The organism is Flavobacterium sp. MEB061 (genome assembly GCF_000834715.1).
Classification (GTDB): domain Bacteria; phylum Bacteroidota; class Bacteroidia; order Flavobacteriales; family Flavobacteriaceae; genus Flavobacterium; species Flavobacterium pectinovorum.
Map to the genome: position 1 here is coordinate 1 of NZ_JXQR01000059.1, position 57,671 is coordinate 57,671.

Sequence of the window (57,671 nt, forward strand, 5' to 3'; positions counted from 1 at the left end):
AAAAAAAAAAATGACACAGAATTCAAAAATTTATTACACCTTAACTGATGAGGCGCCATTATTAGCGACTTATTCTTTTTTACCAATTGTTCAGGCATTTACAGCTACGGCTGGTATCGCTATCGAAACCAGAGACATCTCGTTGGCAGGTAGAATTTTATCAAATTTCCCTGAGGTTTTAACAGATGCTCAAAAAACCGGAGATGCTTTGGCTGAATTAGGTCAATTAGCTACACAACCAGAAGCTAATATTATTAAATTACCAAACGTATCTGCATCTGTACCGCAATTAAAAGCGGCTATTGCAGAATTACAATCTCATGGTTACAAAATTCCTGATTTTCCTGAAGAGCCTCAGAATGATGCTGAAAAAGAAATCAAAGCTAAATACGCTAAAGTATTAGGTTCTGCTGTAAACCCTGTTTTGCGTGAAGGAAATTCTGATCGTAGAGCGCCAAGAGCAGTTAAGAACTTTGCAAAAGCAAATCCACACTCTATGGGTGCATGGTCTGCTGACTCAAAAACTAAAGTAGCTTCTATGCCAAATGGTGATTTTTACGGAAGTGAAAAATCACTTACTGTTGCAGACGCTAATGATGTAAAAATTGAATTCGTTGCAAAAGACGGTACAACTACTGTTCTTAAAGCAAGTACACCGTTAAAAGCTGGCGAGATAATAGACAGTTCTGTTTTAAGTGTAAAAAAATTAAAATCTTTTGCTGCTGAAGCAATCGCTGAAGCAAAAAAAGAAGGTGTTTTACTTTCTGTGCATTTGAAAGCTACAATGATGAAAGTTTCAGATCCAATTATCTTTGGCGCTATCGTTGAAGTTTATTTTGCTGATCTTTTCAAAAAATATGAAACTTTATTTGCTGAATTAAATATTGATACCAGAAATGGTTTAGGTGATATCTACGCAAAAATTGCAGGAAGACCTGAACAAGCTGCAGTTGAAGCTGACATTACTAAAGCAATCGAAAACGGACCGGCTTTGGCAATGGTAAATTCTGATAAAGGAATTACAAACTTACACGTTCCATCTGATGTTATTGTTGATGCTTCTATGCCGGCAATGATTCGTACTTCTGGACAGATGTACAATAAAGAAGGAAAACAACAAGATACAATCGCTGTTATTCCAGACCGTTCTTACGCCGGAATTTATACTGCAACTATCGATTTCTGTAAAAAACACGGTGCTTTTGATCCTAAAACAATGGGAAGTGTTCCTAACGTAGGTTTAATGGCTCAAAAAGCAGAAGAATACGGATCTCACGATAAAACTTTCCAATTGCAAGCAGACGGAGTTGTTCGTGTAGTTGATAATAAAGGAACTGTTTTAATGGAGCAAAACGTTGAAGCAAATGATATTTTCAGAATGTGCCAGGCAAAAGACGCTCCTATTCAGGACTGGGTTAAACTAGCTGTAAACAGAGCGCGTTTATCTGATACTCCTGCTGTTTTCTGGTTAGACGAAAACAGAGCGCATGACAGAGAATTGATTGTAAAAGTTCAAAAATATCTTAAAGATTATAATACTACAAACTTAGATATTCGCATCTTAAATCCGGTTGCTGCAACTGAATTTACTTTAGACAGAATTATCAAAGGTTTGGATACTATCTCTGTAACAGGAAACGTTTTACGTGATTACTTAACAGATTTATTCCCAATTTTAGAATTAGGAACTTCTGCAAAAATGTTATCTATTGTTCCGTTAATGAACGGTGGTGGATTGTTCGAAACTGGTGCCGGGGGTTCTGCTCCTAAACACGTTGAGCAATTTACAGAAGAAGGATATTTACGTTGGGATTCACTAGGAGAATTTTTAGCTCTTGGTGCTTCATTAGAGCATTTAGGACAAACTTTAAATAATTCTAAAGCAATTGTTTTAGCTGAAACTCTTGACGAAGCAAATGATAAATTCCTTGCAAATGATAAATCTCCAGCTCGTAAAGTAGGTCAGATTGATAACCGTGGTTCTCATTTCTACCTTGCTTTCTATTGGGCTCAGGCTTTGGCAGCACAAAATAAAGATGCTGAATTAAAAGCTATTTTCACTCCAATTGCAGCTCAATTTGAAGCTAACGAAGCTAAAATCGACGCTGAATTAATTGGTGCTCAAGGAAAACCTCAAACTCTTGGAGGATATTACCAGCCAACTCCGGAGTTAGTAAGCAAAGCAATGCGCCCAAGTGCGACATTCAATGCAATTCTTGCCGAAATTAAATAAATAAAATGTTTACACATTAATAGTAAAAAAGACAACCCGAAACGGTTGTCTTTTTTTCTTAACTAATGTTTAACAAACCTTACTCTATAATATTTAGTAAGAATTATTATCTATGTAAATCAAAATCAAAACAATGATTACAAAAAAGTTTACTACGTTTCTAATTATTATTTTTACAATCTTTACTTCATTTGCTCAGGAAAAATTTACTTTAAGCGGCACCATAACCGACTTTAAAAACAATGAAACCTTAATTGGTGTCAACATTTATATTCCCGCACTAAAAATTGGAACCACAACTAATGAATACGGTTTTTATTCACTTACAATTCCATCCGGTGAACATCAAATCGAGATAAGTTATGTTGGTTACCAAACCATTCAAAAAACGGTTATTTTAAATCAAAATACCAAAAATAATTTTGCTTTAAACGAAGGCGGCGGCGAAGAACTTCAGGAAGTTGTTATTACCGATAATAAAGGAAAAATCAACATCAAATCGCCGGAAATGAGTGCCAATAAACTTTCGATTGCCACCATCAAAAAAATGCCTGTAGTTTTAGGTGAAGTCGATGTTTTAAAATCGATTTTATTACTTCCAGGCGTTACAAATGCAGGTGAAGGCGCATCCGGATTCAACGTTCGAGGCGGAGGTGCAGATCAAAATTTAATTTTATTAGACGAAGCAACGATATTTAATTCATCACACGTATTTGGATTTTTCTCCGTTTTTAATCCTGACGCCATAAAAGATTTAAAATTATATAAAGGCGGAATTCCCGCACGCTATGGCGGAAGAGCTTCTTCTGTTTTGGATATTTATCAAAAAGACGGAAGCAGTAAGGATTTCCATGTAAATGGAGGAATCGGATTAATTTCGAGTAGAATTCTTGCCGAAGGTCCGATAGTAAAGGACCGAGGTTCATTTTTAATTGGAGGAAGAGCTTCTTACGCCCATTTATTTTTAAAATTATCCGAAGAAAACAAAGATAACTCTGCTTATTTTTATGATTTAAATACCAAATTGAGTTATAAATTAAATGACAATAACAGTTTGTATTTATCCGGTTATTTTGGCCGTGATGTGTTTAGTTTAAATAAAAGCTTCACGAATATTTACGGAAATTCAACTTTAAATCTTCGTTGGAATCATTTGTTTTCTGATAAATTATTCTCAAATTTATCCTTGATTTACAGCGATTATTATTACGGTTTAGACCTTGATTTCGTTGGTTTCAAATGGGATTCTGGAATCAAAAATTATAATATCAAATACGATTTCAAAAACTATATTTCAGATAAATTCAAATTAAATTATGGTTTAAACGGAATTTATTACGAATTCAATCCCGGAACTATCAAACCTAGTAATGCAGAATCTGGAATTAACCCGGATCAATTAGATAAAAAATACGCTTTTGAACCCGCCATTTATATTGATGCCGAAAATCAGCTTTCGAAAAAAATCACAGTCGCTTACGGATTGCGTTATAGTTTGTTTTATCGTTTAGGCGCTTCGACAATCAATTTATACGAAAATAATAATCCTGTTGTTTTCAATTCAGATTTAGAAATTTACGAAAAAGGAACGCCTATTGGAACCGAATATTACGGCAAAAATAAATCCATAAAAAACTATAATAATCTGGAACCGAGATTTTCAATTTCTTATCAGCTAAATGACGATCAGGCGGTAAAAGCGAGTTATAACCGAATGGCACAATATCTTCAGTTAATTTCGAACACCTCATCACCTACTCCGCTCGATGTCTGGATGCCAAGTGACACTTATATCAAACCACAAATTGCAGATCAGGTTGCTTTAGGTTATTTCAGAAATATAAATAATGGAGCCTATTCTCTCGAAGTCGAAAGTTATTATAAAGAAATTCAAAATCGCCTTGACTATATTGATGGTGCCGATTTGATTGCCAATAATGCCATCGAACAGGTTATTTTAAACGGACAAATGCGTGCTTATGGTTTAGAAATTATGTTCAAGAAAAATGAAGGTAAATTTAATGGATGGATATCCTATACGTTATCAAAATCAGAACAGCAAACACCAGGAAGAACACCTGAAGAAACGGGAATAAATAACGGACAATGGTACAATTCTGCTTATGACAAAACGCATAATTTAGCCATTACCTCTGCTTATAATTTAAACGAAAAATGGTCTTTTGGAGCTAATTTCGCCTTACAATCAGGACAGCCGGTTACTTATCCAAACGGACAATACGAGTATCTTGGCATTACTGTTCCGAGTTATGGTTTGCGAAACGAACACCGTTTACCGGCATATCATCACCTTGATGTTTCGGCTACTTTAACACCACGCAGCAATAAAGACAGAAACTGGAAAGGCGAATGGGTTTTTAGTATTTATAATTTATACAATAGACAAAACGCAGCGTCTATAAACTTCCGTCAAAATGTGGATACAGGATATAATGAAGCTGTAAAAACATCTATTTTCGGAATTGTTCCTGCTGTTAGTTATAATTTCAAGTTTTAAAAATCACTTTTCTGTCAAAAGAATTAAAAATACAAATCATGAAAAAAGCAATCTTGTTAATCGTATTTTTCATATCGATTTTCTTCACAAGCTGTGAAGAAGTTGTTGATGTTGACTTAGATACAGCTCCATCAAAATTAGTAATCGAAGGCGCTATAAACTGGCAAAAGGGAACCACAGGCGCGCAACAAACAATAAAACTAACCACTACAACGGGTTATTTTGAAAATGTAATCCCAACTGTTTCAGAAGCAATTGTATTTATAAAAAACAGTGTAGGAGAACAATTTGATTTTGTTGAAGTTCCTAATTCAGGCCGATATGTTTGTAATAATTTCAAACCTGTAATCGACGAGCAATATACCTTAACCGTTATTAGCAACGGAAATACTTATACTGCAAGCGAAATCATGAAATCTGTTGCTCCAATAACACGAATGGAACAAAATAACGAAGGAGGATTTACAGGAAAAGACATTGAAGTAAGGGCTTTTTACAATGATCCTGCAGGTGTAGACAACTTTTATCTGTACAATTACGAATACTCAAATAAAATTACCTCAAATTACTATGTTGATGACGATAAATTTTTTCAGGGCAATGAATTTTTCAGCCTTTCAGATGATGATGAATTAAAACCCGGAGACAAAATCAACATAACACATTATGGTATTTCAAAACAATATTATAACTACATGAGTATTCTGGTTAGTATTGCCGGCAGTAATGTTGGCGGACCATTCCAATCCCCACCTGCCACTGTAAAAGGAAATATCATGAACACGACAGACAAAAGCAATTATCCTTTGGGTTATTTTTCACTTAGCGAAACCGATTCAAAAACATTTACTATAGAATAAACATGGAAGCCAGAATTGAAAATTTAGCAGAAAAAAAATTAATCGGCAATTACATTAAAATGAATTTTATCGAAAATAAAACATTTCAGTTATGGAATGGTTTTATGCCACGCCGAAAAGAAATCAAAAACTCAATTGACTCTAATTTGTATTCACTTGAAGTATTTCCAGTTGGGCATTTTGATAATTTTGATCCTGGTAGTTCCTTTCAAAAATGGGCTGCGATAGAAGTTACAGACTTTGAAGAAATTCCTTCTGAAATGGAAACATTAATTATTCCGACTGGTTTATATGCAGTTTTTACACACAAAGGTCCGGCAAACGAAGGTCACAAAACCTATCATTCTATTTTTGTTGAATGGCTTCCAAATTCAGCATATACGGTTGATGAAAGACCGCATTTTGCAATTATGGGTGAAAAATATAAAAAAGACGATCCAAATTCTGAAGAAGACATCTGGATTCCGATAAAAACCAAATAATAAGATTATGCTCATAGAAACTTTAAAATCGTTATTTAACCGCGACCTGAACAAACTGAAAATAGAAATAGAATCGTACCAAAGTGAAAATCAGCTTTGGGCAATTGATAAAAATATTTCAAATTCTGCAGGAAATCTTTGTTTGCACTTAATAGGAAACATCAATACTTATATTGGTGCAGAACTTGGGAAAACAGGTTATATTCGTGACAGACCTTTGGAATTTTCATTAAAAGATATTCCTAAATCAGAATTAATCAGCAAAATTGATGCTACAATTCTGGTAGTCAATAACGCTTTCGATTCATTAACAGAAGCAGATTTAGATGCTATTTATCCACAAATTGTTTTTGAAAAAGAAATGACAACAGGGTATTTTCTGGTTCATCTTTCCACACATTTGGCGTATCATTTAGGCCAAATTAATTATCATAGGCGTCTTATTTAATTTTAGATTGCAGATTAGATTTTAGATTAAAAAAACGCATACTTAAAAATATTTGCCACAGATTAAAAGATTCATCTATGCTAATCTCTTAATCTTTGACAAAAAATCTAAAATCTAAAATCTGAACTCTAAAATCTAAAATACTACCCGTACCTTTGCATCACAAAAAAAAATCAGCATGTCATCACACCATATAGTTCGCGACGATCAGGAACCTGCTTTAATTATTGCCAACGGAGCTGCTTGCAATCCCGAATTATTAGGACAATTGCTGGAATGGTCTCCGCTTGTTGTTGTGCTTGATTCTGCTATTGAAAGAGTTATCGAACTGGACATTAAAGTCGACGTACTTTTAGGAGATTTTGATCGTGGTTTTGATCCCGAAATTTATAAAACCTCACAATATCCAATCGAAATTGTATATGCGCCGGATCAAAACAAAACAGATCTTGAAAAAGCTTTTGATTATTTAATAGAAAGAAAAATTCCTGCCGTAAACGTTGTTTGGGCAACCGGAAAACGCGCAGATCATACCATTACAAACCTTACCAATATCGTACGTTATCGCGATTTACTTAAAATTGTAATTCTAGACGATCATTCTAAAATATTTTTATTACCCAATAAATTTGAGAAATGGTATACGGCAAAAACTCCCATTTCCCTGATTCCAATTGGGGTTGTAAACGGTATTAATTCAAAAAATTTACAATATCCACTGCAAAATGATACACTTACAATGGGCTACAGAACCGGCAGCAGCAATTCTGTAGAACAAGACGGGCTTGTAACAATTACGCATCAAAATGGCGATTTATTATTGATGGAATGTATTGATTGATTTGTCATCCTAAGTGCAACATTAACTAAAATTAATCATAGAATTAAAGTTGGAATTTGTGATTTAAAAGAATTGGAATTTACAGAAGCACTTTCCTCCAAAAGGAATGACTATCTTTGCACCCAAATTCACAAAAATGAAAGCAACAGACAATTCTGAAAAAAATATTTTACATCCTCGAAATCTTCATCGCTCCCGTTATGATTTTGAACTTCTTATCGCGAATTGTCCAGAACTAAAAAATCACGTTGCGATCAACATTCACGGAAGTGAGACTATTGATTTCAGTAATCCTGTTTCTGTAAAATTGCTTAACAAAGCATTATTACAAACGTATTACGATATTCAAAACTGGAGTATTCCTAAAAATTATCTTTGTCCGCCCATTCCCGGAAGAGCAGATTATATTCATTATTTAGCCGATTTACTGGCTGAAACCAATAACGGAATTATTCCGCAAGGTTCTGGTGTTTTAGGTTTAGATATCGGTACAGGAGCAAATTGCATTTATCCAATTTTAGGAAATGCCATTTACGACTGGAGTTTTGTAGGAACAGATATAGATCTAAACGCTATCCAAAATTGCAGCAAAATTATTGAGGCAAATCCAAAATTGATCGATGCGATAAGTTTACAGCAACAAACCGAATCACGTTTTATTTTTAAAAATATTATTACTCCGGAAGACCGATTTACCTTTACGATCTGTAATCCTCCTTTTCATTCTTCTGCCGAAGACGCCAATCAAAGTACGGTTCGAAAAGTATCTAACTTAAATCCAAAGGAAAAGAAAAATACAAATCCGGTTTTAAATTTTGGCGGTCAAAATGCCGAATTATGGTGTGACGGAGGAGAACTTGGCTTTGTAACCCAAATGATTTTTGAAAGCGCCAAATATGCAATGCAATGTTTATGGTTTACAACTTTGGTTTCAAAAAGAGATAATCTTTCGAGCATTTATAGAACCTTAAACAAGGTAAACGCAGCTTCAATAAAAACAATTGATATGGCTCAAGGCCAAAAAACAAGCCGAATTGTAGCGTGGACTTTTTTGAGCGAGGCGCAGCAAAAAACATTTAAAATAGAATAAAATTGCTACAAATCCGAAAAACCACCTAAAAATTATGAGAAACAATATATTGAAGAACTAAAAGTAGCCGAACAAGAAATTCAGAATGATTTTTTTTCTCATAATGAGGTTAAAGAGAAAATTCACAAGTATTATAATTATGATACTTTAAATCAAAATTATAATACTCGTGAAATTTATATTAATGTTACCTTTAATGTAAATTGAATTTCACCATTATGTCAAAATTACTACCTAAATTTCTTTTATTGTTTCTAATTGTTGGTTGTGCTTCCTCCAAAAAAGTAAAATTTGACGATTATGTTTTTCAGACAAAAAAAGAAAAAAACGCTTATATAACTTCTTACAACAAGGCACTCAAACTTTGGGATGTTCCTTATACCGAAGAAGATATAAAAACTAGTTTTGGAACAGCTCACGTTATTATGGCCGGACCAAAAAATGAAAAACCTTTGGTTTTACTTCACGGAATGGATGCCAGTTCAACAATGTGGTATCCAAATATTAAAGCTTTAGCAAAAAACCATCGTGTTTACGCCATCGACTTTATGATGGAACCTGGAAAATCTACCTTGAGCGCAAAACCACTTTCACCAGAGGAAATCATTACTTTGTATAACGAAATTTTCAATCATTATAAACTAAAGAACTTTGATATTGTTGCGGCATCACGCGGAGGCTGGATTGCTACATTATTAGCCACACAAAGAAAAAATTCAATAGATAAAATTGTTTTACTGAGTCCCGCACAAACTTTTAAATTTATCGATAAAGTCGGCAAAACGTCATCAGCATTAATGCTGAAACTTTTTCCCAGTGAAAAGAAATTCGGCAAAACATTAGAAACGTTTTCAACGCATCCTGAAAAAATTAGTCCTGTTTATAAAAGACAATTTTATTTAGCCAACAAATACGCAAAATCAAATTCGAGCATGCTTAAAATGCATCCTTTTTCAGATGACGAATTAAAAATGATTGATAATCCGGTTTTGGTTATAATTGGCGATCAAGATGTTATAAATGCCGAAGATAGTTTAGAGCGCGCACAAAAATATTTATCCCACAATAAAACAAAAACAATAAAAGATGCGGGGCATTTTCTAAGTATTGATCAGTCGAAAATTGTGAACGATGCTATGATTGATTTTTTAAAATAGTCACAAGTTTTTTTAGCCACAAATTACACGAATGTTCACGAATTATTTTATGGAAAAATCGAAATTCGTGAATTCGTGGCGATCCTTTTTTATAGATTTCAAACTTCGTATCTTTACAAAACCAAATTTTTCATACGCCAAAAATGAAGTTTCAAGTTTCCTCAGAATATAGTCCGAAAGGCGATCAGCCACAAGCCATACAAAAATTGGCACAAGGTATTGTCGATGGCGATAAATATCAAACTTTATTAGGAGTTACGGGTTCCGGTAAAACTTTTACAGTTGCCAATGTGATTCAGGAAGTACAAAGGCCTACTTTAGTTTTGGCACATAACAAGACTTTGGCGGCACAGTTGTATTCAGAATTCAAACAGTTTTTCCCTAATAATGCCGTTGAATATTTCGTTTCTTACTACGATTATTATCAGCCGGAAGCTTTTATGCCCGTAACAGGTGTTTTCATCGAAAAAGATTTATCTATCAATGAAGAGCTTGAAAAAATGCGTTTGAGCACTACTTCTTCCCTTCTTTCGGGACGTCGTGATATTTTGGTTGTAGCTTCGGTTTCTTGTTTATATGGTATTGGAAATCCTGTTGAATTTAAGAAAAACGTAATCGAAATTTTCAGAGATCAGGTTATTTCAAGAACCAAACTATTGCACAGTTTAGTACAAAGCTTATATGCTAGAACTGAAGCCGATTTTAATCCCGGAACTTTCAGAATTAAAGGTGATACTGTCGAAGTATATCCAAGTTATGCTGATGATGCATTCAGAATACATTTTTTTGGAGATGAAATTGAAGAAATAGAATCCTTTGATGCCAAGACTTCGCAAGTAATTGAAAAATTTAAAAGACTTACTATTTACCCTGCCAACATGTTTGTGACTTCTCCGGAAGTTTTACAAGGTGCTATTTGGGAAATTCAGCAGGATTTGGTAAAACAGGTTGATTATTTTAAAGAAATAGGAAAACATCTGGAAGCAAAACGTTTGGAAGAACGTACGAATTTCGATTTAGAAATGATTCGGGAATTGGGTTATTGCTCCGGAATTGAGAACTACTCGCGTTATCTTGACGGACGACAAGCGGGAACAAGACCTTTCTGCTTGTTAGATTATTTTCCAAATGATTATTTGATGGTGGTTGACGAAAGTCACGTAACTGTTTCGCAAGTTCATGCCATGTACGGAGGCGACCGCAGCCGTAAAGAGAACCTGGTTGAATATGGTTTCCGTTTACCTGCTGCAATGGATAACCGACCTTTGAAATTTGAAGAATTTGAAGCCCTGCAAAATCAAGTCATTTATGTATCGGCAACTCCGGCTGATTATGAATTACAAAAATCTGACGGAATTTATGTCGAGCAAATCATTCGTCCGACAGGATTATTAGACCCTGTTATAGAAGTTCGTCCAAGTTTAAATCAGATTGATGATTTAATTGAAGAAATTCACGTGCGCTGCGAGTTAGACGAAAGAGTTTTAGTAACTACCTTAACCAAAAGAATGGCTGAGGAACTAGCCAAATATTTAACCAAAGTAAACATTCGCTGCCGCTACATTCACTCAGAAGTTGACACTTTGGAACGAATCGAAATTATGCAGGATTTACGTAAAGGTATTTTTGACGTTTTAATTGGAGTAAACTTACTTCGTGAAGGTCTGGATTTACCCGAAGTTTCGCTTGTAGCAATTCTTGATGCTGATAAAGAAGGTTTTTTACGTAATCATAAATCATTGACCCAAACAATTGGTCGTGCAGCAAGAAATTTAAATGGAAGAGCCATTATGTATGCTGATAAAATTACGGGAAGCATGCAGAAAACCATTGATGAAACGAATTATCGAAGAACAAAACAAATAAACTATAACGTCGAAAATAATGTGACGCCTCAGGCTTTAAACAAAAAAATCGAAAGTGCGTTTACCAAAAATCCTTTAGTAGAATACGAATTAGGACATACACTTTCTGCTGCTGCCGAACCGGAAACGGCTTATATGTCAAAAGCAGAATTAGAAAAAATGATTCGTGAAAAACGAAAATCGATGGAGAAAGCGGCAAAAGAATTAGACTTTCTTCAGGCTGCAAAATTGCGTGATGATATTAAAAAATTACAGGAACAATTGCCTTAATTGTGTTGTTCCTGAAAAACTTTTAATAGCTTTTTAGGGTCAATCATCGCGTTTGGCGCTTTTTTCATTAAATCTAAAACACGTTTTGTAGCTGTTGGGTTTAATCCCATTTCAATGGCAATTTGCTGAATTGCTTTTGCCTCTTTTTCATGCAAAATTCCATCGCAATGCATAATCAAAGCCAATCTGTAAAATTGCTGAATGCGCTGAAATTCTGATTTTATAATTTGCGGAATGTTTTCCTGATGAAATAAATCCTGAAAAAGCTTCTGGTCAATATTTAATTCCTGTGCTACAAGCCACAAGAATTCTAATTCGCGTTTGTGCAACTCACCATCGACTGTCGAAAAAGCAATCATTTCTAAAAGTAAACTTCTCTTTTCTTCTTCGGTATTCATCAAATTTATTATTTTTAGCTAAAATATTGTTTTTAAACATAAAACACAAAAAATAGTACGCTTCAAATATATTTACTGTCATATATGAAACTAATAATAAGAGCCTACGACCTTAAATTAAAACATACTTTTAGAATTTCAAGAAAATCAATCGATTTTCAGCCTTCTCTTATTGTTGAATTGCAGGAAGATGATTTTTCAGGTTTTGGAGAAGCAACTTCTAATCCGTACTATAATATTACAATTGAAATTCTTCAAAATGATATTGAACAGATCCGAACTTTAATTGAAGCAACATCAAACGAAACTCCCGATGAATTCTGGAACAAAATAAGTTCCCATTTAGTCCATAACCCTTTTGCCTTATGCGCTTTAGACAATGCCTATCATGACTTATATGCCCGAAAAAAGGGCAAGAAATTATATGAATTATGGAATTATGATATTTCACATAATCCGTTAACGAATTATACAATTGGTATTGGAAGCATTGAAAATATGATTGCCAAAATGGAAGAACTTCCGTGGCCAATTTATAAAATTAAACTGGGAACTCCTGATGATATTGCGATCGTAACAGAATTACGAAAGCACAGCGACGCCATTTTTAGGGTTGATGCCAATTGCGCCTGGACAGTTGAAGAAACTCTGTCAAATGCTGAAATCCTAAAGAATTTAGGTGTTGAATTTATCGAACAGCCTTTAAAAGCAAATGATTGGGAAGGACAGCGTGAAGTTTTTAAAAACTCGGTTTTACCCATTGTAGCCGATGAAAGTTGTATTACTGAAAGTGATATTGCGAAATGTCACAATCATTTTCATGGAGTTAATATAAAACTGATGAAGTGCGGCGGAATTACACCCGGAAAAAGAATGATTGCCGAAGCTAAAAAACTAGGATTAAAAACAATGGTGGGCTGTATGACAGAATCGACTGTTGGAATTTCTGCAATCGCACATTTACTTCCTGAATTAGATTACGTAGATATGGATGGCGCATTATTATTGGCAGAAGATATTGCCAGCGGTGTTACTATTAAAAATGGAAAAACATATTATACTGAGAGAACGGGAACGGGAGTAATTTTGTTCTGACATTCTTTTTAAAATAATGTACCTTTGTAAAAAATTAAACGATGACGAACAACGATATCTTAAAAAAACTTCGCGTGGCTTTGATGCTCCGTGATGACCAAATAGTTGAAATTTTAGAATTAGTCGATTTTAGAATTACAAAATCAGAATTAGGAGCTTTTTTCAGAGCTGAAGATCATGAGAATTACATGGAATGCGGAGATCAGGTTTTGCGCAATTTCCTTAACGGATTGGTAATTCATTTGAGAGGTACAAAAGAAAACCCTAAAAACCCTAATGATGTTTTAGCCAAACATAAAGCTGAAATCCCAAAAAAGGAAACTTCTAAGGAAAGACCTGAATTTAAAGCAAGTCCAAAAGATGCTGAAAAAGGAAGAGGTGATAAAGCACCTTCTAAAACAGGAACTGCGGCTAAAAAACCTTTTAAGAAAAAACCAGCTTCACCAAAAATTCAGGTTGTAGAAAAAGTGGTTTACAAAAACGGTAAGAATAAGAAATAGTTTAGTTTGATACGTGGTTTAACCGCAAAGAACGCAAAGGTTTACGCAAAGTTCGTAAGGCTATATTTAGCTTTGCGAACTTTTGCGTTTTAAGGGATTATAACTATTATAACTACAATCCTATCTTCAAATATAGCCCGCGGTTGAAACCGCGGGAGTCCAACGCATATCATACAATATACCTGAACGTCCCCGTGGTTGAAACCACGGGCTATGCTGAAATACAATGCGCGAAATTTTATTGATTTAGCTTTGCGAACTTTGCGTTTGTATTCACAATACTTCAAAAAACCTTGGTGTCCTTTGCGGTTAAAAACAAAAAAAATCCCTCCGAATATCGAAGGGATCTTTTATATAATTGATTTCTTATTTGATTAAGATAATGCAGCTTTAACTTGATCTGCAGCTTCTTGAAACTGAACAGCAGATAAGATTGGCATACCAGAATTGTCAATTAATTCTTTTGCAATTTCAGCATTTGTTCCTTGCAAACGAACGATAATTGGCACTTTAATAGCATCACCCATATTTTTGTAAGCGTCAACAACTCCTTGCGCCACACGGTCACAACGAACGATTCCACCAAAAATATTAATTAAAATTGCTTTTACGTTTGGATCTTTTAAGATAATACGGAAAGCAGTTTCAACACGTTTTGCATCAGCAGTTCCACCAACGTCTAGGAAGTTAGCAGGCTCAAAACCAGCGTATTTAATTAAGTCCATAGTTGCCATTGCAAGACCTGCTCCGTTTACCATACATCCTACAGTACCGTCAAGATCTACATAGTTCAAACCTACTTCTTTAGCTTCAACTTCGATTGGGTTCTCCTCACGGATATCTCTCATTTCAGCATATTTTGGTTGTCTGTATAAAGCATTATCATCGATATTTACTTTAGCATCAACAGCCATAATTTTGTTATCAGATGTTTTCAAAACCGGGTTGATTTCAAACATAGAAGCATCAGAACCAATGTAAGCATTGTAAAGTGCATCGATGAATTTCACCATTTCTTTGAAAGCATTTCCAGAAAGACCTAAGTTAAAAGCAATTCTTCTTGCCTGAAAACCTTGTAATCCAACAGATGGATCAACTTCTTCTGTGAAAATTAAGTGTGGTGTGTGCTCAGCAACTTCTTCGATATCCATTCCACCTTCAGTAGAATACATGATCATGTTACGACCTGTTGCTCTATTCAATAAAACAGAAACATAGAATTCAGAAGTTTCACTCTCACCAGGATAGTAAACATCTTCAGCTACTAAAACTTTGTTTACTTTTTTACCCTCTGCAGAAGTTTGAGGAGTAATCAATTGCATTCCGATAATTTGTCCTGCAATTTCTTCAACTTGTTGCAAGTTTTTAGCTAACTTAACTCCACCACCTTTTCCACGACCACCTGCGTGAATTTGTGCTTTTATTACGTGCCATCCTGTTCCGGTTTCGGCAGTTAATTGTTTTGCAGCAGCCACAGCTTCAACTGCATTGTTAGCCACAATTCCGCGTTGAATGCGTACTCCGTAACTTGCTAAAATTTCTTTTCCTTGATATTCGTGTATGTTCATAATATAGAATTTGTCTGGTTCTGAATTTAGTTCAGAATAAAAGTGCGACAAAAATAGCAAAATTCAACTTAATAGTAAAATGTTTTTCAATTAAAAAAACCACTCTGATATATATTAGATTGTTATTCTTTTTAAAAGAAAACAAACGGTTAAACAATTGTATGTAAATTGTTAACTAAAAAACACTATTTCGTTTGAAATTTAACAAAACCATCAGTGATTTCAATAGCTCCCAAAGGATTTTTCCTAATATAATTTAAAACATATTGTGATTTTATCATTTAGCAATGGTTTCTATAATATTATTATCATTTAAGAACTCTTTTTCTACTATTACAACAAAAATGTAAGTGAAAATAGATTTTTGATACATTATGTTTAACGAAATCTTTATTTTTGTAGAAAAAATATCAAGAATGAGAGTTAAAGAACAAGGGCTTTATTTGCCTGAATTTGAACACGACAATTGTGGTGCAGGATTTATTTGTAATTTGAATGGTATTAAATCTAATGACATCATTCACAAAGCATTGGACATCTTAATAAAATTGGAACATCGTGGTGCAGTGAGTTCTGACGGACGAACTGGTGATGGAGCTGGAATTTTATTTGATATCCCTCATGACTTCTTTAAAAAAGTATGTGACTTTGAAATCCCTGAAACGCGTGAGTATGCAGTAGGAATGGTTTTTTTACCAAAAAGCAAAAACCAGGTATCTTTTTGCATGAAAACATTTGAATCAACAGTTAAAGATCAGAACTTAAAAATCTTAGGCTGGAGAGATGTACCTGTTGAAGTGGAGAATTTAGGGCAGATCGCCGCAGAAAAAGAACCAACAGTTAAACAGGTTTTTGTTAGCAAAAACGGTCAGGAGTTAACTGAAAATGAATTTAATGCAAAACTTTTTGCAGCTAGAAAAATTGCTGAACATGCTATTAGAGGATCAAAAACTTCTGAAAGTCACATGTTTTATTTCTCTAGTTTATCGACAACTACCATAATATATAAAGGTTTATTGATGCCGGAAGACATCAGCCGTTATTATGTTGACTTAAAAGATCCCGATTTAGTGACGCGTTTGGCGCTTGTACACCAACGTTTCTCTACAAATACTTTCCCTTCATGGGATTTAGCACAGCCATTTAGATACATGTGTCATAATGGTGAAATCAATACGCTTCGTGGAAACGTAAGCCGTATGCGTGCCCGTGAAGAATTAATGCAAAGCAAAGTTTTTGGTGATGACATCAAAAAATTATTCCCGATTATCTTAGAAGGAAAATCAGATTCTGCTTCTATGGATATGGTTGTAGAACTTTTATTAATGACCGGCCGTTCATTGCCGGAAGCCATGATGATGGTTGTTCCTGAAGCTTGGGAAAAACACCAAACCATGTCTCCTGAAAAAAGAGCATTCTACGAGTTTAATGCTTGTATTATGGAACCTTGGGATGGTCCTGCTTCTATTCCGTTTACAGATGGTAACGTAATTGGTGCTTTATTAGACAGAAACGGATTGCGTCCTTCTCGTTATACTTTAACAAAAAGCGGCTTTGTAATCATGTCATCAGAAATTGGTGTATTGGATATTGATCCCGAAGATGTAATTCAGCACGGTCGTTTAGAGCCAGGAAAAATGTTCCTTGTGGATATGAACGAAGGTCGTATTATTGAGGATGAAGAAGTTAAAAAAGCGATAGTTACAAAACGCCCTTATCAGGAATGGTTAGACGCAAACTTATTGCCTTTATCTAAAGTTCCGTACACAAATAATCCAACTCCTGTTGAGAAACTGGATTTCTTAACGAGACAAAAATTATTTGGTTATACAATTGAAGATTTAAAAACAATCATCAACCCAATGGGTGGTCAGGGAGCTGAAGCTATTAGTTCTATGGGTAACGATACACCTTTAGCAGTTTTATCAGACCAGCCTCAATTGTTATACAACTATTTCAAACAATTATTTGCTCAGGTTACCAACCCGCCTTTGGATGGTATTCGTGAAGAAATTATTACTGATATCAGTTTAGCGGTTGGTGGAGATTTCAATATTTTTGAAATTGAATCAAAACAATGTAAAAAACTAAAAATCCAAAATCCGGTTATTTCTAATGAGGATTTGGATAAAATAAGAAACATTGATCACGCAGATTTTAAATCGGCTACAATTTCTACTTTATATAAAATAGAAAAAGGAGTTAACGGTTTAGAACGTGCTCTTGAAAAATGTGTTCAGGCAACATACAAAGCAGTTTCTGAAGGTTGCAATGTTATCATATTATCAGACAGAGGTGTTAGTGAGCAAATGGCTCCAATTCCTATGTTATTGGCTTGTTCTTACATTCACCACTCTTTGAACATTTTACAAGTTCGTTCAAAATTCGGAATAATAATCGAATCTGCAGAACCTCGTGAACCGCATCATTTTGCTTTATTGTTTGGATATGGTGCAAGTGCGATCAATCCATACATGGTAAATGAAATCATTCACGATCAGGTAAACCAAGGATTTATTAAAGGTGTAAAAGCTGATTATGCAATTGTAAATTACAACAAAGCAATTGCAAAGGGAATCGTTAAAATCATGAACAAAATTGGTATCTCTACTTTACATTCTTACAGAGCTGCCCAGATTTTCGAGATTTTAGGTTTAAACAAAACATTTACTTCTAAATACTTCCCTTACACACCTTCAAGAATCGAAGGAATTGGTTTGATGGAAGTAGAAAAAGAAGTGAAGAAACGTTTTCAAAAAGCATTTCCAAATTCAAAAGTGGCAAGTTTGCTTCCTTTAGAAATTGGAGGTATTTACAGATGGAGACGTGGCGGAGAAAAACACATGTTTAATCCAACAACTATTGCTAAATTACAACAAGCTGTTCGTTTGAACAGTCCTGAAAGTTATAAAGAATACTCTAATATGGTCAATGAGCAAAGCTCTAACCTAATGACAATTAGAGGAATGTTTGAATTCAATAATTTAGATCCAATTTCTATTGATGAAGTAGAACCTTGGACAGAAATTGTAAAAAAATTCAAAACAGGTGCTATGTCTTACGGATCTATCAGTAGAGAAGCACACGAGAATTTAGCGATTGCAATGAACAGAATTGGCGGAAAAAGTAACTCTGGAGAAGGTGGAGAAGATCCGAAACGTTTCCAGAAAGAAATTAACGGAGATTCAAGAAACAGTGCGATCAAACAAGTTGCTTCGGGACGTTTTGGTGTTTCGATCAATTATTTGACAAACGCTAAAGAAATCCAGATTAAAATGGCTCAAGGGGCAAAACCTGGAGAAGGTGGTCAGCTTCCTGGAGAAAAAGTAGTGCCTTGGATTGCCGAAACCAGAAACTCTACACCTTATGTAGGTTTGATTTCGCCTCCGCCTCACCACGATATTTATTCGATTGAGGATTTATCTCAGTTGATTTATGATTTGAAAAATGCAAATCGTGAAGCACGTGTAAACGTAAAATTAGTTTCTGAAGTGGGTGTTGGAACTATTGCTGCCGGTGTTGCCAAAGCAAAAGCTGACGTTATTCTTATTTCAGGTTATGATGGAGGAACTGGTGCTGCACCATTAACTTCATTACAACACACTGGAATTCCGTGGGAACTTGGTTTAGCAGAAGCTCAGCAAACTTTGATCTTAAATGATTTAAGAAGCCGTGTAGTTTTAGAGTGCGACGGACAGTTAAAAACAGGTCGTGACGTAGCTATTGCTGCATTGTTAGGAGCTGAAGAATTTGGTTTTGCTACTGCTCCGCTTGTTGCTTCGGGATGTATTATGATGAGAGCTTGTCACTTAAATACTTGTCCGGTTGGTATTGCAACTCAGGATCCTGAATTGAGAAAAAATTTCAAAGGAACACCGGAGCATGTAATCAACTTCATGTATTTTATTGCTGAGGAATTAAGAGAAATCATGGCGCAATTAGGTTTCAGAACTTTAAAAGAAATGGTAGGTCAGTCACAAAAATTAAATGTGAATAAAGCGATCAAACATTACAAAGCCAATGGTTTAGATTTATCATCGATTTTATACAAACCGGAAAAAGCGAAAACGGTTCCGAATCACAATACAACAGAGCAGGATCACCAACTTGAAAATGTATTGGATTTTGCAATCATCAAAGAAGCGATTCCTTCTATTTATAGAAAAGAAAAAACAAGAGTTACATTTAAAATTAAAAATACAGACCGTTCTGTAGGCGCCATTTTGAGTAATGAAATCTCAAAAATCTATGGTGCACAAGGATTACCTGATGACACTATTTTAGTTGATTTTGAAGGTTCTGCCGGACAAAGTTTTGGTGCTTTTGCAACAAACGGATTGTCGTTTAAAATTCACGGAAACTGTAATGATTATTTAGGAAAAGGGCTTTCTGGAGGAAAATTGATTATCAAAGTCCCTCCTACTGCAACCTTCAAACCTGAAGAAAACATCATTATTGGTAACGTTGCCCTTTACGGAGCTATTACCGGAGAGGCTTATATTAATGGAATGGCCGGAGAGCGTTTTTGTGTGAGAAATTCTGGAGCAACTGCGGTTGTTGAAGGAATTGGAGATCACGGATGCGAGTACATGACCGGTGGTACAGTGGTTGTTTTAGGAAAAACAGGAAGAAACTTCGCAGCTGGTATGAGCGGTGGTGTAGCTTATGTTTACGATCCAAATCAAAAATTTGATTCAACATTATGTAACATGGAAATGGTTGCATTTGATCCGATAGAAGAAGAGGATGTTACAAAACTAAGAAGATTGATTAAAAACCATTCATTGTACACAAGCAGTCCATTAGCAAAAAGAATTTTAGCAGACTGGGAAAATGAGCAGAAACATTTCGTAAAAGTAATGCCAACTGATTACAAAAAAGCATTACAACGAATTGCAGAAGAGAAAAAAATAGAAGAATTAATAGCTGGATAAAAATCAATTTCAAAAGATCAAATTTCAATGGCAATGGCAATAACAATGCCTTCCTGAGCGTCCCGATACTTCGGGAAGGATTTGGAATTTGGAATTTAAAGAAATTGGAATTTTAATTAAAAATGTCATGGGTAAAATAGGCGGATTTAAAGAATATAACAGAGCCGACGAAAGTAATTTAGCAGTAGCAGAACGTGTTTCGAACTACAACGAATTTACTATTCCGTTAGCAAAAGATAAAGTAAAAGAACAAGGTTCAAGATGTATGGATTGTGGTATTCCTTTTTGCCACAGTGGTTGTCCGTTAGGAAATTTAATTCCTGACTTCAACGACATGGTACACCAGGAAGAATGGCAGGGCGCATTAGAAATTTTGCAGTCTACTAATAATTTCCCTGAATTTACAGGTCGTTTATGTCCTGCTCCATGCGAAAAAGCATGTGTATTAGGAATCATAAAAGATCCGGTTTCTATCGAAAACATCGAAAAAAACATTGTTGAAATTGGTTTTGCGGAAGGATGGATCAAACCACAAGCACCAAAAACAAGAACGGGAAAAACTGTTGCCGTTATTGGTTCTGGCCCTGCGGGACTGGCAGCTGCTCAACAATTAAACAGAGCCGGACACACGGTTACGGTTTTTGAAAGAGACAATGCAATTGGAGGCTTATTACGTTACGGAATTCCAAATTTCAAATTAGAAAAAGGAATTATTGACAGACGTGTAGCAATCCTTGAAGCAGAAGGAATTACTTTTAAAACCAATGTAAATGTTGGTGTAAACTTTAGCATTGAAGAATTAAACGCTTTTGATTCTATCGTTTTATGCGGAGGAGCAACTGAAAGAAGAAGTTTGCCAACAAAAGGAATCGAAAGCAAAGGCGTTGTTCAGGCAATGGATTTCTTAACGCAACAAACGAAAGTTTTATACGGAGAGTCAATTCCTGATCAGGTTAAAGCAACAGGAAAAAATGTAATCGTTATTGGTGGTGGAGACACAGGATCTGACTGCGTTGGAACTTCAAACAGACATGGTGCAAAATCAGTAACAAACTTTGAGATTTTACCAAAACCTCCGGTTGGAAGAAGCGAATCAACTCCTTGGCCTTTCTGGCCGTTGCAGTTGAAAACATCTTCTTCTCACGAAGAAGGTTGCGACAGAAACTGGTTAATCAATACTAAAGAATTCATTTCTAATGATAAGGGAGAATTAACTGGATTAAAAACCGTTGAAGTAGCATGGAAAATGACTCCTGGTCAACGTCCTGAATTGATCGAAAAAGAAGGTTCTGAGAAAATCTGGCCTTGCGATTTAGCTTTATTAGCTTTAGGATTTACAGGTCCGGAGAAAACTCTAAGCGAGCAATTGGGAATTGAAACAGATATAAGAAGCAATTATAAAGCAAAAAATTATCAAACAAACGTTCCTCACATTTTCACTGCCGGTGATATGCGAAGAGGACAATCGTTAATAGTTTGGGCTATTTCAGAAGGTCGCGAAGCGGCAAGAGAAGTAGATTTGTTCTTAATGGGTTCTACCAACCTTCCAACTAAAGGAAACGGAGATTTACCAAGTCTATAATTAAGGTTCTAAGATACTAAGTCGCTAAGGTTCTGAGTTTATATGCTTGGAATTTTAGCGGCTTTTTTTGGCAGAAATTTAGCCCGCGGATTGCACGGATTCAACAGGTTTACGAAGATTTTTTTTATCTTTATATTAAAATCTGTGTTTCATCCGTTTGATCCGTACAAATCGGTGGGCTAAATATTTTTTATAAAAATTCATTTTAAGTCGATTTTTGTTTAAAATTAAACAATTTGTTATAATTTGTTATTTTTCTACAAAAAATTTGCTGTTACTCAAAAGTGTAATAACTTTGCTCAAAATAGTTTATAAAAATGCAAGCAAAAGATCTACTGCAGTTAGCAGACCAATTTGGAAGTCCATTATATGTTTATGATGCCGAAAAAATCCAATCACAGTACAATAGATTAACTAAAGCTTTCTCTAAGGTAGAAAACTTGAGAGTTAATTACGCCATGAAGGCATTGTCTAACGTTGCGATTCTTCAGTTATTAAAGAACATGGGGTCTGGTTTAGATACTGTATCAATTCAAGAAGTTTTATTGGGACTTCATGCTGGCTATGATCCTGACAAAATTTTCTTTACACCAAACGGAGTTTCTTTGGAAGAAATCGAAGAAGTTGCCGCAATGGGTGTTCAAATCAATATTGATAACTTATCTATTCTGGAGCAATTCGGAACAAAATATCCACAAATTCCGGTATGTATTCGTATCAATCCGCACGTAATGGCGGGAGGAAATGCTAATATTTCTGTTGGACATATCGATAGTAAATTCGGAATTTCGGTACATCAAATTCCGCACATATTACGAATTGTTGAAAACACAAAAATGAGTATTGTGGGAATTCACATGCACACAGGATCTGATATTTTAGATATCGAAGTATTCTTGTATGCTGCTGAAATCTTGTTTGATACGGCAAAACACTTCAAAGATCTGGAATTTTTAGATTTCGGAAGCGGATTTAAAGTTCCTTACAAAAAAGACGATATCGAAACTGATATTGAAGAATTAGGTAAAAAATTATCAAAAAGATTCAATTCTTTCTGTGCAGAATATGGCAGAGATTTAACGTTGATTTTCGAACCTGGAAAATTCTTGGTGAGTGAAGCTGGTTTCTTCTTAGCAAAAGTAAACGTAGTAAAACAAACAACATCAACAGTTTTTGCCGGAGTTGATAGTGGTTTCAACCACTTAATCCGTCCGATGTTTTACGGTTCTCAACATTATATTGAAAACATCTCAAACCCAAAAGGAAAAGAGCGTTTTTACTCTGTTGTAGGTTACATTTGCGAAACAGATACTTTTGCCAACAACCGCAGAATCTCTGAAATTACTGAAGGTGATATTTTAGCTTTCAGAAACGCCGGAGCATATTGTTTCTCAATGTCTTCGAACTACAATTCAAGATACAAACCAGCCGAAGTTCTATGGAAAGACGGAAAAGGAATCTTGATTCGTCAACACGAAACTTTCGAAGATTTACTTAAAAATCAAATTCCGTTGCCACAAGAAATTGCTGCAACAGTTTAAAATAAAAAAAAAGAGAATATCTATTGAATCCCGTTTCTTAATTGAGATGGGATTTTTTTTGTTTTAATTCCTGATTTTAGATTTCAAGCTTCCATTATTTGCTATAAAAATTAAAATATTTTCATAAGTTTTTATAACAACTAAAAACACCATATCCATTAAATCATTATATTTGTAAGAAATTATTTATATTAAATGAATTATAATAAATATGATCTTACCAAAGATGAATCATCTACAATATTTAATTTTGTAAGTGTTGGAGATAGAGGTAATTTTAGAAAAGTAGTTGCCTATACATCTACTAAAAATCCTTTGATTCATAATCTTGGTTTCGGAGATTTAAAATATGACATTTTAACAAAAAAGTACGTAATAGATGATCAAATTACAAATGACAATGGAGACATCAGAATTGTTTTAGCAACAGTAGCCAAAACTGCATATGAATTTACAAGTATGAATCCTAATATAACTGTATTTTTTAGAGGTACTGATGCTCGAAGAACAAATACCTACAAGCGAGCGATAATGTTAAATCTACAGGAATTATCAGAAACTTTTGATATATTTGGAGCAAGAATAATTGATAATGATGAAATCATAGATGAACCATTTGATTACAAAAAAGACTTTGATGGATTTCTAATTAAAAGAAAGAAAAAATGAAAAGCGTAAGAAAGATAGTTAAGGCAACGAGAGTAATAAGTAAAGATTCGAAAGTCAACGTGGATCAATCACTGAAAGAATTTAAAGATATTAAGTTTAGATCAGGAAAACCAGACGAAATAAATAAAATGACTTTTAAACTAAGTTTTTAATTAAACAACATAAATATCCCGTTTCTTAATTGAGACGGGATATTTCTTTACCCACACTTTTGATTTCTCCTTCGTCAAAATTGACAAGTTTGTGGATAATTGGGATTTAAAACCTGAAACATATTTTTCTGGGCGTCTCCCTCCGGGCCGAGCTTTCGGCTATATCTTTTGCTTCGTTCCACTTCACAAAAAGTTTTATTATTATTATTATTAAGAATAGTTTTTATACGGATCAGAACAAAAATCTTTGATATTTTAGCAGATTTATATCCTTTGCAAGTAAAGCATCAATAAATAACATATAATTTTTATAATTAATTAAAAAATGCAAGAATTGACTATAGTAGAAGCTTCAACCTTAATTATTTCATTAATAGCTATTATTTTATCTATAAGGAGTAATTATATATCTAAAAAATCTTATGATTTATCTAAAAAAGATTTTGAAAACAAACAATCTAGTTTTAGTATTTATTTAAATGACAATTATACAATAAAACTACAAGACAAAAAATACGTTTTAATCCATTTAAGTATTATAAATAAATCAGATTCAAAAAATAGTTTTAATGCAAAATTAAGAATTGATTGTATCTTGAAAAATGATGAAAAATCAACTCTATATTTTGATCATCTTCCAGATAAAAAAGAGAAATTAAAAAAATCAGATTTTACATTTTTTGAACGCGATATAAATCTAAATGAAAAAGAAACAACTACTAAGTGGCTCATCTTTGAAACCCCTTTATCTCTCTACCAAGAAAATGAAATTGAAAAATATATTATTAAAATTGAGGATCAAAAGAATAAAACTAAAGAAGTAAATACATTATTATTTAAAGAACTTATTAATGAAAATAAAGCTAGATAAAGTACAGGCATATGAAATAATAAAAAGTGGAAAAATGTCAATTCCAGGAATAGCAGATGGAAAAATTATTCCTCTATTAATAATTGATGAGACTAAATCACAAAAATTAAAACAATTAATTAAAATCCATCAAGGTGCACCTCCTGGAGATATTGAAACGATTTGGATTACACCTTTATCAATGTTTACACCTAAAACAATGCATCTTCAATTTAATTTTTCAAAACATATGGATTTGTCTTTTTGTTTAATATTTGAAGTTAAAGAAAGATACAGCTTAATAGATGAAATATTTCAATCACAAGCAATATATCTTAATACTTCAAATAAAAATGCAGACTCAATGGAATCAATTAAAGGGGGTATTTTAGTTGAAATTCCAGCAACCAATAGTAAACAAAAATGGGAAAGTTTATTATTAAAAACTGTGAAAGACATCTATAAAAAAGAAAAAATAGGTAAGAAAGAACTAAATAAAATAACAAAAGAACATATAACTACAATGAGACAAATGTGGAAGAAAAATAAATAATATTTAAAAAGTAATGATGCAAATTTATAACCATTGCTCTCCGAGGTCTCCCGACTTCGTAGTGACAACAACTAAGAGACAAACCCGATAGCGCGGATTTGCAATCCGTGCCCACAAAGTAAATCAATTTTTAAATTGAAGAAAATCTACACTATGAATTCCAAAAACAAATATATCAGAAAAATCATATATTTGTTTTACACAAAAAAACATCTAAATAGTATTTTATCAAAAAAGCCATGTTTTTTACCGATCACAATTTTGTAAAAGAATTTTAAATACCTTTGAATTATGAGCACAGAAGTAAAACCAAAACATATTGGCAGAAACATTAGCCGAATCAGAGAACTTCGAGGTATGAAACAAGAAGCACTTGCGCAGGCAATTGGTACAAACCAACAAGCCATTTCCGGAATTGAAGGAAGTGAGGAAATTGATGATAAAAAACTTGTGGAAATTGCAAAAGCACTTGGCGTGACTACAGAAGCAATTAAAAGTTTTTCTGAAGAAAATGTATTTAATTATTTCAACACTTTTAATGAATCCGTTTCAAACAGCAATTTTGGTCATAATAATATTTGTAATTTCAATCCTCTTGATAAAGTAGTTGAACTTTACGAACGTTTGGTTCAGGCTGAAAAAGACAAAAACGAATATTTAGAGAAATTATATAAAGGAAAATAATTTCTTAGAAATATAAATTTTACAAAAGCACAAATAACTTTTTATTTTGTGCTTTTTTTTTATGAATAATATGCCCTCAAGAGTAGATCACAAGTATATCAAAAAAGTATTATTAGATCCCGAGATTCATACATTATCATTACAATTTTTACTAAATATTTTCAATAATTCAAAATCAATCCCTCCAAAATCCACAATCCTCAAAAACCAAAATTTACTTCCCAAAAAAAATCATTTTATCTTCTTAAAATACCCTATTTATCCCCCAATAAATTCAAAAAAAAATCGTTGTTACTAAAAATCTTACATAATTTTTCCCTATATTAGACATAGGGATCGGTTTATTTCTATACTACAAGATGCTCAATTTTAACATCTTGGAAAATATTTTTTTTATTGCAATTAATCAAACCCGATATGTTAACAAAATTTAATTTAATCTTTAAAAAATGGGATAATAAGTTTGAAGTTTTTTGACAACTAAACAAAATGAAAAACATAATCGCCTAGTTTAAAAATCCGTAAAAATTACAAAAAAGCATCTTTTTTGTGTTATATGAAGCTTAATGAATATTTAAATAAATTTTAATTTCAAATTGTTTTACTATGAAATTTTACACCCTAATCTTTTTTAGCATACTTTCTATTCCCTGCTTTTCTCAACATGACACTTTAAATATTAAACACGACAGCCTAAAAATTAAAAAAGAAAATCGATTCAAAGTAGCCGGTTCCGTACTAGCAAACAGCGTTCTTAGTGTACCAGGTGATTTTTCAGCGATGGGACATACCATATCAAGTGACTGGAAAAGAACTGCTATTTATACCGCAGGAATAATTGGTTTAATAGCCGTTGACAGACATACTACCGGTTTTTGGCACGATAATGTAGAACCTAATATCAAGTATAGTTTACCTAAAGTTGAAAGCCAAATCCCTCACGTTATCGGAACTGACGTCTATATTGTTTACCCAATCATTGGGTTATATGCAGGTTCATTAGCCATCAACAACAAAAAAGGGCAGGTTGTTGCTGTAAATGCAATTAAATCTTTAGCCTATTCTTATGTTATAAGTCAAGTAGTTCTAAAAACTATAGCCTCAAGAAAAAGACCTCAAAGGAGAATAAATGATAATAATCCTGTCGAAGAGCCCTGGACAAAAAATCCTTGGGATTTTGGAAACTACAATCAAATTCACCTGACACATGGAGGTGATGCTACTTCATTTCCTTCTTTTCATGCTACCTCTTATTTTGCTGTTGCCAAAGTATTTCAAATGGAATACAACAATTATTGGATACCGTATACATTTGTAACCGCAGTATTTCTTTCAGATATAAAAAGCCATGATCACTGGGTTTCAGACTTATTAGTAGGTGGATTAATAGGTACAATAATTGGGCGATCTATAGTAATTAGCAGTCGTAAGCAAATGGCAAAAAAAGAATCTGGTGCTTTTAACGAAAATCCTAAAAAATTTACAATGCACAAACAATTAATTCCTCAAATTTCAAATTCTATGATTGGACTCCATTTTATTGGAACTTTTTAGATTCTGAATAACACAAAAAAATATTCCTGTTCCCGAAAGGCAAATGGGATTTTTTTTGGCGTTCCCCTCCGGGTCGTCCCGAAGCTTCGGGATCGGCTATATCTTTTGTTCCGTTCCACTTCACAAAAGGATAACGCCTCTATCCCTAACGCACTCGTTTTCAAGATAAATAAAATTCATTACGGTAAAATATTATATTTGAAAGCAAATGCCTTTGCGAAAGCAATATTCTATTTTACTCCTAACGCCAAATCCACTTCCATTACCTCAAATAAAAATATTATTTTAGCTTGGTAAAAATTCAATTACCACTAAAACCAAAACCTATGAAAATTACGATTCCCCTGTCGGTATTATTTCTGTTATTTACTACTACTATATTCAGCCAGACTATTGCTGATTTAAAACTAAAGGGCAAAGAAATTCCCAAAAGTTATGCTTTAAGCGACGGCCATATCTGTATTTCTCCTCAGGCGTGCAATTTTTATAATGACATTGCAACTTACGCCAGCTTTGTTGGAACTGTAAAAAGTAAAGAAATTCAAAGTTTTAAAAGTAAAGGAGATAGCGGCTCTATCATGTATTTTGAATTTGAACACAGATTTAAAGGTGATAGTTTTCTACAGGGATTACTTTGGGGAAAAGCCAAAGAACCAACAGACGAACATCCGGAAGAATATCTTGCAGAGGGAAAATTTCTGATCATCTGGAGTTTTCATCCTGATAGCCCGATTAAAGAAAAATCGGAAGCCAAAATAAATAAAATTTTACAAGCTCAATAGCTAAAACAACATACAAATGAAACCACAAATTAGAATCCTGCTTTACTCCATATTATTTTTTTTATATCTTACTTCAACACCTCTTTTATTGTTATTGGGCGAAAAATTAAAAACCGATCCTTATATAACTTTAGGTTGTGGTTTTGCTGTTTTAAATATTATTTATTCTTTCTTAGGACTAAAATGGACAGCTTTGCTAAATATAATCTGCTCTGTTGCAATTGCAGCCCTATCTCTGTTCTTAGCTTTGAAATTCACAAATTTACACTTGTTTTTAAATTACGATCCGTATCAGGTTAAAACAGCAATATTTGCCAATGCCGTTTTTTCAATTATTTTTTGGGAGATTGTTTATCAGGTAAAAATTAGAATACAGAAATAACATAAATAGATTACATGTCCTTGTCATACGTTAGACGCACTGCTGTGCGTCTCTACAAAAATCTTTATGTAAAATAAACATGGGCAATATCTCCAATCTAAATCCGTAGAGGCGCACAGCAGTGCGTCTACATTCCTATTTTAATTTAAAATTCCTTAAATTTAGTATCAGAAAAATTTTAGTAGTTAAAATAAATCTAATTTTTAAAAAACTAATCTTATGAAAACTAAAAAAATATGGGCCAATTTAGGCGTCGAAGATCTGCAGCGAACAACCAAATTCTATAGTGAATTAGGATTTAAACCAAACGGAACAAATACTGAATTGACAAGTTTTATGTTTGGAGAAGATAATTTTATCATTCATTTTTTTGTAAAAGAAAGATTTAAATGGGCTGTTAACGATGAAGTAGCCGACTTGAAACATGGAAATGAAATTATATTTTCGATCTCGGCCGACAGTACAGATGAAGTTCATCAATGGCTGCTGGCTGTTAAAAATGCAGGCGGAGCAATTTTTGCCGAACCGCAAAGTTTTGAAAAAGGATATTTCTTTGGATTTTCTGATCCCGATGGTCATAAATTTAATGTTTTACATTGGCCGGACTGAGAAACTAAAAACTTCTTGTTGGCTCACCTAGAATGAGCGGTAAATTCACGTCAGTATGCCAATTAAACCCTGCTCTGCACATTTACACACATCTGTACAATAAATCAAAATAAAAGACATCTAACTATTTTGGTTGTAAGGATAAAATATTTGTATTATATTTATGACAAAAAAAACATTAAATTCACATCATTAAAATCAGCAGAATACTATCAATCTATTTCTAACATTTAACTTTTTACAAATTAAAAATGAAAAGAGAAAATTCAATTGATATAGTACGAGGAATTGTAATGATAATTATGGCATTAGACCACGTTCGTGATTTAATGCATGTTGACGCTATCACTCAAAGTCCAACCGATTTAGCAACTACAACTCCTTTGCTGTTTTTTACGCGTTGGATTACACATTTGTGCGCTCCAACTTTTGTTTTCCTGGCAGGAACTTCCGTCTATCTTTCCCTGAAAAGCAAAAACAATATACAAGAAGTAAGACAACATCTCATTAAAAGAGGTTTTTGGCTGATATTTCTCGAATTTACGGTTGTCAATTTTGGTTTATTTTTTGACATTGGTTTTCATAATTTATTGTTTCAAGTCATAGCCACAATAGGTTTTGGGTTTGTTATTTTAGGCTTACTTTTAAAAATACCCGCAAAACAATTAGGAATTACGGGACTTATTATCTTTTTTTGTCATAATCTTTTACCCCTTATCCCATTTAGCGAAGGATCGGTTTTAAAAGCCGTTTTAACTCCATTTTTTAGTCCAATTGCGGTTCCGCTTTTTGCCGGAAAAGTTTTTGTTATGGGTTATCCGCCAATTCCGTGGTTAGGAATTATGTTAACCGGATTTGGTTTTGGAAGGTATTTTGAAATGGCAAAAGAAGAAAGAAAAAAAGAATTTATAAAATTCGGTTTTGGCGCCTTAGTATTATTTATTATACTGCGATTTATTAATATTTATGGAGATCCTGCATTATGGACATCCCAAAAAGATTCGGTTTTTACATTTCTTTCCTTTATGAATGTTACTAAATATCCCCCTTCCCTTCTATATTGTCTGGTTACTTTAGGTATTATGCTTTTACTTCTTGCCTTTGCTGATCAGTTTAATAACAAAATTAAAAAAGTGACTGTTGTTTACGGAAAAGTGCCTTTGTTTTATTTTATCATTCATTTTTATCTAATTCATACTATAACACTCATAATGCTTTTTGCACAAGGGTTTGATTGGTCACAACTCGAATTTGCAACCGGAACTTTTGGCAGACCCAAAAACATAGAAAGCGGATTACCGCTCTGGGGAATTTATTTAATTTGGATAAGTATTGTAATTATTCTTTATAAACCTTGCATTTGGTATGGAGACTATAAAGCAAAAAAAACAAACTGGTGGCTTCGATATATCTAGAGTTATTTCTTTTTTTCTTTTTTTTTATGTTGTATAAATCTCAATTTCTTATAAAAAATAAACGTCTAATCTAGCCCCGATAGAGCCGGTATCCTCGCAGTCCCGATGGATATCGGGACGAAGAGATAAAGGCGAAAGCGGGACAGGTGGCTATTATGGAAACAAAACTTCTGCTCCTTAAATTTTAAAATGATATTTCTCTTACAACTGAATTAATCTAAAACCGATATATTTACAGCTGAAAAATCAATTGGTCTTAGGATGAAAAAAATTACTTTACTTTTTTCTGTTTTACTTATGCTCTTTTATTCGTGTGGCGTAAAAACCACGCAATCAATGTTAAGCGACGGGAATTACGACGGAGCAATCGACCGCGCTGTCGAAGCTTTGAAAACAAAAAAAGATTCGAAAGGAAAACAGGATTATGTTTATTTGCTTGAAGAAGCGTTTGCGAAAGCAAAAGACAGGGATTTGCGTAATCTTGAAGTGATGATAAAAGAGGGTAATCCTGCAAATTCTGAGCGTATTTATAATACGTATCTGCAATTGAATAACCGTCAGGAAAAAATAAGGCCTTTATTGCCGCTGCCATTATTGAAGCAGGGTAAAAATGCCAGTTTTCCGTTTGATAATTATTCAGATCAGATTGTGAGCAGCAAAAATGCGCTTTCTAAATATTTATATGAAACTTCTTCGGTGCTTTTAAAATCAAAAAACAAAATGGATTTTAGACAGGCGTATGATAATTTATTATATCTGGAAAGTATTAATCCGGGATATAAAAATGCCAAAAAACTGATGGAAGACGCACAGTTTAAAGGGACTGATTTTGTGGATATTTATGCTAAAAATGAAACCAATATGGTGATTCCGAAACAGCTTCAGGATGATTTACTGGACATTAAAACTTACGGATTAAACGATAAATGGACAGTTTACCATAGTGCTAGACAAAAAAATATTGTTTACGATTACAGTTTAATTGTAAATTTTATACAAATTAATATTTCGCCTGAGCAAATTAAAGAAAAAGAATTCATCAAGGAAAAACAGATAAAAGATGGTGTAAAAACGCTTTTAGACAGCCGTGGAAGGCCTGTAAAAGATAGTTTGGGCAAGGAAATAAAAGTAGACAACTACCGAATGCTTCGCGCTAATGTGTATGAGTTCAGGCAATTTAAATCTTGCCAGGTAACTGCTAAGGTTGATTTTGTCGATTTGAAAACAAATCAATTGGCACAAACGTTTCCTATTACAAGTGAATTTGTTTTTGAGAATATTTATTCGACTTACAAAGGAGATAGAAATGCTTGCGAGGATAGTTATATTTCTTATTTTAACAAACGCGCAGTGCCTTTTCCGAACAACGAACAAATGGTTTACGATACTGGAGAAGATTTAAAAGCGAGGCTTAAAGATATTATTGTGAAAAATAAATTTAGGGGTTAATTAATGATTACCAAGCAAGGTGATAACAATTAAACCCAAATACAATTAAAAATAAATGCTAAAAAAATTATTACCCTTTGAAGAATTAGTTTACCGTTCGACATTTACCAAAGAAGAATTAGTTGCGCATCTTCAAAATGAAATTGAAGCCGAAAAATCTTTTGGTCTTGGTGCCAACAGATTTTCTTATTCTAAGCCATATATTGGTAAAGTTTATCAAAATCGATTTGAAATTAAAAAAGCGATAAACTACCGAAACTCATTTTTACCTGTGATCAAAGGTGAAATTACAGATGACATCAATGGTTCGAAAATAAATATCAAAATGGGTTTGATTGATTTTGTAAAAGCCTTTATGATTCTTTGGTTAGGCGGCGTTTCTATTGCTTGTTTAGCGGTATTGTATAATATAATATTCGGAGAGGGTTTAAATTCTGAAACCGGAATATTTATGCTAATTCCGTTTTTTATGCTCATAGTAGGAATTGTAATGGTCTCTTTTGGTTTTAAATTTGAAAGCAGAAAAAGCATAATTGACCTGGAAGAAATTTTAAAGGCAAAAATAGTACAGTGATAAAAAACTCTAATAATGAAAACCTTAGAAGAAAATAAACTCGACAATCCCGTTTGGCATTCTTTATCAGAAACCCATAAAGGATTTGCGATTGATTACGGAAACACCAAATTTTATAATCCTGATTATTGTCCATTTGGCGGTTTTATCGATTCTGAAAATATTGCTGGTGCAATCGATCATTATTCCACTTTAAACAATAACTTTTTTATAGTAGGTGAAAAACCTGAAATCTCTGATGCTGTAAAAATTACCAAAGAATTAGTTTGTCTTCAGATGATTATTTACGAGAAAATTGGGCTTTCTATTGATACTGAAATTGTAAGACTAACAGAAATTCATAATGAAGAATTATGTGCTTTGGTGAATTTGGTGCAGCCGGGATATTTTAAAAATAAAACACCTTTATTGGGAAATTATTTCGGAATTTTTAAAGAAAATCAATTAGTTGCCATTACGGGTGAACGCATGAAAATGAATGATTTCACCGAAGTCAGCGCGATCGTTACGCATCCAGATCACACCGGAAAAGGCTATGCAAAACAATTGATTACGCATGTTGTAAATGCTATTTTTGAAGAAAATAAAACTCCGTTTCTGCACGTTGTTGAAAGTAATATTGGAGCTATTAAACTTTATGAAAAACTAGGTTTTGTAACAAGACGAAAAATGAGTTTGTGGAATATTACAAAGTAATTAAATTAAGTATTGACATTTTAATCCTAACTTTGATTTCAAAATTTCAGTACCTATTCAAATAAAACAAATGAACAAAATCTTAATTTTCTCTTTCTTTATTTTCTCATTAACGATTTTTGGGCAAAAAAATAAATCAACAGCAACAACAAAACCCTTTGTATTAGGTGTAATTGAAGAAATTGATTCTAAAGAATTAGGAGAAAAAAGAATTATAAACATTTATTTACCTGAAGGTTACAATCCTGCAGATGCTGTAAAATATCCTGTAATTTATTTATTGGACGGTTCGGCAAATGAAGACTTTATTCATATCGCCGGTTTGGTACAATTTAATAGTTTCGAATGGGTCAATAAGGTTCCAAAATCAATTGTTGTGGGAATTGCAACAGTAGATCGCAGGAGGGATTTTACTTTTCCAACTACAATTGAAAAAGACAAAGAAGCCTATCCGACATCTGGCCATTCAGATAATTTTATTTCTTTTATTGAAAAAGAATTACAGCCTCTTATCGAAAAAAAATACAGGACCAATAACTCGAAAACTATAATCGGTCAATCATTAGGCGGATTATTAGAAACTGAAATCTTATTTACAAAACCATCCCTTTTTAATAAATATATCATCATAAGCCCAAGTATATGGTGGGATAATGGCTGTATATTAAATGATGATCAGTTGCCTTTGCTGGCCCTTTTTAAACAGCCTATCGATATTTATATTGCAGTGGGTAATGAAGGAATTACACCAACTGAAATACCGAGAGTTATGGAAGATGATGCTAGTTTCTTAGCTGACAAAATCATGTGTGTTGAAAATAAAAATATAAACGTACATTTTGAATATCTCCCTTTCGAAAACCATGGTACTATATTACATCAGGCTGTTTCTAATGCTTTTAGAGTTTTGTATCCAAAAGAAAATAAAGAATAAGCAAACCTTGTAAAAACTTATAAATAGTGTAAAAAAATATTTTTTATATCTTTGCACAGATAAATCAACTACTACATTCTATGTGAAATACAATTTCTTTCAGACAATTATAAAAGCAATCTCCTAACAGTTTGCTCATTTGTTTATTCTTTAAAGAAAGAAATTATGCTTATTTTACAAAACATTTCATATTTACATACGAATAGAGATTTGCTATTCGACAAAATTACTTTTACTGCCAATAAGCAGGAAAAAATCGCTTTGATTGGCAACAATGGTGTTGGCAAATCGACCTTACTAAAAATTATTTCGGGCGAATTACAGCCTTATGAAGGTTTGCTCAAAGCCGATGCAAAACCCTATTATGTACCTCAGATTTTTGGGCAGTTTAATCATTTAACAATTGCCGAAGCTTTGCAAATTGATGATAAACTCAATGCTCTAAAAGAAATTCTTAACGGTAATGTAACCGAAGAAAATCTGGAAATCCTGAACGACGACTGGACAATTGAAGATCGCTGCAATGAAGCTTTGCAATACTGGCAATTGCAGGATTTAGATTTATCTCAAAAATTGGAAACACTGAGCGGCGGGCAAAAAACAAAGATTTTCCTCGCCGGAATTTCAATTCATCAGCCGGAACTTATTTTACTCGATGAACCAAGTAATCATCTCGATTTTGAAGCGCGAACATTATTGTACCGTTTCATTCAAAACTCTTCGACTACTTTATTGATTGTAAGTCACGACAGGAAATTATTGAATCTTTTAAACACGGTTTACGAATTAACCAAACACGATATTACGATTTATGGCGGAAATTATGATTTTTATGCAGAGCAAAAACAAATAGAAAACAACGCTCTAAATCAGGATATTCATAGTAAAGAAAAGGCTTTACAAAAAGCGAAAGAAAAGGAACGCGAAACACTTGAACGCCAGCAAAAACTAGATGCACGCGGAAAAAAGAAACAGAAAAAAGCCGGAGTTTCCAGAATTATGATGAATACTTTACGCAATAATGCCGAGAACAGTACCTCAAAAACAAAAAGCATGCATGCTGAAAAAATTGGCGGAATTTCTGGAGAATTACAAGAATTGCGTTCGGGTTTGCCTGAAATTGATAAAATAAAATTTGGTTTTGATAATGCCAAACTTCATAAAGGAAAAATACTTTTTACTGCTACTGATATTAATTACAGCTACAATAATGAATTGCTTTGGAAAGAGAATTTAAACTTTCAAATTTTAAGTGGCGATCGTTTTGCTTTGAAAGGAAAAAACGGTTCAGGAAAAACAACTTTGATTAAAATTATTACCGAAAAATTAACTCCTAAACAAGGAACTGTTTACAAAGCAGAATCAACAATAGTTTATATCGATCAGGATTATTCTTTGATTGATAACCAGCTTACAATTTATGAACAGGCAGAAAAATTCAATAATTCTGGTTTACAGGAACATGATATACGAATGCGATTGAATCGGTTTTTGTTTTCGCAAAATGATTTAGAAAAATCATGTAGTGCTTTGAGTGGTGGAGAAAAAATGCGTTTGATGCTTTGCTGTTTAACCATAAGCAATCAGGCACCGGATATTATTATTTTAGATGAACCAACCAATAATTTAGATATTCAGAATATCGAAATTCTGACTCAGGCAATTAATGAATATCAGGGAACTTTAATCGTTGTTTCGCATGACGAATATTTTTTGGAACAAATTGATATTCAGAATACAATTGAACTTAATTAAAAATTGAGAATTAAAAATTAAAAGTTTCAGGAATCGTCATCTTATCTTTTCATATCGACTTTCCACATTGTATAAAGCTATGTTTCTATGTGTAAAATTAATTGCATTCAAAGTGGGTTAATTTTTTAAATTTGTTTAAAACAATCAACCTAAAACTATTAATCATGACACAAAATAAAGAAACCGTAAACGAATATATGGCCGCTTTCAGAGTGAGCGATCATGAAAGAATTCTGGCTTGCCTTAGCGATGATATTGTTTGGGAAATGCCCGGAATTTATCAGCATGTTGGCAAAAAAGCTTTTGACAAGGAAATTGAAAATGAAAATTTTGTTGGAAGCCCCATTATTCACATTGTAAAACTGATTGAAGAAAACAATGTTGTAATTGCAGAAGGTTCTGTTCAGGGAAGCATGAAAAACGGAGGTCTTCTGGATGCTGTTTTTTGTGATGTTTTTGAAATGGAAAACGGCAAAATAAAAAAACTGACTTCGTATTTAATGTCGAAGAATGCTAGTTTGAAGTTTGAATAAAAGAGCTGAAGTATTAATCTCGCAAAGTCACGAAAGTATGTTTCACGCAGATTTAAAAAGATTTAAGCAGATTTTTTTTAAATTAAATCTGCTCTAATCTGTAAAATCTGCGTGAAAAATTCTTTTAATTAAATCAGCGTGAAACAAACTGTGAGGGACTTCTCCCGAAGCCTCGGGACGCTCAGTCTGACAAAACGGTCGAAAAAAAATCTAAAATCAACAACCTAAAATCAACAATCTAAAATCTAAAATCATCCAAGCCATCCATCACGGTCTAAACTTCTGTATTGAATCGCTTCTGCAATATGTCCCGGAATAATTTGTGGCGAAGCATCAAGGTCTGCGATTGTTCTGGCAACTTTCAGGATTCTGTCATACGCTCTTGCAGAAAGATTTAGTCTTTCCATTGCTGTTTTTAATAATTGTTTTGATTGTTCGTCAAGAGCGCAAAATTCCCTGATTTGTTTGGTATTCATTTGCGCATTGTAATGAATGTTTGGAAACGCTTCGAAACGAAGTGATTGAAGTTCGCGAGCGGCAGTTACACGTTTTCTGATTTCGACACTGCTTTCTGCTTTTCTGTCGTCTGATAATTTTTCGAAAGGAACGGGCGTTACTTCAATATGAATATCGATTCGGTCTAATAAGGGACCCGAAATTTTGCTCATATAACGCTGCATTTCGTGTGGCGAAGATGTATTTGGCATACTCGGATCATTAAAAAATCCACTCGGACTCGGGTTCATACTCGCCACCAACATAAACGATGACGGATAGGTTACGGTAAATTTTGCTCTCGAAATCGTTACTTCACGATCTTCCAACGGCTGACGCATTACTTCGAGAACATCTCGTTTAAATTCCGGCAATTCATCCAAAAACAAAACACCATTGTGCGCCATCGAAATTTCGCCAGGCTGCGGATAACTCCCACCTCCTACCAAAGCGACATTCGAAATAGTATGATGCGGACTACGAAATGGTCTTTGATTCATTAAACCAACTTCTTTTAATTTTCCGGCAACGCTATGAATTTTAGTGGTTTCGAGTGCTTCACGCAACGTCATTGGCGGTAAAATACTCGGCAATCTTTTGGCCAGCATTGTTTTTCCGGCTCCCGGCGGACCAATCAAAATAATGTTATGACCTCCTGAAGCCGCAATTTCCATACAGCGTTTTATACTTTCTTGTCCGCGAACATCAGAAAAATCAAATTCAGGAAAATCTAATGTTTTATAAAATTCGGTTCTGGTATCTATTACGGTTGGTTCAAGCGTTCCTCTTCCTTCAAAAAAATCAATTACTTCTTGTAAGTTTTCGACTCCGTAAACATCTAATCCTGCTACTATTGCGGCTTCTTTTACATTTTGCTTTGGCAGAAAAAATCCTTTAAAACCTTCTTCTTTGGCTTTTATGGCAATGGGCAAAGCACCGGTTATAGATTGTAAACTTCCGTCTAATGAAAGTTCTCCCATAATAACATATTGCTCTACTTCGGGCGCTTTTATCTGATCTGACCCCACCAAAATTCCAATGGCTAATGGCAAATCATACGCTGAACCTTCTTTTCGCAAGTCGGCGGGCGCCATATTAATCGTTATTTTTTTTCCCGGAAGACTTAGTCCATTATTTTTAAGAGCGGCTGCAATTCTAAAACTGCTTTCTTTTATGGCGTTGTCCGGTAATCCAACTAAATGATAACCAATCCCTTTATCCATATGAACCTCCACAGTAATGGTTGTGGCTTCTACTCCAAAAACGGCGCTTCCGTAAACTTTAATCAGCATAATATTTCTTTCATTAAATATTTTTAAAACTAATTAAAAATATTTAATTTATAGCTTTTTTACTACAAATATTATCGATATTAATAAATAACACTTTCTTGTGTAACTATTAATATTATTTCTAAAATGCAGTTGTAATGAAATAACAAAAAGTTTTAAATCTACTGAGAACATAAGTCGCTTTTTAATACTTATCTAACAGCCATAAATCCACTTAACATTTTAATTTTTTCAAAATAATTATCCCAATCTTTTTTTGATGGATTTTTTCGACTCGGAACTGATCCATCATCGTATAAATAAATTCTAAAAATTTTTCCATCTGAATCATAATGTATCATATTTTCAGAACCAGCTATTTCTTGCAATTTTTTATCAGTTAATTTGCTATACTTAGCATAAATAGGCTTTTCAGTTTCGCCTTCTGTAATACTCGTAGAATCCATATTTATAATTTTATTCCATCCCAAAGGCATATATTCCCTATTAAATGCAGTCCACTCATTATTTGAATTTCTATGAATGCCATAAGGTAAATTAATTCTGAAAAAATCTGATAGAGCCATAATTGTTAGTTTTTAAGTTTACCCTAAATTAAGCTATTTTCTAAAATTAATCCATTCCAATATAACCAGAAAAAGATTAGTTTTCAACAAAATAATATATATTTGAATAAACATTAAAAGCAAAAAAATGGATACTTCTACTATCGCTAAAATTATCTTCGGATTTATTGGTACAATTTCAGTTTCTAGTACTGTATTATGGTTTTTTACAAATAAAGCTTCTGAGTTTTTAGCAAAACAATATCAAGAAAAAGTAAGTCACAATTTTGAAAAAAAACTTGAGGCATATAAAATTGAATTAGATGTTTTAAAAGCAACCACCTTAAAATATAATGACAAGCAATTTGAACTATATCTTGATTTATGGAAAAGATTACAGGAATTAAAATTTGCCTGTAATGATTTATGGGAGGAAGCATCAAAGTCTAACTTAAATAAGTTTGCAATTGCACTCTCAAGTACACACCAACAAATTGAAATTAGTTCAATTTTGATTGAAGATATTCACTATGATGAACTAGTGAAGATTATTACAACATTCCAAGAATATGATTCAGGAAAAGGCAGATTAATAAAAGCTTATAAAAGCATAGATTTAAATAGAAGAAATATTATACCAAACAATCATCTAGAAAGAGATGTAAATGAATACCAAATCAATGAAATGATTGAATACAATAGAGTCAGAAAAGATAGATGTATAGCGATTATTGAAGAAATGAAATCAAGTATAAAAGAATTAATTAAAGGAAAAAAAGAGTAATAACTTAAAGTTTAAATATGACCCCAGAAATTTACATTTCAATATTAGGTGCCATTTCAGCAATTCTAGTTTCTTTCATCGGTGCATTTTTAGTTAATAAGAACAATATAATTCTTCAAACAAAGAAATTAAAAGAAGAACATTATGTTGCCTATATAGAAGCATTACATTATCTAGCGGGAAATAATTATGACAGCAATGCCACTGAAAAATATGTATTCGCAAGGAATAAAATTTTTATAATTGCAAGTGAAGAAGTAGTAATAAAAATGATTAAATATGAAGAGGAAGCTGTGGGAAAACAAAATAATTTACACGATAAATATTTAACAGAACTTATTAAAGAAATAAGAAAAGATTTGAAAATTAATGATAAAAATTTCCCTAGAATTTATCTCCGAAAAGCATAAATAAAAATTTCACTTATAGACTTAATAAGCAAAAAAAATAAGTATTTTTGAAGATTTTTTTTCAAACAACACATTAAAGCATCGCAAATTTCATTACAAGAAATAAGCATTAAAATTCCAACCCAATTTGGTTTTTAATTCCCTCCACAATCTTACTCAAATCCAGACTATTTTGATGCGACCAAAGTTTACTTTCTATCTGATTGTTTCTAATGCAGTTATGACATTCTATGGCTTCGTACGAATATCCTTTTCCTAAATTCGGAAAACTAAAAGCAGTTTCTTTTTCTTCTTTAATAATAGCATATCCATCTGCCATAAACCATGGCGAGTTGAGTTCGATTCTTCCTTTTGTTCCCGCAATTACGGCTTTCATATCAGATTCTGAAACTATTGAAGTATGCAAAATGGCTTGTGCATTTTCAAATTCTAAAATTATGGATGTCTGCAAATCAATTCCGTTTTCGTGAAAAATAGATTTGGCAAATGTAGTTTTTGGAATTCCACACATTATATAAGAGAGAAATAAAGGATAGACGCCAACATCAAAAAGAGCTCCTCCTCCACTTTGTTTATCAAATAACCGACTTCCCGGTATTTCATTTCCAATAAAATTAAAATCGGCTTTAAGGTATTTTACCTCTCCAATTTCTCCATTTTTCACTTTTGCCAAAGCATCCTGAACAGACGGAATAAATCGTGTCCAGAAAGCTTCCATAAAAAATTTATTGTGTTTTTTTGAAGCTTCAGTCATTCGAACAGCATCATTATATGAAAGTGCCATTGGCTTTTCGCATAAAACATGTTTTCCGTTTTCTAATGCTTTAATAGAAAGTTCTGCATGAGAATTATGGGGAGTGGCGATATATATAATGTCTACATTTTTATCTGCAAAAAGAGCATCGTAAGAATCGTAGGCTTTTGGGCAGTTGTATTTTTGTGCAAACGCATTTGCATTGTCCTTATTTCGGGAAGCTACGGCAACTAATTCGGCATCTTCAAGCAATTGTAAATCTGTAGCAAACTGATTGGCAATGTTTCCTAAACCTATAATTCCCCATTTAATTTTCTGAATTTCCATTCTTAAGTTTTAATTATAAAAAATGTTAAAAAGATCAAATATACATCATCAACATAAAAAATAAGACGATTTTCGGCAATAATCCATGTGTTTCAATCATAAAAAATTAATAAAAAAACAGGAAAAGTATGTAAATTCTCAAATCAGACTAAAAAAATGTTGCCAAATTGTAAATTTTAAGTCCGTTTTAACAAATACATTCAAAACTGAGGGGGTTAAAATGAAATATTAACAAAAATTAAACATTAGACTCTATTTTTTATAGGGGTGTTGATTGATTTTATATTTTTATCAAAAATTTAAAACTAAATAACTATGCGAAAAATTATTTTAAGCGTGATTCTTATCACGATTTTATTACTATCTATTTTTTCTATCTCATTTGTTACTGAATCAAAAACATTAGGCGCTCACGTTGTTGAACTAAAACTAGATACAGGTGATACTGCATGGATGGTTGTTGCAACTGCGTTTGTATTATTAATGACTCCGGGATTAGGATTTTTCTATGGAGGAATGGTAGGAAAGAAAAACGTAATCAGTACTATGCTTCAAAGTTTCATGGCAATGGTAATTGTTACTGTACTTTGGATAGTAATTGGATTCGGATTGTGTTTTGGACCATCAATTGGTGGTTTCATCGGAAATCCTTCATCAAATATATTTTTTCAGGGAGTAAGCGCGAATACCGCCTGGGAGTTGGCACCAACAATTCCGATGATTCTTTTTGCTTTATTTCAGGCAAAATTTGCTATTATCACTCCTGCATTAATAACTGGAGCTTTTGCAGAGCGTGTTCGTTTCTGGGCTTACTTATTGTTCATGGTTTTATTTATCATATTTATATACGCTCCATTATGTCACATGACTTGGCATCCTGACGGATTGTTTTTTGGATGGGGAGTTCTTGACTTCGCTGGTGGTACTGTAGTACACATGAGTGCTGGTTGGGCTGCTTTGGCCGGAGCAATCTTTTTAGGAAAACGTAAAGTTCAAAAAGTAAACCCTGCCAGAATTACTTATGTATTATTAGGTACAGGTTTATTATGGTTTGGATGGTTTGGATTTAATGCAGGTTCTGCTGTTGGAGCCGGAAGTCTTGCTGCTCAGGCTTTAGGAACTACTACAATTGCCGCTGCTTCTGCTGCTATGGCTTGGGTTTTCCTTGACAAAATATTAGGTCACAAATTATCTGCTATGGGTGCTTGTATTGGTGCTGTAGTTGGTTTAGTTGCGATCACACCAGCAGCTGGTTTCGTAAGCATACCCCACGCTTTAGCAATTGGTATCATTGCCGCTGTAATTAGTAACCTTGTAGTGAGTAAATTCCCTAAAGGAAAAATTGACGATGCTCTTGACGTTTTCGCTTGTCACGGTGTTGGAGGAATGGTAGGAATGTTATTAACTGGAGTATTTGCTTCTAACACTGTAAATTCAGTTGTTGGTGACAACCAAGGTTTAATCTTTGGTGATGCTACATTATTCTTAACACAATTAAAAGCATTGGTACTTGTTTCTGTATTTGCTTTCGTAGGTTCATACATTTTATTCTTCGTTGTAAATAAAATTACTCCTCTAAGAGTTACTGAAGAAAAAGAAGAATTAGGATTAGACATTTCTCAACACGGAGAATACTTATAGTAATCAATTTCCAAAACCAAAAAACAAAACTAACCAAAAAAAAGCGCTCTTATTCAGAGCGCTTTTTTGATTTATTTTAGATCGCAGATTTTAGATTAAAATAGAAGTCTTTCATCTATTCTCTTTCATCTATTCTCTTTATTCTATTCTCTTTATTCTATTCTCTTTATTCTATTCTCTTTATTCTATTCTCTTTATTCTTATTTAAAATTAGAAATCCCTTGTTTCAGCCAAACCAAATATTCTTCGGTACTCACATAACTAATTGTTGGTTTTGTATCGTTTAGATTTTTTCCTTCTAAGTCAGTTATAATGTATAAAGGCTGAGTATTCGTTTTATATTTTGAGATCATAAAATCGGTCCATTTGTCGCCAACAGTTATAATTTTATCTCCTGCGGCTGTTACAAATTGTTCTTCTTTTGGCAATTCGCGTTTATCATCAACATAAAGAGAAATCAGTACAACATCATTTTTTAAGATTGGCAAAATTCTTTCGTCAGACCAAACATTGTTTTCCATCTTTCTGCAATTTACACAGGCATATCCTGTAAAATCAAGCATGATTGGTTTATTGATTGATTTTGCAAAAGCTACACCATCTTCGTAATCATGAAAAACCATAATTCCGTGTGGGCCTAACTCTGCTCCTTCTGGTAATCCTTTTTCAGAAACAATACCGTTACCTGCTCCTCCAGAACCTCCAAATCCAAGCGGACTTTCACTATATGTCTGAGGCGGTGGAAAAGCGCTTATCAATTTCAAAGGTGCTCCCCAAAGTCCCGGAATTAAATAAATTGTAAAAGTCAAAACAATCAATCCGAAAGATAATCTTCCAACTGAAATATGATTCGACGGACTATCGTGTGGTAATGTAATTTTTCCGAAAAGATAAAAAGCCAAAGTTCCAAAAATGGCAATCCAGATCGCTAAGAAAACTTCTCTTTCTAGTAAATGCAATTGCAGCACCAAATCGGCATTTGATAAAAATTTGAATGCTAAAGCCAATTCTAAAAATCCTAAAACTACTTTAACAGTATTCAGCCATCCGCCCGATTTTGGTAATGTATTTAACCAACCCGGGAACATCGCAAACAACATAAACGGTAAAGCCATTGCAGATGAAAATCCTAACATTCCAATAACTGGTGCGATTCCTCCATTTGAAGCTGCTTCAACCAATAACGTTCCCACAATTGGTCCTGTACATGAAAATGAAACAATTGCAAGAGCCAAAGCCATAAACAATATTCCAATAATTCCGCCTCTGTCTGCTTGCTGATCTGCTTTATTTGCCCATGAATTTGGCAGCATAATTTCGAAAGCTCCCAAAAATGAAACCGCAAAAACAATCAATAAAACAAAGAATATCAAGTTAAACCAAACATCTGTAGACAAAGCATTTAAGGCATCTGCACCAAATACTTTAGTAACAATTAAGCCTAATATTACATAAATAGCAATAATCGAAAGTCCGTAAATAATCGCATTTCTAATACCTTTCGCCCTGCTTTTACTTTGTTTTGTAAAGAAACTTACTGTCATTGGAATCATTGGAAACACACAAGGCGTTAACAATGCCGCAAACCCTGAAATAAAAGCAATAAAAAAGATTGACCACAAACTTCTTGAAGATGCCGGTGCAGGAATTTCTTCTTTTGAAGTTGCAGCAACTTCTGTTTTAACTGTTTCTTTTTTAGCTTTTTCTACCGAAGCTGATAAAGTATCCACAACCAAAGCCGGAACTTTTGTTTCGTCTAATTTTGATTCTGTTATCGCAGGAACGGCATCCATTTTAAAAGTGGAAGGAACGCTGATTGAGAATTTTTTATTAGAATTGATACAAACTTCTTTACAAACCTGAAAATCAAAATCAACATCGACTGTTTTTAAATTCGGATTTATAATCTTAATTTCCTGCTCGATATGTGCTTTTCCTTCAAAGAAAGTTTCATTTACGCCAAAAACGTCATTAAAAGCCGTTCTGGTTTTTCCTTCTTTGGCTTTGCCAATTAATTCGTAGTTGCCTTTTTGATTTTTAAAGACAATCTCCAACGCAAGCGGACCTCCTTCCGGAGTAAATTGCGAGTACATATGCCAGTCTTTTTCAATAGTACCATCAAAAATTAAAACGGCGTTATTGCCTTTTTTTTCAATTTTAGATGTCCATTTTACCGGTTCTAAAATTTGAGCATTACTATTTGCAAAAGCAAAAATGAAAAATAACAAAAAAACAATGGTTTTATTCCAGACACTTTTTGATATTGAAGCTTGATGGGATTGAGTAAAGTTCATTATTGTAATTCTATTTTAAGTATTTTATTAGTGGTATTTTCTATTTTAAAACGTTCGTCCTGCCTAATCCCTACAACCCAAACAATTTGATTATCGGAAGATAAAATCCAGGTTTTTTCTTTTTCAATAAGCGACAATTTCTCATCTTTAAAAAGTTTGCTTACTTTTTTAGATTGGCCATTCATACCAAAAGGATGAAAAACATCTCCCTCATTCCATTTACGTAAAACCAAAGGAAACTGGATTTTTTCGGCGTCCACAAAGATAGACTTATTTGAATCTATTGTAATGTCATCTACATGACAAAGCTTCAATTTTAAGGGAAAATTAACGTCTTCTTCATTTTCATTGATTTGATATTCTTCTGTTTCGCCTTCTTCATAAATCGGACTCAAAATCAAGGTATTTCTATTTTTTAACAGCCTAAATTCTGCAGCAAAAACCTGTTTACCAGATTGACCATCAACCAAATCATAAATATCATTCCAAGCCACAAAACCAAATTCGTTGAGCCATTGGTACAAATAAGACTTGTAATTGGGTAATTTTTTAAGCTGATTTAAATCAAAATGAATATCATCGCCGACCTCTTTCGCCACTTGCTGATAAATCATAATCGAAGCATCTTCAACCATTTCTTTCGATTCCTGCAAATACGACTGTGACTTTTGAAAAGCATTCAAAAAGTTGGGATTGATTTCTTTCAAAATCGGAACCAAATCATGACGGATTTTATTTCGCATGTATTTATTCGACGCATTGCTGCTGTCTTCGCGCCATTCTATGTTATTTTCTTCGGCGTATTTCAGGATTTCTTCTCTCGAAAAAGGCAAAAGCGGACGTATAATTTTATCATTCTGTTCCGGAATTCCGATTAAACCATCCAATCCCGTTCCGCGCGTTAAATTGATAATGAACGTTTCGAGATTATCATCGGCATGATGAGCGGTAAAGATATAGTCGAAATTTTCGGTTTCCAAAAGTTCATAAAACCAGCTATAACGCAATTCACGTGCTGCAACTTGCGTAGAAAGTTTATAATCTTTTGCAAAAGCCTCAGTATCAAACTGAGTTGTAAAAATTGGAATATTATTTTGATCGCAGTAGTTTTGAATGAAGTCCTGATCGCCAAAACTTTCTAATCCGCGAAGTTGAAAATTACAATGCAAAACTGCAATTTGATAAGGCAATTGCTGAAATAAATGCAGCAAAACCATACTGTCTAAGCCGCCGCTGACGGCAAGAAATATTTTTTTTCCTTCCAAAAATGGAAATCTTGAAACGATATGATTTTGAAAATTTGAAAACATTTGATAAATGTAAAAAATTAAATTCTATACTTTATGAAAAACTATATTAGTAAATCGGCCACGAATTCACGAATTTTAAAATATTAATTCGTGAATTTGTGGCTAACTCTTATCTTAAAACTTCATGCATTGCCTTAGCTTTCAACAAACATTCTTCGTATTCTTTTTCGGGAATGGATTGCGATGTAATAGCGCTTCCTACTGAAAATGAAACGTATTGATTTTCCTGATTGTACAAAATACTTCTGATTACGACATTAAAATCAAAATCACCATCCGGAGTAAAATACCCAACGGCTCCACTATACAAACCACGTTTGGTTTCTTCCAGATTTTCGATAATTTTCATTACCGAAATTTTTGGTGCGCCCGTCATACTTCCCATTGGGAAAGTGGTTCTTAAAACATCAATTGGTGAATATTGCGGATCCAATTTTGAAGTTATGGTCGAAATCATTTGATGCACCTGCAAAAACGAATAAATCTTGCAAAGCTCCACAACTTCAACCGAACCTTTTTGCGCTGTATGCGATAAATCATTGCGAACCAAATCGGTAATCATGATATTTTCTGCACGTTCTTTTGCATCTGATTCCAGAAATTGTTTTGATTTTTCATCTTCAATCGGATCAATAAATCGTTTTGAAGTTCCTTTAATAGGTTGAGAAATTAACTTATCTCCCACTTTTTTCAAATATCGTTCAGGCGATGCTGAAAGCAAATATTGTTTATGATTTTTAAAGAAAACAGAAAATGGTGCTTGTGAGATTTCATTCAGTTTCTGAAATTTTTCAAGCGGATTTATAATCGCATTTTCGGCAAAAAATTCCATACAAAAATTGGCTTCATACATATCCCCTGCGTGAATGTGGTTCAACATTTTTGTTACTTTTTCGATATAAAATTCTTTGTTGATTCTTTGTTCGATCTCTAAAGATTCCTGACTTTTATATTCTAATTTTTCACTTTTAACTATTTCCTCAAAATCTTCTTCAACTTCATCATCACAAAGCAATAAATACTGAATTTCAAGCTGATTTTCTTTCAGTATAAATATTTTTTTGGGCTGAAAGAAAAACAAATCCGGAAAATCCAATCCGTCAAAATTTGTCGATTTTAAATCTTCGACATCATTCTTTAAATCGTATGTTAAGTATCCAAAAAGCCAGTCTTTTGTAGTTTGCTGATATTGTTTCAGGTCTTCAAAAGCATTATGAAAATCGGTTTTTAAAGACGTAAAAGCATCTACCGCCAACATACAATTAAAACTCGAATATTCTTGCGGATACGAATTGCTATCCAAAAAAATGACTTCGCGAAATTGCTGTGACCATGATAGAAGTTGCTGCTTAAACTGCTCTGGATTGGGAATATGTTTATATATGGAAACTCTCAAAAAAGTATAATTTTTAGATTTCAAAATTACGACAAAAAAAATCCTTCAATAAAAGAATACTAAAAAATTATTGGCACACTTTTTAGTATATCGAATTAGCGCGCATTTAACAAAATCTTTTTTTTAACAGAAAATCATCATTAATGAGATTCAAAACTTTATTTATTAATCAACTTTAAAACCTTTTATGAAAACAATTGCACAATTGGGGTTGACAGCCCTGGTAATTATCACATTACTTTTTTCTTGCAAAAAAGCAGATTCTACATCCTCAGCAGATGTAACAGTAGATGCTTCGGCTAAAGAAGATCGCGCAGACGTTGAATCCTCAAAATCTGAATATTCAGAAAGTGATAAAAAACAACAACAAATTCAGGCTGGACAAATTACCGCCGGTGAGTGGAATGATTTAAGTAATTGGTCATTTTGGGAATCTTTAAACGAAAATTCAGAGTTCTCTGAAATGAGTAGTTACTGGAAATACAATCTAAAAGACAGGATTTCTGTAAATGTAAAATCAGATTATGAAAACGTGGTTGATGTACCTGTTTTATTACTTGATTCTCAAAACAATATTATTTGGTCTTCTAGAACAAACAATAAAGGAAATGCCGAATTATGGCCTTCTTTAAACGAAGATAGCCAAGCCGCTACTCAAAATTTAAAAATTAAAATTGGCAATCAGGTATTTCAAAATATTCAAAACTATAATGATAAAAAAATCAATAGATTAGTTTTAAAAAATTACAATGAACCAAATACTAAAGAAAAGAAAATCGACATTGCTTTTATGGTTGATGCAACAGGTTCTATGGGAGATGAAATAGATTATCTGAAAGAAGAATTAACTGATGTTATCTCAAAAGTAAAGCGTAACAATCAAGGCACTATTGTAAATATGGGAGCTGTTTTTTATAGAGATAAAGGCGAAGATTATGTTACTAAAACATCTGATTTTTCGACAGATATTGATGATACTACAGGATTTATCAAAGAACAATATGCAGACGCCGGAGGTGATTTTCCTGAGGCTGTTGAAACAGCTTTAAACGAATCTATTAATGACTTGAAATGGTCTAAAAATGCTACTTCGAGAATTCTTTTTTTAGTATTGGATGCTCCACCTCATTATGACGATCAAATTATTTCAGAAATTCACAGTTTAATCGCAAAAGCAAGTAAAAAAGGCATAACAATTATTCCGATCACTGCTAGTGGCATCGACAAGGAAACGGAGTTTTTAATGCGTTATATGGCAATTGCAACTAATGGAACATACGTTTTTATAACCAACGACAGCGGTATTGGGAACGATCATCTTGTGGCTTCTGTGGGAAATTATCAGGTTGAATCTTTAAATAAGTTAATGGTACGACTTATCAATGAAAGTTTAAAATAGAAATTTCAGGTTTAAAAGCAAATACAATAATTAGCTAAAACTGTTAATAAATCAGCAATTTAATAAGAAAAAATTCATTATATTTGATATAGGATTAAATTAATCCCAAAATAGGATTGTATTGATTATAAAATTCTCAATAAAAATGGCCGAAAAACAGATTTTTGTTTTATTAGAGGATTTTAATTTGTAATGTTTATCAGCAAAATAAATTATATTTTTTTAACCTATCTTAAATCCTAGTATTATGAAAATTGCAACCATTATTATCCGCGTCCTGATCGGTCTTTTATTGCTTTTTGCTTCGATCAGTTATTTTTTCCATCTAATGCCAGAACCAGAAACTACAGGGAATTTTAAAGCCTTTAATGTTGGCTTAATGGCTTCAACTTATCTAATGCCTTTGGCTAAATCAATTGAATTGCTTTGCGGAATTGCATTTGTAACCGGACGTTATGTAACATTAGCAAATATCCTGATCTTACCAATAACGGTAAACATTTTGTTTATCAATTATTTTCTGGCTCCCGAGGGTTTGCCAATTGCGGCACTATTATTCCTTGCTAATTTATTTTTAATTTACAGATACTGGGATAATTACAGAAGTGTTTTTAGAGCATAATTTAATTTTACTCAAACATAAAAAACCCGGCACTTACAATGTCGGGTTTTGTTTTTAATTCCTATCCTGTTTTATGGATCAATTCTAAAACGTATGGGGACCGAAAAAAAATGAATCAAAGGCGATTTTTACCGCAGAGATCGCTAAGTTTTTTTTACTCTTAGCTTTTATAAAAAGGCATCCCGAAGCCTCGGGACGCAAAGCTTTGTATTGATTTAGCTTTGCGAATTTTTTGATTTTCAAAGGTATTCTTAGATTAAAATCTTTGTGTTCTTTGCGGTAAAAATAATTTAGCGTTGACCCTGTTTTACCCAAACCAGTTCAGAAGTGTCGTAACCAATTTCCTGAGCTTTTCTAAGGTAATCTAATTTGATGTTTTCCGGTATTGAAGTTTCTCTTGAAAGTATCCACATATATTTTAGGCTTTCGCCTGCAACAAGTGCATATTTATAATCAGGATCTATCGCAACTACATTATAACCGGAATAAAAAGGACCAAAAAATGAGACCTTAAGCATACCAACGTTGTCCTTTTTGACGAACTTGGCTTTCCCGATGCTTTCTTCCCATTTGTCTTTTTTGACATTATAGCCCTTATTATCAACTTTTATAGTGCCATCTTCGTTGAGCGAATATTCGGCAGTTACATTGTTTAAGTCTTTCTCCCATTTATAATCTAATCTGGCAATTTCATACCATTTTCCCAAATACTTTGCTTTATCAAAATTGGTGACAGCAACAGCTTTTTCTGGAATTTTAGATTTGCAGGAATATAGTAAAAGTGCAATTCCTGCTCCTATTAAAACCGGAGTTATATATCTATTTTTCATGATGTTGTCTTTTTTATAATTATAAAGATAACATCAGAATTACACATCTAATTTACAAAATTTTTCTTCAGGTTTATATTTTTTTAGGCATTAAAATTTGATATAAAATGAAAAACCCGTCAGAAATTAATTCTGACGGGTTTAAAATATGATTTAGGTAAGAAATTATACGTGTATTGCTCTATTTTCTGTTGCTGCCAATGCTGCTTCTTTTACCGCTTCCGCGAAAGTTGGATGAGCGTGGCTCATTCTTGAAATATCTTCTGCAGAAGCTTTAAATTCCATTGCAGTAACCGCCTCAGCAATTAAATCTGCTGTACGTGCTCCAATCATGTGAACTCCTAAAACTTCATCTGTTTTCTCGTCAGCAAGAATTTTTACAAATCCGTCTAAGTCAGCACTTGCTCTTGCACGTCCTAACGCTTTGAAAGGGAAACTTCCAGATTTATATGCAATTCCTTCTGCTTTTAATTGCTCTTCTGTTTTTCCAACTGCTGCAACTTCCGGCCATGTGTAAACTACACCAGGAATTAAGTTATAATCGATATGTGGTTTTTGACCTGCTAAGATTTCAGCAACCATAGTTCCTTCTTCCTCTGCTTTGTGTGCTAACATAGCACCGCGAACAACGTCACCAATTGCATAGATATTTGGAACGTTAGTTTGTAAATGATCGTTTACTTCAACTTGTCCTCTGTCTGAAATTTTAACTCCTGCTTTGTCAGCGTTCAATCCGTCTGTATATGGACGACGACCAACAGAAACTAGTGAATAATCTCCTTCAAGAGTAATTGTTTCTCCTTTTGCATTTTCAGCCTGAACAACTACAGCACCGCCATTTCTTTCTACTGATTTTACTTTGTGAGAAACGTAGAATTTCATTCCTTGTTTTTTCAATACTTTAGTCAATTCTTTAGACAAAGAACTGTCCATTCCCGGAATAATTCTGTCCATGAATTCTACTACAGAAACCTGAGCACCAAGACGTAAGTAAACTTGTCCAAGCTCGATTCCGATAACTCCACCTCCAATAATTACTAAGTGTTTTGGAACTTCTTTTAATTCTAAAGCCTCTGTAGAAGTGATGATTCTTTCTTTATCAATTTTGATAAAAGGCAAAGAAGATGGTTTTGAACCTGTAGCGATTACAGTATATTTTGCTTCGATAGTTTCAGATGTTCCGTCAGCTTTTGCAACTGCAATGTGCGTTGCGTCTACGAAAGAACCTAAACCTGTGAAAACAGTGATTTTATTTTTGTCCATTAAGTAGTTGATTCCACCTACGGTTTGATCTACAACTGCTTGTTTGCGGGCAATCATTTTCTCTAAATTGATTTTTACATCTCCAGAAACCTCGATTCCGTGATCTGCAAAATGAGCAATTTCTGCATAATGATGAGAAGAAGATAATAATGCTTTTGAAGGAATACAACCTACGTTAAGGCAGGTTCCGCCAAGAGAGTTATACTTTTCTACAATTGCTGTTTTGAAACCTAATTGTGCGCAACGAATTGCTGATACATATCCGCCCGGTCCTGAACCTATAATGACTACGTCAAATGAACTCATAGTTTGTTAATTTTATTTTTAGCGATACAAAATTAAGGAATAAAGTTTTGTTTAAAGTTTAAATTTCAATGTTTTTTGTGTGAAATTTTGGGGTGGAGGTTTTAGCCACGAAGGCACTAAGACGCAAAGTTTTTTAATTTTAATTGAATAGTAAAGTTCGCTAAGAGTTTTGGAAGGATCGCTAAGTTTTTCTTTTTAATCTCGCAAAGTCGCAGAGTCGCAAAGTTTTTGCGATAACTAAATTGAATAGCGTACAGCTTTAGCTGGATGTAAAAATAAATTAGGATAAAAAAGGCTTTAGCCAAACTTATCATTTGGCTAAAGCCTTTTCCTTCTCAAACCTAAAATCTCCAGCTAAAGCTGGAGGCAATTCAAAATAAAAAACCTAAAACCTTATCGACTAAAAATCTTAGTGAATTAAAAAAACTTTGTCACTTTGTACCTCTGAGCCTTTGTTCCTAAACTTAGAATCTCAGCAACTTAGAACCTTAGTCCCTTCCTTAAAAAATCACCGTCGAATTCTTTACTTCGCTAATCATAAACATACTTTGTGTACTTCCTATATGCTGTAGTGAGGTTAATTTGGTTACTAAAAATTCTCTGTAGGCTTCCATATCTTTTACTAATACTTTGAGAATGTAATCGTAATCGCCACTTACGTGATGGCATTCTAAAACTTCATTGAGTTTGATGACTTCGCTTTCGAATTTGGTTAGGAATTCTTTGGTGTGCTGAATGAGTTTTAGGTGACAGAAAACTACAAATCCTTTATCTATTTTGGTTTTATCTACCAATGCGACGTAGTTTTTTATGATGCCTTCGCGCTCTAGTTTTTTAATTCTTTCGTAAACTGCTGTTACTGAAAGATTCAATTTTAATGATAATTCTTTGGTTGTTTTTTTACTATCTGTTTGTAATAAAACAAGGAGTTTTTTATCGGTGGCGTCTAAAGTCATGTTTATAGTTTATGGTTTGTTGCAGATGAAATAAAATCTATTGTTTGGAAAATACTTTAACAAATTTAGATTAATAATCTTTAATAATTCATTTATGTAGTTTTAAAATCTAATTATTAAATACATGGTTGATTAATTTTCTATTAAAACGTTATTTTGAATAGAATTTCTATTGATAACGAGTGTCCTAGCCCAGATTGAAGTGGAAAGCCCGGAGTAAAAAAGGCAAAAGTTTCTTGGGCTAAAAAAGCGACCGGAGGAAGCTCTTTTTAGACCATTAGAAACTTTGCCTTTTTTATGAGGACTTGAAACGGAAAGCTGGAATAGCTTCAAATTAAAATTCCAACAAATAAATTCCAATGGCAATTGCAATATCAAAAAAATCAATTTCAATAATAAACAACAAACTAAAAACAATAAACTAAAAAAACATATGAAAGACTTTAACCCAGCAGATAAAATTCAGGATTTGCAATACTTTGGGGAATTTGGGGGAGTAAATCCGTCAATTTCTGATTCTTCTACTTATACTTTTTTATCAGCAAAAACCATGTTTGATACTTTTGAAGGAAATATGGAAGGCTGCTATTTGTATTCGCGCCATTCTTCGCCAAGTAATTTGTATTTGGATCAGGCTTTGGCGGCGATGGAAGGTACAGAAACGGCAAATGTTTCGGCTTCGGGAATGGGAGCGATTACACCTACGTTATTGCAGCTTTGCGGCGCGGGTGACCACATTGTTTCAAGCCGAACGATTTATGGCGGAACCTATGCTTTTTTGAAGAATTTCACACCTCGTTTTGGAATTGAAACGAGCTTTGTTGACATTACAAAATTGGATGTTGTAGAAGCCGCAATTACGACAAAAACGAAGGTTTTGTATTGCGAAACGGTAAGTAATCCGTTATTAGAAGTGGCTGATATTGCTGGTTTGGCTAAAATTGCAAAAAAACATAATTTGAAATTGGTTGTCGATAATACATTTTCGCCTTTATCGGTTTCGCCGGCAAAATTGGGTGCCGATATTGTAATTCATAGCTTGACAAAATACATTAACGGTAGCAGCGATACAGTTGGCGGTGTGACTTGCGCCTCTAAAGATTTTATTAATTCGCTGAAAAATGTAAACTCCGGCGCGAGCATGCTTTTAGGGCCTACGATGGATAGTTTGCGATCGGCTTCGGTAATGAAAAATCTTCGAACACTGCATATTCGTATTAAACAACACAGTCATAACGCGCATTTTCTAGCGGATCAATTTGAAGCTGACGGTTTAAAAACGGTTTATCCGGGATTGAAAAGTCACCCGAGTCATGAATTGTACAAAACGATGATTAATCCGGAATATGGTTTTGGGGGAATGATGACGATTGATGTTGGAACTTTAGAAAAAGCCAATGAATTAATGGAATTAATGCAAGCCAGAAACTTGGGTTATTTGGCGGTAAGTTTAGGGTTTTATAAAACACTTTTCAGCGCGCCGGGAACCTCAACTTCTAGTGAAATTCCGCTGGAAGAACAACACGAAATGGGATTAACAGATGGTTTGATTCGTTTTTCGATTGGTTTGGATAATGATATTCAGCGTACTTATGAGATGATGAAATCTTGTATGGTGGAATTAGGGATTTTGAAACACGAATTTCACTAATTTTCACTAATTTTCACTAATTATTGCACCGAGGGTTTTCGCAGAGAATCGCTAAGTTATTTCACGCAGATTTAAAAGGATCTAAGCAGATCTGCGCAGATTTATTTTATTGCGATTCGCTAAAAAAAAATCTATTTTAATCTGCTTAAATCTGCAAAATCTGCGTGAAATAAAATCTTATTAATCGTTTTAATCTGTAGCAAAATAAAAAAGCCGTTCTGAAATCGATCAGAACGGCTTTTGCTTTAATTTTGTTCGAAATGTCTAAAAGATTGCCAATATTTATCTTTGTAAATCTCATAGCTTATTTCAAAAGTCTGGCTGTATTTTTTGATTAATGCGTCTACAACTTTTGGTGGTTTTCTAAATTCTTTACAAGCAAAAAAGATTTCTCTTTTATTGTTTGCTGTTTCTCTTCCAATATTTAGATATCCATCAGAATCTGGCAGGCTAAACATTATTTCTTCTTCAATTTCATCTAATAACTTATACGTCACATCATCGGGCAAACCTGTTTCGTCTGTTTTTTCAAATGGAATTGCAACAATAAAAATCCAGGGATGAGATGCCTTTTTATTCCACTCTAAAACCGTTGTATTGATTATTGCTAAAATAACTCCACGCTCTTGGCTTTTTCCTTCAAAAGTTGCGTAGCCATCATTTTCAGTATTGTGTCTTGTACCTTCATATTTTTCGACAAACTCCTTTTCTCTCCAAATTAAATAATCTTTTAATTTTTCGATTGGTATCAATTCTTGAGAAATATCATTTGCACCTACCACTTTCATATTATCTATTAGAGTAACAGAATGCAATTCTCCTAAGTAATTATCCAAAAAAATATAAACACCATTTGTTACAGCGGCTTTTTTATCTTCCTCAAAATGATCGTAAACAATTGTCAAATCAATTTCGTCCGGATAGTCGTTATGAATATTAGGATAAAATTTTAAATTGCCTTTATCAAAATTAAAATTTTCATAAGTTATACCAACATCATTAATATCTGATGCAGATTTAAGAGCCGTAAACTTCCAGCCTTCAATTTTTGGGGCCGCATTGACCAACTCTTCTACCACATAAATATTTTTAATCGCTCCGTCTGGCGTTAGGATCAACTCTGCGGTTTGATTATCAAACATTCCGGTCAAAAAATAAAAACCATCATGAATTTCACCTAATTTTGGTGCAATTTTATCTAAAAACCCTTTATGTATATTGTTTCCGTCCTGAACAATTTTGAAAAACTCTTTTTCATGTTTTAAAAACCAATTCCAAAAATCACTATACGATTCTATTGGAGCATCTTTTTTGCCCCATACATTTTTCAGGAAACTCATATCTGTTTAAAAAATTAAATTAAAATTTACAAGCTGCAAACTTAAGAAAAAGCCTATAGGAAATAAGAATATATTTTTATAAAAAACAAAATAAAAAAGCCATTCTGGTCAATCTCAGAACGGCTTTTCATTTATAATTATAAATCAAACTTATAACTTCTCTACGAAGTTTAGTTTACTGTTTTTTCTACTATAAGTAAAGTAAATAAATAACCCGATTAATAACCAAACCGTAAAGTAAATCCAGTTCCAAACACTTAATTCGGCCATCATATAAAGGCAGCAAATTAATCCTAAAAGCGGAATTAAAGACAAGTTTTTTCTGAATGCCCAAACGGCTAATCCAACCAAAACAAAAAGGAAAATCCACATTGGGATTTTGTGTTTGAATAAGCTGAAACCTGATTCGTATTTTAATGAATCATTAATTGGCAAACCTTTTACAACTTCTGCATATTTGGCTTCGTCGTCTTGGTATTGGCTTAATAAATGCTCTAAATCTGAGGTTTCGGCAGTTTTATTTTTAACATCGATGCTTTCTAAATAATTGAAAACTTTCGCAGATTCTTCTTTGTCTAATGACGTAATTATTGTTGTTGCGTCGTTTGTTTGTGATTCATTATTGATAAAAGCCATTGTAGCTTTATTATTGAAAGCAAAAGCATAATACAATCCCGCAATCATTAAAACAGGCATAATAAATTTTGAATTTACATATGGCGTTTTGAATTTTCCTCTTGGAATTTCAGGTTTGTTTTGTAAAACCAAAACTCCGGCGCAAACTAATACAAAGGCAAATAAAGTCCCTATACTGCATAAATCTGTTACCATTGTCAAATTCAAAAACAAGGCTGGAATTGCCACCACAAAACCCGTTACAATTGTCGCAAAAGATGGTGTTTTGAATTTTGGGTGCACTGTAGAAAATTTCTTTGGTAATAAACCATCACGGCTCATACTCATCCAGATACGCGGCTGTCCCATTTGAAAAACCAATAAAACGCTCGCCATGGCAATTACAGCACTTACGGCAATAATTCCAGACATCCATTTTAGGTCTAACTTGTCGAAAACAAACGCTAG

At 33.4% G+C, this 57,671-nt stretch carries 48 protein-coding genes (1 of these 48 running past the window's edge); 35 read left to right on the plus strand and 13 right to left on the minus strand.

Translation table 11 applies throughout. The annotated features are described in order from the left end of the window. Positions 1–10: 10 nt before the first annotated feature. From RT99_RS20130 to uvrB, 9 genes are all read left to right on the plus strand, one after another. The gene (locus RT99_RS20130; protein WP_042566721.1) at positions 11–2,233 is read left to right on the plus strand and encodes an NADP-dependent isocitrate dehydrogenase; all 2,223 of its coding nucleotides are present in this window, start codon (positions 11–13) and stop codon (positions 2,231–2,233) included. Between the two features lie 133 nt (positions 2,234–2,366). Continuing rightward, the gene (locus tag RT99_RS20135) at positions 2,367–4,751 is read left to right on the plus strand and encodes a TonB-dependent receptor (protein WP_042566549.1); all 2,385 of its coding nucleotides are present in this window, start codon (positions 2,367–2,369) and stop codon (positions 4,749–4,751) included. A 38-nt stretch (positions 4,752–4,789) separates the two neighbouring features. Continuing rightward, positions 4,790–5,611 (plus strand): DUF4249 domain-containing protein, encoded by an 822-nt coding sequence (locus RT99_RS20140; RefSeq protein ID WP_042566550.1) that lies wholly within the window; start codon positions 4,790–4,792, stop codon positions 5,609–5,611. Positions 5,612–5,613: 2 nt separating this feature from the next. Beyond that, entirely contained in the window at positions 5,614–6,093 is a 480-nt protein-coding gene (locus tag RT99_RS20145; protein ID WP_042566551.1) for a GyrI-like domain-containing protein, read from the plus strand. A 7-nt stretch (positions 6,094–6,100) separates the two neighbouring features. Next, a complete protein-coding gene (locus RT99_RS20150) occupies positions 6,101–6,541 on the plus strand; it encodes a DinB family protein (RefSeq protein WP_042566552.1) in 441 nt (146 codons plus the stop codon). 178 nt (positions 6,542–6,719) lie between these two features. Beyond that, the gene (locus tag RT99_RS20155) at positions 6,720–7,382 is read left to right on the plus strand and encodes a thiamine diphosphokinase (protein WP_042566553.1); all 663 of its coding nucleotides are present in this window, start codon (positions 6,720–6,722) and stop codon (positions 7,380–7,382) included. A gap of 136 nt (positions 7,383–7,518) precedes the next feature. Continuing rightward, positions 7,519–8,472 carry a 23S rRNA (adenine(1618)-N(6))-methyltransferase RlmF gene (rlmF, locus tag RT99_RS20160; protein ID WP_042566554.1) on the plus strand — a complete coding sequence of 318 codons (954 nt, stop codon included), beginning with the start codon at positions 7,519–7,521 and terminating at the stop codon, positions 8,470–8,472. A 218-nt stretch (positions 8,473–8,690) separates the two neighbouring features. After that, positions 8,691–9,629 (plus strand): alpha/beta fold hydrolase, encoded by a 939-nt coding sequence (locus tag RT99_RS20165; RefSeq protein WP_042566555.1) that lies wholly within the window; start codon positions 8,691–8,693, stop codon positions 9,627–9,629. Positions 9,630–9,772: 143 nt separating this feature from the next. Further along, positions 9,773–11,764 (plus strand): excinuclease ABC subunit UvrB, encoded by a 1,992-nt coding sequence (gene uvrB, locus RT99_RS20170; RefSeq protein ID WP_042566556.1) that lies wholly within the window; start codon positions 9,773–9,775, stop codon positions 11,762–11,764. Here the strand turns inward: uvrB and RT99_RS20175 are convergent. Continuing rightward, positions 11,761–12,162 (minus strand): hypothetical protein, encoded by a 402-nt coding sequence (locus tag RT99_RS20175; protein ID WP_042566557.1) that lies wholly within the window; start codon positions 12,160–12,162, stop codon positions 11,761–11,763. The two genes, uvrB and RT99_RS20175, sit on opposite strands and share 4 nt — an antisense overlap. Before the next feature lie 84 nt (positions 12,163–12,246). On the opposite strand from RT99_RS20175, the gene RT99_RS20180 reads away from it, so the two are divergent. Next, a complete protein-coding gene (locus RT99_RS20180) occupies positions 12,247–13,257 on the plus strand; it encodes a dipeptide epimerase (protein WP_042566558.1) in 1,011 nt (336 codons plus the stop codon). Positions 13,258–13,298: 41 nt separating this feature from the next. Next, a complete protein-coding gene (locus RT99_RS20185; protein WP_042566559.1) occupies positions 13,299–13,757 on the plus strand; it encodes a DUF1456 family protein in 459 nt (152 codons plus the stop codon). A 374-nt stretch (positions 13,758–14,131) separates the two neighbouring features. On the opposite strand, the gene sucC is transcribed toward RT99_RS20185, so the two are convergent. Next, positions 14,132–15,325: an ADP-forming succinate--CoA ligase subunit beta gene (sucC, locus tag RT99_RS20190; protein WP_042566560.1), complete on the minus strand. Its 1,194-nt coding sequence runs from the start codon at positions 15,323–15,325 to the stop codon at positions 14,132–14,134. Positions 15,326–15,741: 416 nt separating this feature from the next. On the opposite strand from sucC, the gene gltB reads away from it, so the two are divergent. The 18 genes from gltB to RT99_RS20280 all read left to right on the plus strand — a co-directional run bounded on the left by gltB (position 15,742) and on the right by RT99_RS20280 (position 36,973). Further along, positions 15,742–20,259, plus strand: a complete 4,518-nt coding sequence (gene gltB / locus RT99_RS20195) for a glutamate synthase large subunit (RefSeq protein ID WP_042566722.1) — start codon at positions 15,742–15,744, stop codon at positions 20,257–20,259. Positions 20,260–20,386: 127 nt separating this feature from the next. After that, a complete protein-coding gene (locus RT99_RS20200; protein WP_042566723.1) occupies positions 20,387–21,841 on the plus strand; it encodes a glutamate synthase subunit beta in 1,455 nt (484 codons plus the stop codon). A gap of 317 nt (positions 21,842–22,158) precedes the next feature. Continuing rightward, a complete protein-coding gene (gene lysA / locus RT99_RS20205) occupies positions 22,159–23,382 on the plus strand; it encodes a diaminopimelate decarboxylase (RefSeq protein ID WP_042566561.1) in 1,224 nt (407 codons plus the stop codon). A 195-nt stretch (positions 23,383–23,577) separates the two neighbouring features. Further along, complete coding sequence (locus tag RT99_RS20210; RefSeq protein ID WP_042566562.1) at positions 23,578–24,051, plus strand: hypothetical protein; 474 nt, start codon at positions 23,578–23,580, stop codon at positions 24,049–24,051. A 486-nt stretch (positions 24,052–24,537) separates the two neighbouring features. Next, entirely contained in the window at positions 24,538–25,074 is a 537-nt protein-coding gene (locus tag RT99_RS20215; RefSeq protein ID WP_131494936.1) for a hypothetical protein, read from the plus strand. Continuing rightward, positions 25,055–25,606, plus strand: coding sequence for a hypothetical protein (locus tag RT99_RS20220; protein WP_042566564.1), 552 nt, complete (start codon positions 25,055–25,057; stop codon positions 25,604–25,606). The genes RT99_RS20215 and RT99_RS20220 overlap by 20 nt, the downstream gene beginning before the upstream one ends. A 291-nt stretch (positions 25,607–25,897) precedes the next feature. Then, positions 25,898–26,290 (plus strand): helix-turn-helix domain-containing protein, encoded by a 393-nt coding sequence (locus RT99_RS20225; protein ID WP_042566565.1) that lies wholly within the window; start codon positions 25,898–25,900, stop codon positions 26,288–26,290. Between the two features lie 606 nt (positions 26,291–26,896). Beyond that, positions 26,897–27,844, plus strand: a complete 948-nt coding sequence (locus tag RT99_RS24825) for a phosphatase PAP2 family protein (RefSeq protein ID WP_052483738.1) — start codon at positions 26,897–26,899, stop codon at positions 27,842–27,844. A gap of 326 nt (positions 27,845–28,170) precedes the next feature. Further along, positions 28,171–28,626, plus strand: coding sequence for a hypothetical protein (locus RT99_RS20235; protein ID WP_042566725.1), 456 nt, complete (start codon positions 28,171–28,173; stop codon positions 28,624–28,626). A gap of 16 nt (positions 28,627–28,642) precedes the next feature. Then, positions 28,643–29,008, plus strand: a complete 366-nt coding sequence (locus tag RT99_RS20240) for a hypothetical protein (protein WP_042566566.1) — start codon at positions 28,643–28,645, stop codon at positions 29,006–29,008. Between the two features lie 219 nt (positions 29,009–29,227). Then, complete coding sequence (locus RT99_RS20245) at positions 29,228–29,617, plus strand: VOC family protein (RefSeq protein WP_042566567.1); 390 nt, start codon at positions 29,228–29,230, stop codon at positions 29,615–29,617. 251 nt (positions 29,618–29,868) lie between these two features. Then, on the plus strand, positions 29,869–31,032 hold the full coding sequence (locus tag RT99_RS20250) for a DUF1624 domain-containing protein (protein ID WP_042566568.1): 1,164 nt from the start codon (positions 29,869–29,871) through the stop codon (positions 31,030–31,032). Positions 31,033–31,293: 261 nt separating this feature from the next. Beyond that, positions 31,294–32,481, plus strand: a complete 1,188-nt coding sequence (locus RT99_RS20255; protein WP_042566569.1) for a hypothetical protein — start codon at positions 31,294–31,296, stop codon at positions 32,479–32,481. A 55-nt stretch (positions 32,482–32,536) separates the two neighbouring features. Beyond that, on the plus strand, positions 32,537–33,055 hold the full coding sequence (locus RT99_RS20260; protein ID WP_052483739.1) for a hypothetical protein: 519 nt from the start codon (positions 32,537–32,539) through the stop codon (positions 33,053–33,055). A 15-nt stretch (positions 33,056–33,070) separates the two neighbouring features. Then, positions 33,071–33,751 carry a GNAT family N-acetyltransferase gene (locus tag RT99_RS20265; RefSeq protein ID WP_042566570.1) on the plus strand — a complete coding sequence of 227 codons (681 nt, stop codon included), beginning with the start codon at positions 33,071–33,073 and terminating at the stop codon, positions 33,749–33,751. A 70-nt stretch (positions 33,752–33,821) separates the two neighbouring features. Continuing rightward, entirely contained in the window at positions 33,822–34,685 is an 864-nt protein-coding gene (locus RT99_RS20270; RefSeq protein ID WP_042566571.1) for an alpha/beta hydrolase, read from the plus strand. Positions 34,686–34,850: 165 nt separating this feature from the next. After that, complete coding sequence (abc-f, locus tag RT99_RS20275) at positions 34,851–36,440, plus strand: ribosomal protection-like ABC-F family protein (RefSeq protein WP_042566572.1); 1,590 nt, start codon at positions 34,851–34,853, stop codon at positions 36,438–36,440. Between the two features lie 164 nt (positions 36,441–36,604). Further along, the gene (locus RT99_RS20280; RefSeq protein ID WP_042566573.1) at positions 36,605–36,973 is read left to right on the plus strand and encodes a nuclear transport factor 2 family protein; all 369 of its coding nucleotides are present in this window, start codon (positions 36,605–36,607) and stop codon (positions 36,971–36,973) included. A gap of 251 nt (positions 36,974–37,224) precedes the next feature. On the opposite strand, the gene RT99_RS20285 is transcribed toward RT99_RS20280, so the two are convergent. Both RT99_RS20285 and RT99_RS20290 read right to left on the minus strand, forming a co-directional pair. After that, positions 37,225–38,760 (minus strand): YifB family Mg chelatase-like AAA ATPase, encoded by a 1,536-nt coding sequence (locus RT99_RS20285; protein WP_042566574.1) that lies wholly within the window; start codon positions 38,758–38,760, stop codon positions 37,225–37,227. A gap of 191 nt (positions 38,761–38,951) precedes the next feature. After that, entirely contained in the window at positions 38,952–39,326 is a 375-nt protein-coding gene (locus tag RT99_RS20290) for a hypothetical protein (protein ID WP_042566575.1), read from the minus strand. A 127-nt stretch (positions 39,327–39,453) separates the two neighbouring features. Here RT99_RS20290 and RT99_RS20295 point away from each other — a divergent pair, with 127 nt between their 5' ends. Both RT99_RS20295 and RT99_RS20300 read left to right on the plus strand, forming a co-directional pair. After that, positions 39,454–40,089, plus strand: a complete 636-nt coding sequence (locus RT99_RS20295; protein WP_042566576.1) for a hypothetical protein — start codon at positions 39,454–39,456, stop codon at positions 40,087–40,089. A 17-nt stretch (positions 40,090–40,106) separates the two neighbouring features. After that, positions 40,107–40,499 (plus strand): hypothetical protein, encoded by a 393-nt coding sequence (locus tag RT99_RS20300; protein ID WP_042566577.1) that lies wholly within the window; start codon positions 40,107–40,109, stop codon positions 40,497–40,499. Between the two features lie 109 nt (positions 40,500–40,608). Here the strand turns inward: RT99_RS20300 and RT99_RS20305 are convergent, their stop codons facing one another. After that, the gene (locus tag RT99_RS20305; RefSeq protein WP_042566578.1) at positions 40,609–41,580 is read right to left on the minus strand and encodes a Gfo/Idh/MocA family protein; all 972 of its coding nucleotides are present in this window, start codon (positions 41,578–41,580) and stop codon (positions 40,609–40,611) included. Positions 41,581–41,895: 315 nt separating this feature from the next. Here RT99_RS20305 and RT99_RS20310 point away from each other — a divergent pair, with 315 nt between their 5' ends. Then, the gene (locus RT99_RS20310) at positions 41,896–43,221 is read left to right on the plus strand and encodes an ammonium transporter (protein ID WP_042566579.1); all 1,326 of its coding nucleotides are present in this window, start codon (positions 41,896–41,898) and stop codon (positions 43,219–43,221) included. A gap of 200 nt (positions 43,222–43,421) precedes the next feature. Here RT99_RS20310 and RT99_RS20315 read toward each other — a convergent pair whose 3' ends face one another. The 3 genes from RT99_RS20315 to RT99_RS20325 form a co-directional block, all read right to left on the minus strand. Beyond that, the gene (locus RT99_RS20315) at positions 43,422–45,515 is read right to left on the minus strand and encodes a cytochrome c biogenesis protein CcdA (RefSeq protein ID WP_042566580.1); all 2,094 of its coding nucleotides are present in this window, start codon (positions 45,513–45,515) and stop codon (positions 43,422–43,424) included. Next, positions 45,515–46,825, minus strand: coding sequence for a tRNA lysidine(34) synthetase TilS (gene tilS / locus RT99_RS20320; protein WP_042566581.1), 1,311 nt, complete (start codon positions 46,823–46,825; stop codon positions 45,515–45,517). The genes RT99_RS20315 and tilS overlap by 1 nt, the downstream gene beginning before the upstream one ends. Positions 46,826–46,934: 109 nt before the next feature. Next, positions 46,935–48,221: an anthranilate synthase component I family protein gene (locus RT99_RS20325; RefSeq protein WP_042566727.1), complete on the minus strand. Its 1,287-nt coding sequence runs from the start codon at positions 48,219–48,221 to the stop codon at positions 46,935–46,937. A 187-nt stretch (positions 48,222–48,408) separates the two neighbouring features. Between RT99_RS20325 and RT99_RS20330 the strand changes: the two genes are divergently transcribed. Next, a complete protein-coding gene (locus tag RT99_RS20330; RefSeq protein WP_042566582.1) occupies positions 48,409–49,620 on the plus strand; it encodes a VWA domain-containing protein in 1,212 nt (403 codons plus the stop codon). Between the two features lie 247 nt (positions 49,621–49,867). Continuing rightward, on the plus strand, positions 49,868–50,242 hold the full coding sequence (locus tag RT99_RS20335) for a DoxX family membrane protein (RefSeq protein ID WP_042566583.1): 375 nt from the start codon (positions 49,868–49,870) through the stop codon (positions 50,240–50,242). Positions 50,243–50,532: 290 nt separating this feature from the next. Here RT99_RS20335 and RT99_RS20340 read toward each other — a convergent pair whose 3' ends face one another. The 3 genes from RT99_RS20340 to RT99_RS20350 form a co-directional block, all read right to left on the minus strand. Next, positions 50,533–51,072: a lipocalin family protein gene (locus RT99_RS20340; protein WP_042566584.1), complete on the minus strand. Its 540-nt coding sequence runs from the start codon at positions 51,070–51,072 to the stop codon at positions 50,533–50,535. A gap of 165 nt (positions 51,073–51,237) precedes the next feature. After that, complete coding sequence (gene lpdA / locus RT99_RS20345) at positions 51,238–52,641, minus strand: dihydrolipoyl dehydrogenase (protein ID WP_042566585.1); 1,404 nt, start codon at positions 52,639–52,641, stop codon at positions 51,238–51,240. Positions 52,642–53,141: 500 nt separating this feature from the next. Then, a complete protein-coding gene (locus RT99_RS20350) occupies positions 53,142–53,597 on the minus strand; it encodes an Lrp/AsnC family transcriptional regulator (RefSeq protein WP_042566586.1) in 456 nt (151 codons plus the stop codon). Between the two features lie 433 nt (positions 53,598–54,030). Between RT99_RS20350 and RT99_RS20355 the strand changes: the two genes are divergently transcribed. Further along, complete coding sequence (locus RT99_RS20355; protein ID WP_042566587.1) at positions 54,031–55,248, plus strand: aminotransferase class I/II-fold pyridoxal phosphate-dependent enzyme; 1,218 nt, start codon at positions 54,031–54,033, stop codon at positions 55,246–55,248. Between the two features lie 245 nt (positions 55,249–55,493). Here RT99_RS20355 and RT99_RS20360 read toward each other — a convergent pair whose 3' ends face one another. After that, the gene (locus RT99_RS20360; RefSeq protein WP_042566588.1) at positions 55,494–56,588 is read right to left on the minus strand and encodes a DUF695 domain-containing protein; all 1,095 of its coding nucleotides are present in this window, start codon (positions 56,586–56,588) and stop codon (positions 55,494–55,496) included. A 150-nt stretch (positions 56,589–56,738) separates the two neighbouring features. Next, positions 56,739–57,671, minus strand: partial view of an amino acid permease gene (locus RT99_RS20365; protein ID WP_042566589.1) — the 3' end only. Its footprint extends 1,002 nt past the window's final position; the window shows 933 of its 1,935 coding nt (coding positions 1,003–1,935); its start codon lies beyond the right edge, outside the window — the gene reads right to left on this strand; it ends in the stop codon at positions 56,739–56,741.

Bases quoted from the DNA above. Each gene is read 5' to 3' on its own strand.
- RT99_RS20130 (WP_042566721.1), top strand. From the start codon at position 11: ATGACACAGAATTCAAAAATTTATTACACCTTAACTGATGAGGCGCCA.
- RT99_RS20135 (WP_042566549.1), top strand. From the start codon at position 2,367: ATGATTACAAAAAAGTTTACTACGTTTCTAATTATTATTTTTACAATC.
- RT99_RS20140 (WP_042566550.1), top strand. From the start codon at position 4,790: ATGAAAAAAGCAATCTTGTTAATCGTATTTTTCATATCGATTTTCTTC.
- RT99_RS20145 (WP_042566551.1), top strand. From the start codon at position 5,614: ATGGAAGCCAGAATTGAAAATTTAGCAGAAAAAAAATTAATCGGCAAT.
- RT99_RS20150 (WP_042566552.1), top strand. From the start codon at position 6,101: ATGCTCATAGAAACTTTAAAATCGTTATTTAACCGCGACCTGAACAAA.
- RT99_RS20155 (WP_042566553.1), top strand. From the start codon at position 6,720: ATGTCATCACACCATATAGTTCGCGACGATCAGGAACCTGCTTTAATT.
- rlmF (WP_042566554.1), top strand. From the start codon at position 7,519: ATGAAAGCAACAGACAATTCTGAAAAAAATATTTTACATCCTCGAAAT.
- RT99_RS20165 (WP_042566555.1), top strand. From the start codon at position 8,691: ATGTCAAAATTACTACCTAAATTTCTTTTATTGTTTCTAATTGTTGGT.
- uvrB (WP_042566556.1), top strand. From the start codon at position 9,773: ATGAAGTTTCAAGTTTCCTCAGAATATAGTCCGAAAGGCGATCAGCCA.
- RT99_RS20175 (WP_042566557.1), bottom strand. From the start codon at position 12,162: ATGAATACCGAAGAAGAAAAGAGAAGTTTACTTTTAGAAATGATTGCT.
- RT99_RS20180 (WP_042566558.1), top strand. From the start codon at position 12,247: ATGAAACTAATAATAAGAGCCTACGACCTTAAATTAAAACATACTTTT.
- RT99_RS20185 (WP_042566559.1), top strand. From the start codon at position 13,299: ATGACGAACAACGATATCTTAAAAAAACTTCGCGTGGCTTTGATGCTC.
- sucC (WP_042566560.1), bottom strand. From the start codon at position 15,325: ATGAACATACACGAATATCAAGGAAAAGAAATTTTAGCAAGTTACGGA.
- gltB (WP_042566722.1), top strand. From the start codon at position 15,742: ATGAGAGTTAAAGAACAAGGGCTTTATTTGCCTGAATTTGAACACGAC.
- RT99_RS20200 (WP_042566723.1), top strand. From the start codon at position 20,387: ATGGGTAAAATAGGCGGATTTAAAGAATATAACAGAGCCGACGAAAGT.
- lysA (WP_042566561.1), top strand. From the start codon at position 22,159: ATGCAAGCAAAAGATCTACTGCAGTTAGCAGACCAATTTGGAAGTCCA.
- RT99_RS20210 (WP_042566562.1), top strand. From the start codon at position 23,578: ATGAATTATAATAAATATGATCTTACCAAAGATGAATCATCTACAATA.
- RT99_RS20220 (WP_042566564.1), top strand. From the start codon at position 25,055: ATGAAAATAAAGCTAGATAAAGTACAGGCATATGAAATAATAAAAAGT.
- RT99_RS20225 (WP_042566565.1), top strand. From the start codon at position 25,898: ATGAGCACAGAAGTAAAACCAAAACATATTGGCAGAAACATTAGCCGA.
- RT99_RS24825 (WP_052483738.1), top strand. From the start codon at position 26,897: ATGAAATTTTACACCCTAATCTTTTTTAGCATACTTTCTATTCCCTGC.
- RT99_RS20235 (WP_042566725.1), top strand. From the start codon at position 28,171: ATGAAAATTACGATTCCCCTGTCGGTATTATTTCTGTTATTTACTACT.
- RT99_RS20240 (WP_042566566.1), top strand. From the start codon at position 28,643: ATGAAACCACAAATTAGAATCCTGCTTTACTCCATATTATTTTTTTTA.
- RT99_RS20245 (WP_042566567.1), top strand. From the start codon at position 29,228: ATGAAAACTAAAAAAATATGGGCCAATTTAGGCGTCGAAGATCTGCAG.
- RT99_RS20250 (WP_042566568.1), top strand. From the start codon at position 29,869: ATGAAAAGAGAAAATTCAATTGATATAGTACGAGGAATTGTAATGATA.
- RT99_RS20255 (WP_042566569.1), top strand. From the start codon at position 31,294: ATGAAAAAAATTACTTTACTTTTTTCTGTTTTACTTATGCTCTTTTAT.
- RT99_RS20260 (WP_052483739.1), top strand. From the start codon at position 32,537: ATGCTAAAAAAATTATTACCCTTTGAAGAATTAGTTTACCGTTCGACA.
- RT99_RS20265 (WP_042566570.1), top strand. From the start codon at position 33,071: ATGAAAACCTTAGAAGAAAATAAACTCGACAATCCCGTTTGGCATTCT.
- RT99_RS20270 (WP_042566571.1), top strand. From the start codon at position 33,822: ATGAACAAAATCTTAATTTTCTCTTTCTTTATTTTCTCATTAACGATT.
- abc-f (WP_042566572.1), top strand. From the start codon at position 34,851: ATGCTTATTTTACAAAACATTTCATATTTACATACGAATAGAGATTTG.
- RT99_RS20280 (WP_042566573.1), top strand. From the start codon at position 36,605: ATGACACAAAATAAAGAAACCGTAAACGAATATATGGCCGCTTTCAGA.
- RT99_RS20285 (WP_042566574.1), bottom strand. From the start codon at position 38,760: ATGCTGATTAAAGTTTACGGAAGCGCCGTTTTTGGAGTAGAAGCCACA.
- RT99_RS20290 (WP_042566575.1), bottom strand. From the start codon at position 39,326: ATGGCTCTATCAGATTTTTTCAGAATTAATTTACCTTATGGCATTCAT.
- RT99_RS20295 (WP_042566576.1), top strand. From the start codon at position 39,454: ATGGATACTTCTACTATCGCTAAAATTATCTTCGGATTTATTGGTACA.
- RT99_RS20300 (WP_042566577.1), top strand. From the start codon at position 40,107: ATGACCCCAGAAATTTACATTTCAATATTAGGTGCCATTTCAGCAATT.
- RT99_RS20305 (WP_042566578.1), bottom strand. From the start codon at position 41,580: ATGGAAATTCAGAAAATTAAATGGGGAATTATAGGTTTAGGAAACATT.
- RT99_RS20310 (WP_042566579.1), top strand. From the start codon at position 41,896: ATGCGAAAAATTATTTTAAGCGTGATTCTTATCACGATTTTATTACTA.
- RT99_RS20315 (WP_042566580.1), bottom strand. From the start codon at position 45,515: ATGAACTTTACTCAATCCCATCAAGCTTCAATATCAAAAAGTGTCTGG.
- tilS (WP_042566581.1), bottom strand. From the start codon at position 46,825: ATGTTTTCAAATTTTCAAAATCATATCGTTTCAAGATTTCCATTTTTG.
- RT99_RS20330 (WP_042566582.1), top strand. From the start codon at position 48,409: ATGAAAACAATTGCACAATTGGGGTTGACAGCCCTGGTAATTATCACA.
- RT99_RS20335 (WP_042566583.1), top strand. From the start codon at position 49,868: ATGAAAATTGCAACCATTATTATCCGCGTCCTGATCGGTCTTTTATTG.
- RT99_RS20340 (WP_042566584.1), bottom strand. From the start codon at position 51,072: ATGAAAAATAGATATATAACTCCGGTTTTAATAGGAGCAGGAATTGCA.
- lpdA (WP_042566585.1), bottom strand. From the start codon at position 52,641: ATGAGTTCATTTGACGTAGTCATTATAGGTTCAGGACCGGGCGGATAT.
- RT99_RS20350 (WP_042566586.1), bottom strand. From the start codon at position 53,597: ATGACTTTAGACGCCACCGATAAAAAACTCCTTGTTTTATTACAAACA.
- RT99_RS20355 (WP_042566587.1), top strand. From the start codon at position 54,031: ATGAAAGACTTTAACCCAGCAGATAAAATTCAGGATTTGCAATACTTT.
- RT99_RS20360 (WP_042566588.1), bottom strand. From the start codon at position 56,588: ATGAGTTTCCTGAAAAATGTATGGGGCAAAAAAGATGCTCCAATAGAA.